Here is a 57,671-nt window from a genome sequence, read left to right on the forward strand (position 1 = left end):
CCAAACACGCCTTTTTCCGGCTGAACACCGGCGCTAAAGTGATGCGTAAAGCGCACGTTATCGCTGGCAAACTGATTCAACGACGGCAGCGCTTTATCAAGGTTGTCATTACTTAAACCATCAACGGTCAACAGCAACAGGTTATGGCGTGTGCCACCGTCGCGGAAGGTAATGTCACTCAGCGGATACTGCACGGAAAGCGCTTCGGGATCGCCCTGTTGTACCAGACGACGCTGATATTCCTGTGCATCTAACAAGCCGTGGCGTTCAAGGAAGCGTCGCGCGGTCATCGGATAGGAGAGCGGTAAATTCGCGCGCTGCATGGTAATCGGGCGATAGAAATTGGCATCCGCCCAGATGTACATCAGGTGACTGGCAAAGAAGGCGCTGATAAATAGCGCGGCCAATGGCTTACCGAACGAACGCCGATTCAGGCTGCGCAGTTTCTGCCAGCTCCAGGTGGCAAACAGCATCTCCACCAGGAAAATCAACGGCACGCTGATAAACATCAGCTGCCAGTCGCGCGCCATCTCGCTTTGATCGGGGTTGATCACCAACTCCCACACCACCGGATTAAGGTGGAGATGGAAACGGTTGAACACCGCGCTGTCGACCATTATCAGCGTCAGGCCGGTGGTGGCGATAATCGCCGACAGCACCCTCAGCAATCGCTGAGACATCACCACAAAGGTGAGCGGGAAAATCACCAGCAGATAGCCAGCGAACACGATAAAGCTGAAATGGCCTATCCAACTGGTATAGGCATAAATACGGCCCGCCAGGGATGCGGGCCAGTCGGCGACCAACAGGTAGCGGCTGCCTAAAATCAGCGCGAAGATGATGTTAAACAGGGCAAACCAGTGCCCCCAGCTGATCATCTGGGAGACTTTTTCGCGGTAGCGCTGCCGGTTGGTTACCATATTTATGAGGTCAGATCTGCAATTTAGTGGGCGTTGTCATCGCGAACGGAAGACTGCAACGCTTCCGCGAAAGATTTCGCCAGGCTGCGGCGCTGGGCCGGCGAGACACTGGTGTTGATCAAGTTAGTTACCATGTTACCTAACACCATAAGGGAAAGGTCGGTTGGCGCTTTATCTTTTTCAAGAATCTGCGCCATCTGCGCGAGAAGCTTCTCTACGCGCTCGTCGCTATAACGGGATGATTGTGGCATATCGTCGACTAATCAAGTGTGAAAAGGCGATATATTACCGTAACAACGCAGTTTTTTCCGCAATTTTATCGCAAGTAGAACGATCAGTTTGTGCGTGCAGTTGAAAGCGGCCGCAGGCGGTGTTTGAATACGCGCCTGTGCTTATAGGAGAATCGACCATGAGTCTGGATATTGACCAGATTGCCCTGCATCAGTTAGTTAAACGTGATGAAAACCAGCTTGAGCTGGTCCTGCGCGACACGTTATTGCCTGCCAACCGTGCGGTGGTGGAGATGGCGGAAGAGCTACATCGGGTTTACAGCGCCAAAAGTAAGGCTTATGGCCTGTTTAATGAAGACAGCGAATTGGCTGATGCGCTGCGCAATTGTCGCAAAGGGCAAGACGATTTCCTCGCCTTTAGCCGTGCTGCAACCGGCCGCCTGCGTGATGAGCTGGGTAAATACCCGTTTGCCGAAAGCGGCGTGGTGTTGTTCCTGCATTATCGTTATCTGGCGGTAGAGTATCTGCTGGTGGCGATGCTGAGCAGCCAGTCCAGCATGCTGGTCAATGAACAGTTGGATATCAGCAGTACCCATTATCTGGATATCAATCACGCCGATATTGTGGCGCGTATTGATCTCACAGAATGGGAAACCAATCCTGAATCCACCCGTTATCTCACCTTCCTGCGCGGTCGCGTGGGGCGTAAAGTCGCCGACTTCTTCATGGATTTCCTCGGTGCCAGCGTCGGTCTCGACACCAAAGCGCAGAACCGAGGCTTATTGCAGGCGGTTGATGACTATTGCGCTGAGTCGAATCTGGATAAAAACGAGCGTCAGAATTATCGTCAGCAGGTCTATAGCTACTGCAACGATCAATTAAAGGCCGGTGAAGAGATTGCGCTGGAGGATCTCTCCAGTGAGTTACCGCCACTGAGCGAAAAAACCTTCCAGGCGTTTACTCAGGAGCAGGGTTACGAGCTGGAAGAACATTTTCCTGCCGATCGCAGCACGCTCCGCCAGTTAACCAAATTTGCTGGCAGCGGTGGAGGCTTGACCCTGAATTTTGATGCCATGCTGCTGGGCGAACGTATCTTCTGGGATCCGGCAACGGACACGTTAACGATCAAAGGCACGCCGCCTAATTTGCGCGATCAGCTGCAGCGCCGTACTGGCGGTAACTGATTTTCAGCCAAAAAAAAACGCCGCTAATGCGGCGTTCTCTTTTCAACTCGTTGGCGATTAAGCGCGAACGAAGTCGATGTGGTGCAGTTTTGGCTTGAACGGGTGACGTTGCACCGCCTGCGCCTTAACTTTAACTTCTTTACCATCAACAGTGATGGTCAGCACGTCGGTATAGAACTCAGGCTTAACCTGCAGGTTCATGGTGGTGTCATGATCCAGTTCGATAGCGATTGGTGCATCAGTTCCGCCATAGATGATGGCTGGGAATTTGTTTGCTACACGCAGACGGCGGCTCGCACCCTTACCCTGCTCTTTACGTACTTCAGCTTTAATAGTTAACATTTGATATCTCATTCATCATTTCTGCTACAGGCGACCCAGCAACAGACGGTTATTCAAACGCTTTTACGGATGCAAAAGCGGGCGGCATTATAGCCTTAATAGGGGGAGCGGCAAATGATTCCGCCGCTTATCGCAGTTCATTGGCGCGTCGGTAACGTCCCTGATAATCAAACATTTTTTCGCGGATCTGCCAGAAATGGCCTTTCGCACGCGCGACAACAAAATCGGGATGGCGTAATAATGGCTGCAAAGCCATCACGTCGGCGGCGGTTTGCCAACCCAGTTCCACGCCCGGCGCACGCTGATGTGGACGCATAAACAGTTGCTCAAAAGCTTTGCGCTGCGCCGGCGTTTGCAAACGGAATCGCTCGCTGACGCTGGTGCCATCTTCATCAAAATAGGTCGCTTTCAGCCACTCGCCTTTATCATCACGCCCTTGCTCCAGCGTCATGCCGCCGCAGCGTATCACGCGCGCATCTTTGAGTTTTAGTGCCGCTTTCAGCATGTCATCCGGATCGACTAACACGCGCTCACATTGCTGGCATCGCCGGGCGGCGATGTCATTCTCTGCTCCACAGTCCGGGCAGCTTTTAAAACGGAAGCGGAAGTCACACTGCTCGCGATGACCCTCGTCATCCTCCAGCACGCCCTGGCAGCGGCGGCCAAAGTGTTCGATGACATGACCCTCTTCGGTAGCTTTCCCCCAAAAGGTGTTGGCGAAACCACATGCCGGGCAGAACACCTGCACCGGTTGATTATCGCTGGCGCCTTTTGGTGCGCCCACTTCGGGAGTGAACAGGTCATGCGGATTGCCCGCATAATCCAGAATCAGGCAATCCGTTTTGCCTGGTGACAGTCGTAAGCCGCGCCCGACAATTTGCTGATACAGGCTGACCGATTCGGTCGGGCGTAAAATGGCAATCAAATCCACGTGCGGCGCGTCAAATCCCGTGGTCAGGACCGCCACGTTGACCAGGAACTTAAGCTGCTGCGCTTTAAATTCGCTGATGAGGCGGTCGCGATCTTTCACCGCCGTTTCAGCGGACACCAGTGCGCTGTTGGCCGGCAGCAAAGACAGAATTTCGTGCGCGTGTTCCACGGTGGCAGCGAACACCATCACGCCACGGCGGTCTTCCGCGAATTCCACAATCTGGCGGATGATGTGCGGCGTGACGCGATTTTGTTGCTTCAATTCACGATTGAGGTCGGCTTCACTGAACAAGCCATTATTCTGCGGGATCAGTCGGCTAAAATCGTACTGCACCACGGGCATATCCAGCCGTTCGGGCGGCACCAGGAAACCGTGCTTGATCATATAGCGCAGCGGCAATTCATAGATGCAATCACGGAACAGCGCATGCTGGTCACCGCGTACCATGCCGTGATAGTGGAACTGATAAATCCAGCCTTTGCCGAGGCGGAAGGGTGTCGCGGTTAAGCCGAGCAGACGCAGCTGCGGGTTGTGCTGACGCAGATGCGCAAACAGTTGCTGATACTGGCTTTCTTCATTGTCGCTAATACGGTGACACTCATCGACAATAACTAGCGAGAAAGCGCTGTCGAAGCGGTCCAGATTCCGTGCCACGGATTGTACGCTGCCGAACACCACTTTGCGTTCACTCTGTTTACGCTGTAACCCAGCAGCGAAAATATCGGCTTCGAGCCCATATGCCTGATATTTACTGTGGTTCTGCTCAACCAGCTCTTTGACATGGGCCAACACCAACACTCGCCCGCGAGCGATACGCGCCAGCTCGGCAATCACCAGGCTTTTGCCCGCACCCGTTGGCAACACGATCACCGCGGGGGCAGCGTAGCGGCGAAAGTGATGGAGAGTGGCGTCAACCGCCTCTTGCTGGTACGGGCGTAGGGTGAAAGACATTGCAGCAAACTTTTTCTGGAACGGGTACGTATTATGCCATGAAAGCATCTGAAACACAGGATCGGTACTGTTAGCAGGCGAAGGTTCAAGCTATACTGACCCCACTTTTTTAACGGACAAAACGCCGTTTCAGTTTCCCTCCGCAGTAACAGGCAAAACGAATTCATGCGACTCGAAAAATTCATATCTCAGCAGCTGGAAGTCAGCCGTGCCATCGCTGGCCGCGAAATCCGCGCCAGAAAAGTCACCATCAACGGCGAAGTCGTCCGCGACGCCAGCTACAAAGTGTTGCCAGACGACGAAATCGAATACGACGGTAATCCATTGGCGGTACAGACGGGTCCACGCTACTTCATGCTGAATAAGCCGCAGGGTTATGTCTGCTCCACCGACGATCCCGATCATCCTACCGTGCTGTTCTTCATCGAAGAACCTGCGGCGTTCAAACTGCACGCGGCGGGGCGTCTCGATATCGACACCACCGGTCTGGTGCTGTTGACGGACGATGGTCAATGGTCACACCGTATTACCTCACCACGCCATCACCTGGAAAAACCTACCTGGTTGAAGTGGAAGAACCGATTGACGCCTCGCTGGTGGAAAAGTTTGCGGCGGGTGTTCAGCTGCATAACGAAAAAGATCTGACCAAGCCAGCGGTGCTGGAGATTCTTGATGAGAAGGCCGCCCGTTTGACCATCAGTGAAGGCCGCTATCACCAGGTAAAACGTATGTTTGCCGCCATGGGCAACCATGTATCCGCGCTGCACCGTGAAAGCATTGGTGGCATCGTGCTGGACGACGATCTGGCGGAAGGTGAATACCGTGAACTCACGCAAGAAGAGGTCGATAGCATTGGCCTGCCAGACGAGCTTAAACAGCGCAAATAGCAGGAGATAGCGGTGCGTAAGGAAAAGAATTCACCGGTAGGATTGGTTGTTATTCTCGGATTGCTGGCGATGCTGATGCCGCTGTCCATTGATATGTATCTGCCGGCGATGCCGCAGATCGCGCGCGAATTTGCCGTATCGGCTGGCAGCGTGCAGATGACACTCAATCTGTACATCCTTGGGTTTGCAATTGGTCAGCTGGTATACGGCCCATTGGCAGACAGCTACGGACGTAAACCGGTGATTGTGCTGGGCACCCTGATCTTTGCCTGCGCGGCGGCGGCTTGCGCATTGTCGCAGACCATCGATCAACTGATCTTTATGCGCTTCCTGCACGGCTTATCCGCCGCCGCCGCCAGCGTGGTGATTAACGCCCTGATGCGTGATAGCTACTCGAAAGAGGACTTCTCGCGCATGATGTCGTTTGTGATGCTGGTCACCACCATTGCGCCATTACTGGCGCCGATCATTGGTGGTTGGCTATTACTGTTATGGAACTGGCACGCGATTTTCTGGACGCTGGCGGTGGCCGCGTTAATTACTACCGTGCTGGTGGTGACGCAGATCCGCGAGACGCTGAAGCCGGAGCAGCGGCAGCGTTTCCATTTACGCACGACGATAAGCAACTTTGTGGCGCTGGTGCGTCATAAGCGGGCGTTTAGTTACATGCTGGCGAGCGGCTTTTCGTTTGCCGGGTTGTTCACTTTCCTTAATGCCGGGCCGTTCGTATACATCGAAGTCAATCATGTTTCACCACAAAACTTTGGCTATTACTTTGGCCTTAACGTGGTGTTCCTGTTTGTCATGACGCTGATTAACAGCCGCGCGGTGCGTCGATTTGGCCCGCTGGCGATGTTTCGTCTCGGACTGATCATCCAGTTTGCCATGGGCATCTGGCTGTTGATTTCCAGTGCGCTGGATTTAGGTTTCCTGTCGCTGGTGTTTGGTGTGGCGATGTTTATCGGTTGTGTCTCAACCGTCTCTTCCAATGCCATGGCGGTGATTCTTGATGAGTTTCCTCATATGGCGGGAACGGCATCATCATTAGCCGGAACCTTGCGCTTTGGCGTCGGGGCGCTGGTTGGCGCATTGCTGTCATTGGTGAGCATCAACAGTGCCTGGCCGATGGTCGCAACCATCGCGCTGTGCGCCACCGTATCGATCGTCCTGTTCAGCTACGCAGCCCGCCCACGTCACACCGCTTAAATCCTGGAGTGCGGCCTTAGGGTCGCACTTTAGAATGCGTTTTCAGCTCATCAACATCTCTGCCATCGCTTCTTATCCAGTACATGACTGAACGGCTTGCCAGCGGTGATGATCCCTCGTTAGGCCACCTCAATCGAAACTCGCGAATCCCCACATATTCGTTATGCTTAATGTTTCCATAATGTGAAAATTAAGAGATAAAAAAGTAACGACATTGCGTCTAAAATGATTGTTAACTGCCGCCGAACAAGGTACACATAGGCATAAATGCGAGAAGACTCGCAAATAATAACTTTACTACATGCTTTGTGCTTAAAACGAGAAGGCAAACCTTGACGTCCGTATTCTGAGATAACCAGGTAGGGATTCACTGCGTGATGACCATCGGCGTGAATAGGCGTTAACGTTTCTGGGGACTGTATTTATGCTACAACTTTCGGTTATGCATCGCTTACCGCAACATTACCGCTGGTCTTCCGATCACGCTGGTGAGATTGAACGTCAGGAAGCGGCAAACGGTGTGCACGATGAAGATCTGGTCGCGCTGCGTCTGCTGAGCCACGACGGTCATCCGGCGCTGGAGATCCTGCATCAGCTAAAAGAGACGCTGGCCCAGATTCAGGTGGAGTGCAAAATTGCCCTATGTGAAGGGCAGCCTTGCTTGCTGATTCAGCGCGGGGATGAAAGCACCACTAACTGCTGCCTGAAAAATCAGGGTGTTGCCATCGCTGAAACCTTTGAAGGTCACTGATTTAACGGCTTGCCCTGCGCAGATGCTAAAAGCTGGCGCGTGTACTCAGTGGCAGGTGCGTTAAACAACGCCTCGCATTCCCCCTGTTCCACCACCTCTCCCTGACGCAGCACAATCAGCTGATGACACAGCGCGCGCACCACCTGCAAATCATGGCTGATAAACAGATAGGCCAGCTGATGCTGCTGTTGCAAACGGCGCAGCAGGGTAAGAATTTGCTTCTGCACTGAGCGGTCCAATGATGAAGTCGGCTCATCTAATACGATCAAGCGCGGCTCCAAAATTAATGCGCGGGCAATCGCGATGCGCTGACGTTGACCGCCGGAAAATTCAGCCGGATAGCGTGAACGACTTTCGGCATCCAGTCCCACTTCCTGCATCACCGCGATCACCTTAGCCTCCTGCTCGGCAGCGCTTAAATGCGGACGGTGCACCGCCAACCCTTCCGCAATCACCTGTTGTACCGTCATGCGAGGATTCAGTGATGAGTTAGGATCCTGGAACACCACCTGAATATGCGGACGCAGCGGCAAAAGCTGCTTACGCGATAGGCGATGCAGTGGCTGACCATCAAACCAAATCTCACCCTGCGCGGCTATCAAACGCAGCAGCGCCAATCCGGTGGTGCTTTTACCGGAACCGGATTCCCCCACCAATCCGAGGCTTTCGCCACGGCGCAGCGAGAAGTTGAGATCGTTAAGCACGGTTTTTTCTGCCACGGTGCGCTTGAGCAATCCGCGTTTAATCGGAAAGCCCACGTGCAGATTTTTGACCTGTAGCAGTGGCTGTGAATCGGTAAGCGGCACTGGCTGACCATCCGGTTCGGCGGCGATTAATTCACGCGTGTAAGGATGCTGCGGCTGGCTGAACAGCGGCTGGCAAAGATTGTGCTCCACTTCCCGGCCATTGCGCATCACCGTCACGCGGTGTGCCAGCTGACGCACGATATTCAGGTTATGGGTAATGAACAGCATGCCCATATTGAGTTCACGCTGCAGTTCACGCAGTAAAAGCAGTATCTGCGCCTGTACCGTGACGTCGAGCGCGGTGGTGGGCTCATCGGCAATCAGCAGTTTGGGTTGCGTGAGCAGGGCCATGGCAATCATCACGCGCTGGCGTTCTCCACCGGAAAGCTGATGCGGGAAATCGCCGAGGCGCGATGCCGCATTGCGGATCCCCACGCGATCGAGGCAGCTAAGGATTTCGCCGCGCGCGGCTTCTTTCCGCATACCACGATGCACTGATAGCACTTCATACAGCTGCTTCTCAACGTTATGCAGCGGATTAAGCGACATCATCGGTTCCTGGAAAATCATCGCCATCTGATTGCCGCGCAGGCCGCGCATCTCACGCTCGCTGGCCTGCAGAAGGCTTTGGCCATTGAACAGGATCTCGCCTTGCGGATAAGTCACGGGCGGTTGCGGCAACAGACGCATAATCGAGAGCGCCGTGACGCTTTTGCCTGAGCCAGATTCGCCCACCAGCGCCAGCGTTTCACCGGCATCAATGTGCAGTGAGATATCTTCCACCACGCGGCGCTGATTAAAGGCCACGGCCAGATGATTGACGGTTAACAGGCTCATTTCACTCCCCGGCTGGGATCAAAGGCATCACGCACCGCTTCCCCAATAAAGATCAGCAGCGACAACAGCAGCGCAAGGGCGAAGAAGCCGGAAAGCCCCAGCCACGGTGCCTGCAAATTATTCTTGCCCTGTAACAGCAGCTCGCCCAGCGACGGGGAACCCACCGGCAGACCAAAGCCGAGGAAATCCAGCGAGGTCAGCGTGGTAATCGAACCGCACAAAATAAAGGGCAGAAAAGTCAGCGTGGCCACCATCGCATTAGGGAGCATATGGCGCAGCATAATGCGTCCGTCACTGACGCCGAGTGCGCGTGCCGCACGCACATAATCAAAGTTGCGCGTGCGCAGGAACTCCGCACGCACCACGCTAACCAGACTCATCCAGCCGAACACCACGGTAACCAGCAGCAGCCACCAGAATCCGGGTTGAATCACGCTCGAAAGCAGAATCAGCAAAAACAGCGATGGCATGCCAGACCACACCTCAATCAGACGCTGGCCCACCAGGTCGACACGTCCGCCGAAGTAACCCTGCACCGCACCCACCACAATCCCGATCACGCTGGAAAACAGCGTCAGCAAGATACCGAACAGCAGGGAGACACGCGTGCCATACAGCAAACGCGCCAGCACATCGCCGCCATTGGCGTCAGTACCCAGCCAGTTCTGTGTCGAAGGCGGTGAAGGGAAGGGCACGTCGGTGGCGAAATTGATGGTGCTGTCACTGAAGCGAATCGGTGCCCATAGCGCCCAGCCTTGCTGGTCAATACGCTGTTTTAGCCACGGGTCCTGGTAATCTGCTGGAGTGGCAAAGTCGCCGCCAAAATCACTTTCACTGTAGTTAAACAGCAGCGGCACGTACCAGCGTTGTTGATAATGCACGATCAGCGGTTTGTCATTGGCCAGCAACTCGGCGCCCAGGGACAACATAAAAATCACTAAAAAAATCCACAGCGACCAGTACCCGCGACGGTTATGGCGAAAGCGCTGCCAGCGCTGTTGGTTGATCAATGAGAGTCTCATTAGCGCCCCTCAAAATCGATGCGCGGATCGACCAGCGTATAGGTCAGATCGCTGAGAATATTCATCAGCAAGCCAATCAGCGTGAAGATATACAGCGTGCCAAACATCACCGGGTAGTCGCGTTGGATGGTGGCATCGTAGCCCAGCAACCCGAGGCCGTTGAGTGAGAACATCACTTCAATCAGGACGGAGCTGGTAAAGAACATACTGATAAAGGTGGCGGGAAAACCGGCGATCACCAACAGCATGGCATTGCGGAATACGTGGCCATACAAAATACGTTTTTCATCCAGCCCTTTGGCGCGGGCGGTCACCACGTATTGCTTCCGGATTTCATCGAGGAATGAGTTCTTAGTCAGCATGGTGAGCGTAGCAAATCCGCCAATCACCGTGGCCAGCACCGGCAGCGTGATGTGCCAGAGATAATCGCCAATCTTGCTGTACCACGGCAGCGTATCAAACTGCGGCGATGTCAGGCCGCGCAGTGGGAACCAGTCGAGATAGCTGCCCCCGGCAAACAGCACAATCAGCATGATGCCGAAAAGGAATGCCGGAATAGAGTAACCGATGATGATAAAGGTGCTGCTCCAGATATCGAAAGCGCTGCCATTGCGCACCGCTTTTTTAATCCCTAACGGAATCGACACCAGATAGATAATCAGCGTGCTCCATAAGCCAAGGCTGATCGAAACCGGCAGGCTCTCTTTAATCAGTTGAAGCACCGAGGCGCTGCGGAACAGGCTATCACCGAAATCAAAGCGGATATAATTCCACAGCATTTCCCCATAGCGCTGCAGCAGTGGTTTATCAAAGCCGTAACGGTGTTTGATCTCCGCAATCACCTCGGGATCGAGACCGCGCGCGCCGCGATACTGACTGTCGCCCGGATTGTCATGTGCCAGCGCACCGCGCCCGCCGATATCTGCACCGCTGCTGGTGGAAAACCCGGTGGTGTGACCAAATTGGGCGTTAGCCAGCGCCTGATCCACCGGACCGCCCGGCGCAATCTGCACGATAAAAAAGTTCAGGGTGATGATCGCCCACAGCGTGGGAATAATCAGCAGCAATCTGCGCAGGAAATAGGAACTCAAACCGCTCTCCTCAGCGTCTATCGGCCGGCAATTGTGCGGCTTTGTTCACGTCATACCACCAGTTATCTAACCCGGTCGCGTACGCTGGTTTGATTTCAGGACGGGAAAATTTGTCCCAGTATGCCAGCCTCTGCTCGGCGTTGTACCACATTGGAATCATATAGGCATTCCACAACAGAATGCGATCCAGCGCCTGACCCAGCGGCAGCAAGGCTTTTTCATCGCCCTGATGATCGACAATCTCCTGCACGAAGTGATCCACGATGGGATCTTTCACCCGTGGCGTGTTCCAGGAGGAGTCAATGTATTGCGATTGCCAGCTGGTGCGTAAGCTGGTGGAGGGCCACGGATTGGCCTGATAAAGCGTCGGGATCATATCGTAATCCCCTTCGCGCCAGCGACGTAGATATTGCGAAGTATCGATCTGGCGCAGCTCAACCTGAATCCCGAGACGCTGCAGGCTGTGCTGAAACGGCAGCGCCCAGTCATTTTGCGTGCCGCTGCGCATCAGCAGCTCGAAGCGGAAGGGCTGCCCGGTTTTCTCATTCACCAGTTGCTGATTTTTAATCTGCCAGCCGGCTTCTTTAAGCAGCGTCATGGCTTTCAGCAGATTGCCGCGATCGAATCCGCTGCCATCTGAACGCGGCGGTGCGTATTCGTTATTGAAGACTTCGGCGGGCAACTGCGCTTTATACGGTGCCAGCAGAATCAACTGCTCGGCTTTAGGATAACCTTTGGCAGCATAAGCGGTGTTCTGGAAATAGCTGTCAGTGCGTTTATAGGCGCCGTAAAACAGCGCTTTGTTCATCCATTCAAAATCAAACGCCAGCGATAACGCCTCGCGTACCCGACGATCGGCAAACAGCGGCTTTTCGTTGTTAAACGCCAGCCAGCGGGTGTCGGTAGAAACGGTGTTGGGCGTGGTGAATTTTACGATGGCGTGGTTATCAAAATTGCGCCCAAGATATTGCGTGGCCCATTTTTTGGCCGATCCCTCTTCACGCAAATCGGATGCGCCCGCTTTAAAGGCTTCAAATGCCACATTGTCGTCGAGATAGTAATCGTAACGCAGCGTATCGAAGTTGAAGCGTCCGCGATTCACCGGCAAATTAGCCGCCCAGTAATCTTTTACCCGGCTGTATTGAATGAACTGGCCTGGCTTATAAGACGTGACGCGATACGGACCACTGGAGAGCGGGGGATAGCCAATCGGTTCGTTAAACTTTTTATTCTGCCAAAAAGCCTGCGGCAATACCGGCAGCGTAAGCCAGCTCAGGATCATGTCCTTGTCCGGTTTCGGCATGTCGATACGCACGGTGAGATTGTTGATGGCTTTCACTTCCACGCCACGAAACGCCACGCGGAACTGCGGTACGCCTTCGGTCATAAATTTCTGGAAGGTGAAGGCGACGTCTTTGGCAGTAATTGGGCTGCCATCCTGAAAGCGGGCATGCGGATTTATCGAGACTTCCATCCAGTGATAATCACTGGGATAGCGCGCGGATTCGGCAATCAGCGGATAATAACTGCCGGGTTCATCATCGGAGGTGGTAAACAGCCCGTCATACAGCGTATCGGTTCCCGCGCCGGGGTTCCCGCGTGAGGCATAGCGGTTGAAGTTGTCATAAGTACCGACCACGGCGAGGGTCATCTTGCCGCCTTTCGGTGCCGCAGGATTGACGTAATCGTAATGGCTGAAATTCACCGCATACTTCGGCTCGCTCAGCTTGGCAAAGGCATAACTCTCATTGATGGTTGCAGCATGCAGTGGTGCAGTGGCAATGCAGACCAGCAATGCTGTGACAAGACGCAGCAGCATAAGTAGGGCGCTCTCCTCAGAAATTCCGCACTGTATGGTAGCAGTTTGGTGACGGTTGCGTGACGTTAACCGAGCGCCGCTTGTCGCTGGTAATAACTAATCAGGTTTTCCGGGCGCAGTGGGCGGCTAAACAGATAGCCTTGCAAATGCGTTACGCCGCGATTGACCAGCCACGCAGCCTGATCGCCGGTTTCGACGCCTTCAGCCACGGTTTTCAAATTGAGTTTTTTCGCCAGCAGCAGCACGGCATCCAGCACTGGAGAGGTGACGGTTTCGGTTCCAATACTTTGTACAAATCCGCGATCAATCTTCAGATAGTCAAACGGATACCTTTCCAGATAGATCAGTGCGCTGTGGCCGGTGCCAAAGTCGTCAATCGCAATTTTGATATCGTGCTGGTGCAGCCAGGCAAAGATCTCGCCGGCATTTTTCTCGCCAACAATGGTGCGTTCAGTGATTTCGAACACATAGTTGAAATGGTCAGCCGGCATTTCTGCAATCCACTCCTGAACATGCTGGCGGAAGTGTTCTGACGCCAGATGAAGAGGGGACAAATTAAGGCTCATGCGTGTGCCGCGCGGCAGCTGCTGAGACAAAAACTTGGCATCACGCGCCACCAGCTTAAACAGATGCTGGGTAAGGGGGATGATCAGGTTTTGCGCTTCGGCGTTGCTGATAAAGGCATCGGGCGGGATCATTCCTTCCGTAGGATGCGTCCAGCGCAGCAGGGCTTCTACACCATAAGGCTGACCATCGTGAGCGGTGACCAGCGGCTGATATTCCACATGGAACTGACCGCGCTTGATGCCCTGCAGAATCTCTTTACCGGGGCGCTGATACAGCGTCAGCAGCAGCCAGCTGGCCGCCGTCATAAACAGCGTGGAGAGCAGGCCGGTGAGTAAAATCAGGTGATAATCGCGTTGCGCCAGCGTCGTACCGTACAAAACAAAGCGCATGCCATTATCTTTAAAGCTAATGTCTACCAGTGCAGGCGGCAAGTCACTGACGTTAACCACCTGATTTTTGCCGCTCAGCAGCGCTTTGTTATCAATCACCAAAGCCATCCCGGTAATTTCAGGATGATACGACGCCAGCAGTTGATACGGCGTCAGGCTGATATTCATGGTGGCGAGAATGCCGGTTTCGGCCGAGCCAGGGTTTTTCATCCACAGCGCCAGCGCCGGTTTGGTTGGCAGCAGCGGCGTGCCTTCCATTAAACGCAGATCGCGATCGCGCTCCAGCTCCGTTTGCGGCGAAATATCGTTAGCAGGAAGTAAAAAGGCACCGGTAGCGGAGGAACAATAGGCGTTGCTGTTGCGCACCAGCAAAATCGCGCGGATATTACCCGCAAAGGCGGCGCGTGAAGTGAGTTCGCGGCTGACACTGTTGCATTCCAGTTGCGTGTACTGCTGCAAAGGATAAAGGGTATCCACCAGGGTTGACATCACCTGTTGTAAATCGTCGCGGCTATGAATCAGCAACTGTTCATGTTGTTGTAGACGTTTTTGCCAGGTTAGCGTCAGCAGTACGATCACAAACAACAGAAAGAACACGCCGCCAATGATCGCACTACTCCAGGCGATACGGCGCGAATAGGTTGCATGACGTTTTAACGTCCCCGACAGTGGCATGGAGTGCATTCCCCTTTGTGGCGCCATTTTTATTATATACATCGTGCACTACTGCTCGCTGGTGTCTGGCGCTCAGCATCGCATCACAGCGGGTTTTTCCACCCTGCTGTAACCGCATCTGTTGCGTCCAGTAAGCAAACGAGAATATAACGAGGTCGCGCGAAAAGTCTCGTTATATTTCTGATTCTCAATTACTTTTTATCTTTCGGATTTGCGTTAAGAAAGCACAGGCGAAAAAAAACGCTGCCTGGGCAGCGTTTTCTGATTCTCTGGCTGAGAGGATCTTCAAAAGGATACGTTAGCTGGGGTTTTTAGCTAAAACCCGACGGGCTTCGCGGTAACGCGTTTTCCAGTAACTGTCGTTTAAACTGGAAATCATCACACCACTGCTGGTGGACGCGTGTACGAAATTATCGTTACCCAGATAAATGCCAACGTGGCGGCCGGTAGAACCGGCGCGGAACAGCACTAAATCACCCGGACGCAGTTTGCTGCGTGAAATTTCTCGGCCGGTATCCTGCTGTTCTGACGTAGAACGTGGCAAATCTAAACCAAATTGCTCGCGAAAGGTGCGCTGAACAAAAGCAGAACAATCAATGCCGCGTTTGGTGTCGCCGCCTAAGCGATAACGTACACCTTTCCAGTCACTGTACTGTTCCATGATGCGGGACTTGATGTCCACGTTCTGCACCATCTGTTCAAATTCGTCCTGAGACGCCTGAAGTAAAAAACCATTCTGGTTGTTAACTTCATGATTCTCGTTATTCGCGTTCTGACCATTGTGCGTACTGCTACATGCTGACAAAAGTGTTGCTAATGCTACTGCGGGAATGATCCGCCTGAGGTATCTCAGTATTGGTTGAGACTTGACCATTATACGTGTGTTCCTTTGATGTCCTTACGACACAATGTCGCCAGCCAGATGACAAAACGGGTTTGAGATTAATAAGAGCCATCGCTTAAGACAATTCCTTAATTACTAAAATGTGTTAATGAACACATTTTTGTTGCTTAAGGCACCGAATTTTATGCTGCGGAGTTACTAATCGGATTTGAGGTTAACCGATTACAGACCGCGTGGCGAGTGCTTTTATATAAATTTTTATAGCTTTTAATGATGTGAAATCAATCTATAACACAATGGTTACTTTATCAGCGATTGGCAGCGATTTAATAGCCAATAAGGCGGGTTAACAGGGGCTAATTCTGGCGCTAGGCCTGATTTTAAGAGGGTTCTGGCTGGACAGCTTAGGAAAAGGGCGATTGTTAAGCGTTTTGCATCATAATGTTTTCTTTTGATAGGAAAACCTTAGCTTGCTAATAATTTAATGCGGAATTCGATAAGCGCGGATGATCGACTTTTATGATTATTGTCATCCGCGCTTAACAATTATGTGCGCGGCTTATATTTCCCCGGCAGCGTGCGATTGAGCCAGTTAACCAGTTTGTCACTGGCGGGCGTCAATAAACACCAGCTTAATCCCACCAGAATAACCGACATCGAACCCACGGCAATATCAGTAAACCAGTGAGCACCGGCCATCACGCGCGGCAGGGAAAACACCAGCACGATGACCAATCCCACCAGGAATGCGCGGAAGCCAAAATAACGCCACATAAAGCAGGCAAAAATAATCAGCATCATTCCGTGATCGCCGGGGAAGCTATTCGCGGAGGCGTCTTTAGCCGGAATCCCTGTTAGCTCACTGACACGATGCACGTTGTCAAAGAACAGCGTTGGGCTGGCATGCTGCACGGGAATCAAATGCCCCAGTTGATTAAGCACCACGGCGGTAAGCAGCATGGTAATACCGATTGCCAGCATGCGGCGGCGGCCCTGCGGCGTTTCACGGCGCCAGAACCACAGATACAACAGGCCCATGGCCAGCAGCGAGATGGCATCAAAACCACGGAAATTGGTGATCGCCACCAACAGCGCAAAGCCGTGGTGGTCCACCATCTTATCGTTGAAGCTAAAGAAGATGGCTTTATCGATACCGAACCAGAACCCATGGTCCGGCGGCAGATACCAGGAGAAGAACAGCATGATCCCCAATGCATTCAGCAACAGGATGGTAATTAAACGAGATGCGCGCATAAAAAATAGACTCAAAAAGAAAAATAACGGGGCAACCTAACGCAGCTATTTTAAACGAATCTTCAACAAAGTGGTTTGCAAAACGTTCCAGTCGACAGTTTGATGGTGAATTAACTCGATGCGGCTGTCCGGTGGCGTGGTGGTTCGCGTTTCCATAAAGAAATCGTCACCCTGGCGATTGATGTTCACCAGACCCTCCGGCGTGCGCAACACACCTTTCACGCGATCCACCGGCGCAAGCCGCGCCCACTCTAGCGCGGGAATGGTATCAAATACCGTATCGCCATCAAAAATCCAGCCGCAGGCGGCATATCCCTGGCCTTCATTTACCGAGCGACGCCAGCGGGCAGAGCCTTCAAGTTTCAGCGCTGCCAAGCCTTGTGGACGTGAAGAGTGGTGATGATGTGCCGCATCAGGAACCGCACGATCCGCCAACGCGGGTTGGCTCAGCAGCGCCGGATCGATCTCGCCCCATGCCGATTCAACCAGCTGGCGATCGGCAAGAAACTGCTGTTGCCACACGTGTAATCGTTGACGATCTTCTTCACTCCAGCGATCGCTTTTATTCGCCACAATAATATCGGCGGCCGTCAGCTGATCGCGGAAGTTTTCATTTTCGACAATGCGAGGATCGGCTAACTGGCGTGGATCGAGCAGCGTCAGAGTGGCATCAACCTGAATCCACGGCTGATACACCGCAGCGCGAAGCATGTTGAGAAGCTGTTTGGGATGGCCAAGGCCGGTGGGCTCAATGATCAGGCGATCGGGCTTGTTTTGCTTGAGCAGCATATTGAGCCCAACCTGCAGCGGCAGGCCGTTGACGCAACACATGCAACCGCCAGGGATTTCCTTTAGCGTGGCACCGCGATCGGCGAGCAGTGCACCGTCAATGCCGACTTCGCCAAACTCGTTGACCAGAATCGCCCAATTTTCATTGGCCGGTTTGTGGGCTAACAGATGCTGCAGGGTGGTGGTTTTACCGCTGCCGAGAAATCCGGTGATTACATTAACGCGCGTCATTATAGGCTCCATTTTCAGGCGCGCGGACAACACATCCGGCGCGCACGACGTTGTTATAGTATAACAACCTCCAGCGGCCGGATAAAATCGTGCGTTTAGTCTGCGCGGCTCATATAACGACGTTCTGCCACATGAATGCGGATGCGATCGCCGTTGCTGAGGTATTCCGGCACCTGTATCGACAATCCGGTACTCATGCCGGCAGGTTTGGTGCGTGCGCTGGCGGAAGCGCCTTTGATGCCCGGTGACGTATCGACAATTTCCATATCTACCGTTTGCGGCAGTTCCAGCGCCAGCACCTGGCCATCCATGGTCATCACCTGAATGCCCGGAATACCGCCTTCAGGGATGAACAGCAGCTCTTCTTCAATTTGATCTTTTTTGAAGTTGTAAGGCGTGTAGTCTTCGTCATCCATAAAGACGTATTCATCACCGTCTATATAAGAGAAGGTGACCGCACGGCGGCTGAGTTGAATGGCATCAATAATGTCGTCACCTTTGAAGCGTTCTTCCACTTTCATGCCGGTGCGGACATCAGTAAAGCGCATCTTATAAAGGGTGGCGGCGCCGCGTGCACTGGGGCTTTGGACATCAATGTCTTTCACCAGCAACAGTTTGCCGTTCCAGGTGACAGCCATTCCTTTTTTGATTTCATTTGCCTTTGGCATGATGTGTGACTCGCTGTGAGAAGGTTAATGCGCGCCACGTTACTCGCGCCGCGAAAAACAGGCAAGTGAGGCAGTGTAAAATTGTTGCCCGCACATGGCATTCACGACGCCGGGCTGCTATTGTCGCGGCGAATTCAATACAGGAGCGCATGATGTTTTGTCGTGACCAGTGCGGTGCCTGTTGCACAGCCCCTTCCATTTCCTCGCCAATCCCTGGCATGCCCAATGGCAAGCCGGCCAATACGCGCTGCGTTCAGCTTGATGATCGGCAGCGCTGTAAAATCTTCGGATCACCGCTACGTCCTGCGGTCTGTGCGGGTTTACAGCCCAGTGCAGAGATGTGCGGCAGCAGTCGTGATGCGGCAATGACCTTCCTTTTACAACTGGAAGCGGACACTGCGCCCTGATTTGCTGACGGCGTGCTGAAGAATTTGCCTTATGTGACCAATGCGTTACAGCAAAAACGTCAGCCGTGCGGGCGTGAAAAATCTTAAATCCAATCTGAAGTGTGCGGGACGTCAAAAATCTGCTACGCCGATCGCGCATTTTCTTGCCTGCTTTGCTCAGCTGTACCATATTCCCTGAAACGTTTCAGCGTTGTCGACACGGTTAAGTCCGTAGCGTGCAGCGTAATTTTTCGCCATTAAGCTGAAACGATTCAATTTCAGCAAGCGAGGAGAAATATGTTCCAGCTCGACGTTCAGGCCATACATACCGGTGCCAGTGCACAGAATAAAGAAGAGGCTATTCGTCAGGTTGCCGCTGCGCTCACCGCAGCAGGCAATGTGTCGGAAGGCTACGTTAATGGCATGCTGGCGCGCGAACAGCAGACCACCACCTTTCTCGGCAATGGTATCGCCATTCCACATGGCACCACCGACACGCGCGACCTGGTGCTGAACACCGGCGTTCAGGTGTATCAATTCCCACAGGGCGTGGAGTGGGGCGACGGGCAAACGGCATATATCGCCATTGGTATTGCGGCGAAATCTGATGAGCACCTCGCACTGCTGCGCCAGCTCACCCATGTGTTAAGCGATGAGAGCATCGCCGAGCAGCTCAAAACCGCCTCAGCGGAAGATCTGCGTGCTTTGCTGATGGGTGAGAAACAGGCGGCTGAATTCAAATTCGACACCTCACTGATTGCCGTGGATGTGGCGGCCAGCGATTTGATTACCCTGCAAGCGCTGAATGCCGGTCGTTTGCAAGCGGCAGGTGCTGTTGATGCTGGCTTTATCGCCGATGTGGTGTCTCGCACCCCACTGAGCCTCGGTCAGGGCATCTGGTTGAGCGACAGCGCCAATGGCAACCTGAACAGCGCGGTGGCCATCAGCCGTGCGGCGGCACCCTTTGTGCATCAGGGCGAAAACGTCGCACTGCTGTTGACGGTGGCGGCCACCGATGATCGTCCGTTGACGGTGCTGGGTTACCTGAGCAATCTGCTGCTGAACAACAAAGCTGAACGTCTGCTGAAAGCCGATGCGGCGGGCATTCTGGCGCTGCTGACCAGTGAAGTGGATGAAAGCGCCGATCAGCTGGTGGCAGAGTTCACCATCCGCAACGAGCACGGTCTGCACGCACGTCCGGGCACTGCGCTGGTCACGGTGATCAAACAGTTCAACAGTGACATCACCGTCACCAACCTTGATGGCAGCGGCAAACCGGCCAACGGACGCAGCCTGATGAAAGTGGTCGCGCTGGGCGTGAAGAAAGGTCACCGTCTGCGCTTTACCGCCAGCGGCGAAGATGCGCAGCAGGCACTGAATGCGATTGAAGAAGCCATTAATGCCGGTCTGGGCGAGGGGGTTGCATGAGCCGCCGCGTTGCCACAATCACACTGAACCCGGCCTACGATCTGGTGGGTTACACGCCAGAAGTTGAACGTGGCGAAGTGAACCTGGTGAAAACCACCGGCCTGCACGCAGCAGGTAAAGGCATCAACGTGGCTAAAGTGCTGAAAGATCTTGGCATTGACGTCACCGTGGGTGGTTTCCTCGGTAAAGAAAATCAGGACGGTTTCCAGCAGCTGTTTAGCGAGCTGGGTATCGCCAACCGTTTTCAGGTGGTGCAGGGCCGTACCCGCATCAACGTTAAGCTGACGGAAAAAGACGGCGAAGTCACCGACCTTAACTTCTCCGGCTTCAACGTCACGGCGCAGGATTGGGATCGCTTTACCGCTGATTCCCTGACCTGGCTCGGTCAGTTCGACATGGTGTGCGTCAGCGGCAGTTTGCCGGCGGGCGTGGCACCGGAAGCGTTCACTAAATGGATGAGCGATCTGCGTGCACTTTGCCCGTGCATCATCTTCGACAGCAGCCGCGAAGCGCTGGTGGCCGGTCTGAAAGCGGCACCGTGGCTGGTGAAGCCGAACCGTCGCGAACTGGAAATCTGGGCCGACCGCAAACTGCCTACGCTGCAGGATGTGATTGGCGCCGCGCATGAATTGCGTGAGCAGGGCATTGCCCACGTGGTGATTTCCCTTGGTGCAGAAGGCGCACTGTGGGTCAACGCCTCTGGCGAATGGATCGCCAAACCACCAGCCTGTGAAGTGGTCAGCACCGTAGGCGCGGGAGATTCGATGGTCGGTGGCCTGATTTATGGGCTTCTGATGCGCGAATCCAGCGAGCATACGCTGCGTCTTGCCACGGCAGTGGCTGCCATGGCGGTGAGCCAGAGCAACGTTGGTGTGACCGATCGTACCCAGTTGGCCGCGATGATGGCGCGCGTCGACTTACAACCCGTTAACTAACAGCAGGAGAGCGATAATGAAAACGCTGCTGATAAAAGATTCTTCACTGGGACTGGCATCAGGACATCTGGCTTTAGAACGTCTGCGCGCGAGCGCGGCACAGGCCGATCTGACGCTGACCGACAACGCGGCCGATGCTGAACTGGTATTGGTTGCTGGCCATGATGTGCCGAACGACGCGCAGCTGGCAGGAAAATCCGTGGCGCTGGTCGATGTGCAGCAAGCGCTGCGCGATCCGCTGGCGGCGATTAATCAGGCTAAAGCCAGTGCCAAAGTCTGGCACTCCACGGCGGCGGTTGCTGCACCGGCTGCCGCACAGAGCACCGGTCAGAAACGTATCGTCGCGGTGACCGCCTGCCCAACGGGCGTGGCGCACACCTTTATGGCGGCTGAGGCGATTCAGGCAGAAGCCACCAAGCGCGGCTGGTGGGTGAAAGTGGAAACCCGCGGTTCTGTGGGTGCAGGCAACGCCATTACGCCGGAAGAAGTGGCCGCGGCCGATCTGGTGATTGTGGCGGCGGATATCGATGTGGACCTGGCGAAGTTCGCCGGTAAGCCGATGTACCGCACCTCAACCAGCCTGGCGCTGAAGAAAACCGCGCAGGAACTGGATAAAGCACAGGCGGAAGCCAAAACCTATCAACCAAGCGGCAACGCTTCTGCCAGCACGCAGAGCGACAGCAAAGAGAAAGCCGGTGCCTATCGTCATCTGCTGACCGGCGTGTCTTACATGCTGCCGATGGTCGTCGCGGGTGGTTTGAGCATCGCGCTCTCCTTCGCCTTTGGTATCACCGCGTTTAAAGAGCAGGGCACCTTAGCGGCTGCGCTGATGCAGATTGGTGGCGGCAGTGCCTTTGCGCTGATGGTACCGGTGCTGGCAGGCTTTATCGCCTTCTCGATTGCCGACCGTCCGGGTCTGACCCCAGGTCTGATTGGCGGTATGATCGCCACCAGTATTAACGCCGGTTTCCTTGGCGGGATCATCGCCGGTTTCATTGCCGGTTACGCAGCGAAGATGCTGAGCAGCAAAGTCAAACTGCCGCAAAGTATGGAAGCGCTGAAGCCGATTCTGATCATTCCGCTGGTGGCGAGTTTGATCACCGGTCTGCTGATGATCTACGTGGTGGGTACACCTGTCGCCGGTATCATGAGCGCACTGACTCACTGGCTGGCGAACATGGGCACCGCCAACGCGGTCCTGCTGGGTGCAATCCTCGGTGGCATGATGTGTACCGATATGGGTGGTCCGGTGAACAAAGTGGCATACGCCTTTGGTGTAGGCTTGCTGAGTTCGCAAACTTACGCACCGATGGCCGCGATCATGGCCGCCGGTATGGTGCCACCGTTAGCGATGGGTCTGGCAACGATTGTTGCACGCCGTAAGTTCAACAAAGGTCAGCAGGAGGGCGGCAAGGCAGCACTGGTGCTGGGCTTGTGCTTCATCTCTGAAGGTGCGATTCCGTTTGCGGCGCGTGACCCAATGCGTGTGCTGCCTTGCTGCATCGTCGGCGGTGCGATAACGGGCGCGGTTTCCATGGCGATTGGCGCGAAACTGATGGCACCGCACGGTGGTCTGTTCGTGCTGCTGATTCCAGGCGCAATCACTCCGGTGCTGGGTTACCTGATGGCGATTGTGATTGGTACCGCAGTGGCAGGTTTGGGCTACGCGATTCTGAAACGTCCGGAAGAAGAGCTGGCGAAAGCCGCGTAATCTTCACTGGATATGAAAAAGGGAGCTTCGGCTCCCTTTTTGCTGTCTGCATTACGCCTGTTGTTCCGACTTCAACCACGCGATCTCATCTTTCCAGATATCCGGATTGATGGTTTCCAGAATCATCGGGATGCCATCGAAACGCTTATCCTTCATCAACCAGCTGAACACCGTCTTGCCAATGTTGCCTTCGCCCAGACTATGGTGACGGTCAACGCGGCTGCCCAGCGCGCTTTTGGCATCATTCAGATGCATGCCGCGCAGATACTGGAAACCAACGATACGTTCGAATTCGGCAAAGGTCTCCACGCAGGCTTCTTCAGTACGCAGATCGTAACCGCCGGCAAACGCATGGCAGGTATCGATACACACGCCGACACGTGATTTATCTTCGACGTGTTCGATGATGGTCGCGAGGTGTTCAAAGCGGAAACCAAGGTTGCTACCCTGACCGGCGGTATTTTCGATCACTGCCACCACGTTATGCGTCTTATCCAGTGCGATATTGATTGATTCGGCGATGCGTTTCAGGCAAGCCTCTTCTTCAATCTGCTTCAAGTGGCTGCCAGGGTGGAAGTTCAACAGCGTCAGACCGAGCTGCTCGGCGCGCTGCATTTCATCAAGAAACGCCTCGCGTGACTTCTCCAGCGCATCCATCACCGGATGGCCGAGGTTAATCAGGTAGCTGTCGTGCGGCAGAATCTGCGCCGAGGTGAAGTTATATTTTTCACAGGCAGTTTTGAAAGCATCAATCACTTCACCCGAAAGCGGGGCGGCTTTCCACTGGCGCTGATTTTTGGTGAACAGTGCAAAAGCTGTGGCTTCGAGTTCATGGGCACGGATAACTGCCTGGTCTACGCCGCCTGATGCACTGACGTGTGCGCCGATATATTTCATGCCGCTCTCCTGGTTGGCGATGGCTGCTGCAAAGCGCACATCATAGCGGATGCGTTACCACCATGAAATGTTGCAGTGCCTGGCAGAGGAAAAACGGCACAACGAAACACCTACCAAAATTAGCAGGTGCACTTTTTTTCAGGTTAACTATAGTTTAACAAATTAGAAACTTTTAACTATAACCATGAAAACAGCTTATAGAAGTACTTTGGATACCGCTTTTCAGCATGAAAAAATCAATGCAATCCATAAATTAACTTTAGGTAAAAGCAACGCAGTCACGCTTTTTTATAATGGAAATGGCGCGGTAGGCTTTACGCTCGCTGTACCGGATACCGACAACTCTCTGGTGCATTTCTATCGTTATGGCGTCAATAACAGCGATCCTAAAAAATTGTATCGATCCGAATGCCTCTATTCGCGCAGAGAAAACTTTGGTTATCAAGACTGGCTCATCCGCACCATCACCGACGAGTTCACTGCCTGTGACAGCGAACTGGAAGAACTGATTGGGATGAGAGCCTGACCCCCTCATTTTACCCTCGGCAGCCTCTCCTCGCGAAGACCCGACTGGTTTAAAGGTTAAATTGATAATATATTGTCGATTGACCAGAATAACTAATAAGGGAGAGTGGGGATGTTCATGCGCCTGCGCCGTTGGGCACGGTTGATCAAACGCGATGTGCTGACACTGTGGTTTGCCTGCCGCGATCCGCGTACGCCCTGGTGGTTCAAATTAATGGCGTTTGGCATTGTTGCCTATGCACTTAGCCCCATCGATCTCATTCCTGATTTCATTCCCATCATCGGTTTACTCGACGATGCCATTATTGTGCCGTTGGGCGTGATCATTCTGCTGCGCTTACTGCCACGGGAAATCCGCATCAGCAGTGCAGAGCGTGCAGATGTACAGCGGGCGCGTGGCAAGAAGATCGTGAGCTGGGCCGGGTTTGGCCTGACGGTGATCGTCTGGTTAGCGGTGGTGGCTTATCTTGTGCACCGTTACGCAATGTGAGGAGCGCGCATGCATATCACGCTGCGTCAGATTGAAGTCTTTACCGAAGTACTAAAAAGCGGTTCCACTACCCAGGCCTCTCAGGTGCTGGCCCTGTCACAGTCGGCCGTCAGCGCCGCATTGGCCGACCTGGAAAGTCAGCTCGGGGTGCAATTGTTTGATCGTGTAGGGAAAAGGCTGGTGGTCAACGAGCATGGTCGTCTGCTCTATCCGCGCGCGGTCGGTTTGCTGGAGCAAGCGGGCGAGATTGAGCAATTATTCAAAGAGGATAATGGTGCAATCCGCTTGTTCGCCAGTAGCACCATCGGTAACTATCTGCTGCCGGGGATGATTGCCGCTTATCGTCGTGATTTCCCCACGCTGCCGCTCGAACTCAGCGTTGGTAATAGCCAGGATGCGATAAATGCGGTAGCGGATTTTCGCGTCGATATCGGGTTGATAGAAGGGCCGTGTCATGAGCCTGATATCGTCAGCGAGGCGTGGCTGGAAGATGAGCTGGTGGTGTTTGCTGCGCCAGATGCTGAGATTCTCAAACAGCCGATTACGCTGGCGTCGCTGGCGGCCGCGCCGTGGATCCTGCGTGAACGCGGTTCAGGCACGCGTGAAATTGTTGATTACCTGCTGCTGTCGCATCTGCCACAATTTCAACTCGGCATGGAGTTAGGCAACTCCGAAGCGATCAAACATGCAGTGCGACACGGCATGGGCATTAGCTGTTTATCACGTCGTGTAATCGACGATCTGCTGGAAGCGGGCACGCTGGTTGAAGTGATTGTGCCGCTGCCACGCCTGACGCGCACCCTTTATCGCATCCATCATCGACAGAAGCATTTGTCGAAAGCGTTAACCCGTTTTCTCTCCTATTGCCGCGAGTGATCGCGGCTTCTATTACGTGATTGGCTAATAATTTCGCGGCGATTATGAAGGTAACTAATAACCCGACGTGAATGCTATACAGCTTGGGGTTAGCTGCTACAATCGCGCCTTATTTTTATCCAGCATAGCGTTTACACATGCATAATGACTCAAAAACAACACAACAACCTGGGCTGCGCCGTGAATTAAAAGCGCGCCATCTCACCATGATCGCCATTGGCGGTTCAATCGGCACTGGCCTGTTTGTCGCTTCAGGTGCCACCATTTCTCAGGCAGGCCCCGGCGGCGCATTACTCTCTTACGCGCTGATTGGCCTGATGGTTTACTTCCTGATGACCAGCCTCGGCGAACTGGCGGCATTTATGCCGGTCTCCGGCTCCTTCGCCACTTACGGCGCCAAATACGTTGAAGAAGGTTTCGGCTTCGCGCTGGGCTGGAACTACTGGTACAACTGGGCGGTGACCATCGCCGTCGATCTGGTTGCCTCGCAGCTGGTGATGAACTATTGGTTTCCGGACACGCCCGGCTGGATCTGGAGTGCGCTGTTCCTCGGCCTGATGTTCCTGCTTAATTACATCTCCGTAAAAGGTTTTGGCGAAGCGGAATACTGGTTCTCGCTGATCAAAGTGGTGACGGTAGTCATCTTTATTGTGGTCGGCGTGTTAATGATCACCGGCATCATGCGCGGCGCGGAAAATGCCGGCTGGCACAACTGGACCGTCGGTGATGCTCCGTTTGCCGGTGGCTTTGCGGCGATGATTGGCGTGGCGATGATTGTCGGCTTCTCATTCCAGGGCACGGAATTGATCGGTATCGCTGCGGGTGAATCACAGGATCCGGCGAAAAACATTCCGCGCGCGGTGCGTCAGGTGTTCTGGCGTATCCTGCTGTTCTATATCTTCGCCATTCTGATTATCAGCCTGATCCTGCCGTACACCGATCCAAAGCTGCTGCACAACGATGTCACCGATATCGCCATCAGCCCGTTTACGCTGGTGTTCCAGAATGCCGGTTTACTGTCGGCGGCGGCGGTGATGAACGCGGTGATCCTGACGGCCGTCCTGTCAGCGGGTAACTCCGGGATGTATGCGTCAACGCGTATGCTGTTTAACCTGGCGCGCGAAGGGAAAGCCCCACGTATTTTTGGCAAATTATCGAAAGGCGGTGTACCGCGTAACGCGCTGATTGCTACCACGGTAGTGGCGGGACTGTGCTTCCTCAGCTCAAAATTTGGCAACCAGGAAGTGTATCTGTGGCTGCTGAATACCTCGGGCATGACCGGCTTTATCGCCTGGCTCGGCATCGCGATCAGCCATTATCGCTTCCGTCGCGGTTACGTGTCGCAGGGGCTGGATTTAGCCGCGCTGCCTTACCGCTCTGGCTTCTTCCCGCTGGGACCGATATTTGCCTTTGTGCTGTGCCTGATTATTACCCTGGGCCAGAACTATCAGGCATTCCTGGCGGACCGCATTGACTGGTATGGCGTTGCCGCCACTTACATCGGTATTCCACTGTTCCTGCTGATTTGGCTGGGTTATAAGCTGGCACGCGGCTCACGCTTCGTGAAGTACAGCGAAATGGAATTCCCGACGTTTAAAGAGTAATGCGTTAAACGTGGATGATATAACGCCGCTGCCTTTGGGTAGCGGCGTTTTTTTTGGCAAAGATGAACCGCGTTACAACGTTATGGGCTTTGTCATACAGATATAATTGATAATTATTATCACCTGCACTATTGTGGCTGCCGTTATGATTTCGACAAGAAACAGGTAGAACAATGCAGACCACGGATTCCGCGCTGCTGGCGGAAAATAACCGCGAAGCCGATACCATGACGCGATATCGTCAGGTATTACGTCAGCGCTTAATGCTGATTGGTGTACTGGTACTGGCGATTCTGGCGTCAGTGATTCTTGATTTCACCCTTGGCCCGGCCGGGCTATCCCTCGACACGCTATGGCAAACGCTCACCCATCCCGATGCGGTAGATGCGGGCACGCGCGTGATCGTCTGGGATATTCGTCTGCCGTATGCGCTGATGGCGGTGGTGGTCGGCTTCTCGCTGGGTCTGGCCGGTGCTGAGATGCAAACCATCCTCAATAACCCGCTGGCGAGTCCGTTTACGCTTGGCGTCTCTTCAGCGGCAGCCTTTGGCGCGGCGCTGGCGATTATTCTCGGTATCGGAATTCCCGGTGTGCCGGACCAGTGGTTTATCTCCGCTAACGCCTTTGTGTTTGCGCTGTTTGCGGCGCTGATGCTGGATGGCGTCACGCGCTGGACCAAAGTATCGACTTCAGGTGTGGTGCTGTTCGGCATCGCGCTGGTGTTCACCTTCAATGCACTGGTTTCCATGATGCAGTTCATCGCCAGCGAAGATACTCTGCAGGGCCTGGTGTTCTGGACCATGGGCAGCCTGGCGCGCGCTCGTGGGAAAAACTCGGCGTGCTCACGGCGCTTTCGCCATCCTGATTCCGTTCTCGATGCTGAGCAGCTGGAAACTGACCGCACTGCGCCTCGGTGAAGATCGCGCCGTGAGCTTTGGTATCGACGTGCGTCGTCTGCGTCTCGCAACGCTGCTGCGTATCAGTATTCTCTCCGCGCTGGCGGTAGCCTTTGTTGGGCCGATTGGTTTTATCGGTCTGGTCGCACCGCATATTGCCCGCATGATGTTTGGTGAAGATCACCGCTACTATCTGCCAGCCAGTGCACTGGTCGGTGCGCTGGTGCTGTCACTGGCCTCAGTAGCGTCGAAGAACCTGATTCCAGGCGTGATCATTCCAGTTGGTATTGTGACCTCGCTGGTTGGCGTGCCGTTCTTCCTGAGTATTATTCTGCGTCATCGGGGGACGGTGTAATGGAACAGGGATTGCGTCTCAGCCATTTCTACGCCGGTTATCCGAAGCGTAAAGTCATTGAAGATCTCAACGTCCCGGCACTGCCGCGCGGCAAAATCACTGTGTTGCTGGGACCCAACGGCTGCGGGAAATCGACGCTGCTGCGTGCGCTGGCCGGTCTGAACAAAGGGCAGGGCGAGCTGTGGCTGAATGGCGAAGAGTTAATGACCCAGCCGTTTGCGCGTCGTGCTCAGCGCGTGGTTTATCTGCCGCAAAGCTTACCCGCTGGAGTGCATCTGCACGTGCTGGAATCGATCATTGTCGCGCAGCGTGCCTCCGGTGGTTTGCACAGCGCGTCGAGCGAAGCCGAGATCATGCATCTGCTGGAACAGCTGGGCATTGCCCATCTGGCGATGCGCTATCTGGATCAGCTGTCCGGCGGTCAGAAACAGCTGGTGGGCTTAGCCCAATCGCTGATTCGTCGTCCCGAACTGCTGTTGCTGGATGAACCGCTGAGCGCGCTCGATCTTAACTACCAGTTCCACGTGATGGATCTGGTACGTCGTGAAACTCGCCTGCGTAATATCGTTACGGTGGTGGTGGTGCATGATATCAATATCGCACTGCGTCATGCCGACCATGCATTAATGCTGAAAGAAGGCACCTTACTTGCTGACGGCGAGCATCTCAGGTGATTACGTCGGATACATTGGCGCAGGTATATGGTGTGCGCGGGCGTATTGAACATTGCTCGCAGGGGATGCCGCAGGTGATGATCGATGGGCTGGTGGCGGAGTCGCTGGTTTAACCGCCGGATAAGACGCTAAGGCTCAATCTGGCCTTCACTATCGTGCCCTTTTGAACAAAACTCACTGAAGCTTCAGAGCAGGCGGGTGACGTTCAGGGGCGGGCAATCCGCAGCGCTGAACGTAATGAGTCTGCCAGGAGAGCACGCATGGATGCGGGCGAAAGGCGGGGCGGCACACGATGTGCCATCCCCGCCGTTCCGTCAGGCAGACGAATGAAGTGAAGGTACCGCGCAGCGGCGCGAGGACCGCCCGCCCCTGAACGGCACCAGACTGCGTTATCATCCGTCAGCTTAACTGACGATCATTACGCACCTGGTGCGCCCTTACTGTTATCTACATCAATTAACGTGAGCTACACCAACAGATGCTTCGCGTGGAACCGCAGATGGTCCTCGACAAAGCTGGCGATAAAGAAGTAGCTGTGGTCGTAACCCGGCTGGACACGCAGCTCCAGCGGGAAACCTCGTTCACGTGCCACTGCTTCCAGGCGATCCGGACGCAGCTGATCGGCGAGGAACTGATCGCTATCCCCCTGATCGATCAGAATCGGCAAGCGATGCTCCACGTCCTGCATCAGCAGGCAGCTGTCCCACTCGCGCCAGGTTTGGCGATCTTCTCCCAGATAAGCGGTGAACGCTTTTTGTCCCCACGGCACTTCCGCAGGATTCACGATCGGCGCAAACGCTGACGCCGAGGCAAAACGTCCACCGAGTCGCAGCGCCAGGACCAGCGCGCCATGTCCGCCCATTGAATGGCCCATCACCGACTGACGATCGCTCACTTTGAAGTTGTCCGCCACCAGGGCCGGCAACTCCTCGCTGAGATAAGCGAACATACGATAGTGCGCCGCCCAGGGCTGCTGCGTGGCGTTGAGGTAAAAACCTGCGCCCTGACCAAGATCGTAACCGCTGTCGTTGGCCACTTCGTCGCCGCGCGGGCTGGTGTCCGGCATAATCAGCACCAGACCCAGCTCAGCGGCAACGCGCTGCGCACCGGCTTTGGTGGTGAAGTTCTCATCGCTACAGGTCAGCCCGGCGAGAAACCACACCACCGGCGGCGGCGTGTCATCCTGCGGTGGCGGCAAGAAAATGCTGAAGGTCATCGGGCAGTTCAGCACCGCCGACTGATGACGCCAGCGCTGCTGCCAGCCGCCGAAGATACGATGTTCTTCCAGCAGTTCCAGAGTGGATGCCATAACGCCTCCTTTTACTTGTTAAAATGCACAACCGAACGAATAGATTTCCCTTCGTGCATCAGATCAAAGGCCTCGTTAATCTCTTCCAGCGGCATGGTGTGTGTGATGAAGTCATTCAGTGCAAACTTGCCATCGAGATAATCCTGCACGATGCCCGGCAGCTGGGTGCGACCTTTCACGCCACCAAACGCCGAACCGCGCCATACACGACCGGTCACCAGCTGGAACGGACGCGTGGAGATCTCTTCACCGGCACCGGCCACGCCGATAATCACTGACTCGCCCCAGCCTTTGTGGCAGCACTCCAGCGCAGAACGCATCACGTTCACGTTACCGATGCACTCAAAGGAGTAATCGACGCCGCCGTCAGTCAGTTCAACGATCACATCCTGAATCGGCTTATCGTAATCTTTCGGGTTGATCAGATCGGTGGCACCCAGTTTGCGCGCCAGATCGAATTTGCTGGTGTTCAGATCGATGCCGATGATGCGACCGGCTTTCGCCATTTTCGCACCGATAATCGCCGACAAACCAATGCCGCCGAGGCCGAAGATCGCCACGGTATCGCCTTCTTTCACTTTGGCGGTATTCATCACGGCACCCATACCGGTGGTGACGCCGCAGCCCAGCAGACACACTTCTTCCAGTGGCGCTTCTTTGCTGATCACCGCCAGTGAGATTTCCGGCACCACGGTGTACTCAGAGAAGGTTGAGGTGCCCATGTAGTGGAAGATCGGCTTACCGTCTTTGAAGAAGCGGGTGGTGCCGTCTGGCATCAGACCTTTACCTTGTGTGGAGCGGATTGCCTGACACAAGTTGGTTTTACCTGACAGACAGAACTTACATTTACCGCACTCTGGGGTATAAAGCGGGATCACGTGATCGCCGACCGCCACGCTGGTCACGCCTTCACCGACCGCTTCCACCACGCCGCCGCCTTCGTGGCCCAGAATCGCCGGGAACACGCCTTCCGGATCTTTACCTGACAGGGTGTAAGCATCGGTGTGACATACGCCAGTGGCGACGATGCGCACCAGCACTTCACCTTTTTGCGGCGGCATCAAATCCACTTCTTCAATTTTCAGTGGTTCGCCAGCTGCCCAGGCAACGGCGGCACGGGTTTTAATCATGTTCATGCGGTCTCTCTTCCTATAGATGTCGTGATTCGATACAAGTCAAAAAAGCTCACTCAGCGGCTTGCAGGGGATGCAGCAACTCATCGTTAAGTGGGCGGTCGTCAAACATTTCAATAATCAAATATTTCAGTGCTTCCACGTTTGGCGTGAAAGCATCGCGGCGCCACATCAGCCAGGTGGCCGTGTCGCGGTATGCCGGGGGTAAGGTATGTTCCTGCACGCGCGCGGCGCCCGGCATTTGCGTCAGTACTGAGGCCGGAATCATCGCTACGCCCGCGCCGCCTGCCACGCACGCCACCATCGCGTGATAAGACTGAATCTCCATCACGCTTTTGGGCGAGGTCTGGCTTTCGCGATACCAGGACTCGAGCTTGGTGCGGTAGGAACAGCTGTTGCCAAAAGCAAACAGCGTGTCGTTCTGGGTATCACGCGCGTTGTGAATCGGTCCGTGATCAAGGCTGGTGATTAGCACCATCTCTTCACGGAAGGCGATACAGCCGTTGAGATCGTCATGGCTTGCCGGGCCATCGACCAGCGCGGCCGCCAGCGTGCCCGCGCGCACCTTATCGATGATATCGCCAGACGTGCCGGTCACCAGCGATAGCGCCACAGTGGGAAATCGTTGATGATAGGCAGCCAGCAAACCCGGCAGGCGCGTGGCGGCGGTGCTCTCCATCGAACCAAAGGCGAAATTACCGCCCGGTTCACCGGCGCGCGCCATGTTCAGCGCCTCATCGCTCAGGCTGAGGATGCGCTGGGCATAATTCAGGAAATTGTGCCCCATTGGCGACAGACGAATGCGCTGCTTCTCACGGATAAACAGATCAACGCCGATTTCTTCTTCCAACTGGCGCAGACGCGTTGTGAGATTGGAGGGCACGCGATGCAGAAGTTCTGCGGCGCGCGCCAGCGAACCGGTCTCGGCCACAGAACAGAACATGCGGAGCTGTACTAAATCCATATTCTCTTTCCGTAAACAACTTGGTTAGTATTATTCACTTTTCGTGAGTCTAAACGTCATGCATGCTGATGACAAGTGCTAATAGAATCTTAACTGGAGTTGAAATGGCGTTTCGTGTCGCGTTGAGCGCGTTTTTAAGTTTAGTGGTTGCGATGGGGATTGGGCGGTTTGCTTTCACGCCGCAGGTCCCGTTGATGATCCAGGACCACCAATTAACCTTGACCAGTGCCAGTTTAGTCGCTGCGCTCAACTATTTAGGTTATCTGTGTGGATCCTTTGATGCCATGCGCGCACGAAAGGGCGTGGAGTGGCGTTTGCAGCTGGGCGTTTGGGGTGCGGTCGTGTTAACGCTGCTCTCAGCCTGCGTCAGTGGACCGTGGCTGCACGGATTGATCCGCTTCGTGATTGGCGGTGCCAGCGGCTGGGCCATGGTGTTGATTGCGGCATGGAGCAATGAACAGCTGCTGCATCATGGACGTCCTGGACTCTCGGCGGCGGTGTTTGCCGGGCCCGGCACCGGTATTTTCATCAGCGGTATGCTAGCGGTTGTGCTGCATGCCAGCGGTGCCAGTGCGGCATTGGGCTGGGCGGCTTATGGTTTACTGGCGTTGATCTTCATCGCTGCCATTGCGCGCTTTTTACCGCGCAGCGGGCAGTTACATCGTCCCGATCAAGCCCCTGCGCCGCTGGTGCTCAACGGTAACCTGAAACGCCTGGTGCTGAGCTACAGCCTCGCCGGTTTTGGTTACATTCTGCCTGCCACCTTTTTGTCTCAAATGACAGCCGCGCGTTTCCCGGACAGTGCGCTGGCACAGTTTGTCTGGCCGGTGTTTGGCGGTGCGGCGGTGATCGGTATTGTGCTCGGTATTTTGACGCGGCACTGGGGCAGCAGCCATGCGCGGCTGGCAGTGGTGCTCTGGGCGCAGGCTTTGGGCGTGATTTCGGCGATCGTTTTGCCGGGGCTGGATGGGCTGTTGATCAGCGCGCTGTTAGTGGGCGGCGGATTCTTATGTGTGGTGCAGCTGACCTTGCAATATGGTCGTGAACTGGCGCCGCATCACGCGCGCTACCTGGCCGGATTGCTGACCACCGGTTACGCGGTTGGGCAGCTGGGCGGTCCGCTGCTGTCGTGGATTTCCAGCCTGTTATGGCATCGTCTTGATCCTGCCTTATGGGTGGCTGGCGGGGCGTTGATTTTGGCGGGCTTGCTGGTGCTACGCCGTTCGACACCATGAAAAGCTTTCATCTCCGATTGGATTGATTGCTGGATTACGCGCGCGTTGTGTTTCACAATACGCGCTCAGAATTTCCCCCGCAGGCGACGATCTGCGGGCGCATCACCTGCCGGAGAAAGAGTACGATGAGCACCTTAAGTCAGGAAGCCGCCCTGGTTCACGAAGCGCTGCTGGCGCGTGGCCTGGAAACGCCGTTACGCGCCCCGGTGCGCGAGATGGATGACGAAACCCGCAAGCATGAAATTGCTGGTCATATGACGCAAATCATGCAGCTGCTGAATCTGGATCTGGAAGATGACAGCCTGATGGAGACCCCGCACCGCATCGCCAAGATGTATGTGGATGAAATCTTCTCAGGTCTTGATTACGCTAACTTCCCGAAAATCACCGTCATCGAAAACAAGATGAAGGTTGATGAGATGGTTACCGTGCGCGATATCACGCTGACCAGCACCTGTGAGCACCATTTCGTGATCATCGACGGTAAAGCGACCGTGGCTTATATCCCGAAAGAGAAGGTGATTGGCCTGTCGAAAATCAACCGCATCGTGCAGTTCTTTGCCCAGCGTCCACAGGTACAAGAGCGCTTAACCCAGCAAGTGCTGGTGGCACTGCAAACGCTGTTGGGCACCAACAATGTAGCGGTATCGATTGATGCGGTGCATTACTGCGTGAAAGCGCGTGGCGTGAAAGATGCCACCAGCGCCACTACCACCACATCTCTGGGTGGTCTGTTCAAATCCAGCCAGAACACGCGCCAGGAGTTTTTGCGCGCGGTACGTCACAGCTAATTCTTTGGGCGGCAGATCGCCGCCCGTTTTCTCTTTCCGTCAGGTCATTCGATGCAACGCTATCTTGCGCTGGATTTCATTCGTGGTTGCGCCATCCTCGGCATTCTGTTGCTCAATATTGTCGGTTTTGGCTTGCCCTCGGCGGCTTACCTCAATCCGGCATGGCAGGGCGATATCTCGCTTTCTGATGCCTGGACCTGGGCGATCATGGATGGCCTGGCGCAGCTGAAATTCCTCACGCTGTTTGCGCTGTTGTTCGGAGCCGGGCTTTATCTGCAAACTCCGCGTGGCAGTCGCTGGATGTCGGCGCGTTTAACCCTGCTGGTTTTGCTGGGCTTCATACATGGCCTCTTCTTTTGGGAAGGGGATATCCTGCTGGATTACGGCCTGATTGGGCTGATCATCTGGCGCATGCTGCGTGAAGTCCCCTCGGAAAAAGCCTTGCTGCAAACCGGTGCGCTGCTGTACCTGATTGGCTGCGGCGTGCTGCTGGTGTTCTGGGGAATTTCCAGTCCGGAGCCCGGCCGTTCGTGGCTGCCGGGCGCGGCAGATCTTGAGTATGAAAGTTACTGGAAGCTGGTGGGCGGTGCGGAAGCGATCCAGAATCGCCTCGATCATCTTTCATCCGGTCTGATGGCGCTGGCGTCGCAATATGGCTGGCAGCTGGCGGGATTGATGCTCATTGGTGCGGCGCTGATGCGCAGCGGCTGGTTGAAAGGTGAGTTTAGCGTGCAGCATTATCGCCGTTCCGCTGCCTTGTTGCTGACCATCGGTTGGCTGATCGCCATTCCGGGTATTGTGGCGCAGTGGCTGCTGGGCTGGGAATTCCGTTGGAGCGGATTCTTCCTGCAACTACCGCGCGATCTGGCCAGTCCATTTATCAGTCTCGGTTACGCTGCGTTGTGCTTTGGCTTTTGGCCGCAAATCGGTGAAACACGTTTCAGCTATGCCTTGCAATGCGTCGGTCGTATGGCGTTGAGCAACTACCTGTTACAGACCCTGATCTGCACCACGCTGTTCTATCGCTTTAACCTGTTTATGAAATTTGACCGCCTGCATCTGCTGGCCTTTGTGCCGGCTATCTGGTTGGTTAATATCCTGTTTTCCGTGCTCTGGTTGCGCTTCTTCCCTCAGGGGCCGCTGGAGTGGATTTGGCGTCAGCTCACCCGCCTTGCCGCAGGGAAACCAGACAAAACCACCCCGCGCAGATAATGATGTTCATCACAAAGGTTGCAGATTTGTATGTAACCGTTTTCATCCGTGTGACGTGATTCACGCAGCTAAACAAAATGCCCTGACAGAATAGCGCCGTTGCGCGCCTGTCGCGCATTTTCTCCTCTGTGGAACAGCTGCATGATAACGATTCGAGATGTCGCCCGTCAGGCCGGTGTGTCAGTTGCCACCGTCTCACGTGTGCTCAATAACAGCAGTGCAGTCACCCCTGATACCCGCGAAGCCGTGCTGCTGGCGGTGGAAGCGCTGGGTTATCGGCCAAACGCCAACGCGCAGGCACTGGCAACCCAGGTCAGCGATACCATCGGCGTGGTGGTGATGGACGTATCCGATCCCTTCTTTGGCGCGCTGGTGAAAGCCGTAGACACCGTGGCTCAGCGCGTGCACAAACACGTATTGATCAGCAATTCCTGGCATCAGGAAGAGAAAGAACGCCATGCGATTGAGGTGCTGATCCGTCAGCGATGTAACGCATTAGTGGTGCACGCGAAAACGCTTTCAGACGCTGAACTGGCCAGTTTTATGGACCAGGTTCCCGGTATGGTATTGATAAACCGCACAATTCCCGGTTATGAACATCGTTGTGTCTGTCTTGATAATGTAACGGGTTCGCTGATGGCCACGCGCATGCTGTTACAACAGGGGCATCAGCGCATTGGTTATCTAAGCTCCAGTCATCCGATTGAAGATGTCACCCAGCGGCGTGAAGGCTGGCTGCAAGCCCTGTCAGAGCAGGGGATTCGCCCGCAAGAGTCCTGGATTGCCCATGGTGAACCGGACATGCAGGGCGGCGAAGCGGCGATGGTGGAGTTACTTGGCCGTAACCTGCATTTAACCGCCATTTTCTCTTACTGTGACGGCATGGCAGCGGGTGCGCTGACGGCATTGAAAGACAATGGCATTCAGGTGCCGCAACACTTCTCTGTCATCGGCTTTGATGACATTCCTATCTCACGTTACACCGACCCGCAGCTAACAACCGTTCGTTATCCTATTGTTTCCATGGCTAAATTAGCCACCGAACTGGCATTGAAAGGTGCCGCGGGCGAACTCGATCCTCTGGCTTCACACTGCTTTATGCCGACCTTAGTGCGTCGTCATTCGGTGGCCCAGCGGCAAATTGTGGAGTCGGTCACTAATTCAGGCGATAGCGCTGTGTAACCGTTTCCAATCTGTGATTACATTCACAGTTAATTAACATGGCGCTCACTATGATGGCAGCGTCTTACCGGACTGAAACATCATGTAACGCCGGGTTCTCCTTCTCCCGTCAGGTTTCAGTAGCCGATTGAAATAGTTCACAACACTCTTCAGGAAGCGTTTACGTACAGGGAAGTCAGGATTGCGATGGTGAATGAGTTTGAACCGACTGCGCTGGTTGCCCGCAGGTAACGCAGCGCGATGATATGCCCTACATAAAAACCGGAGATACCATGAATAAGAAGGTTTTCACGCTCACAGCACTGGTTGCCAGCATGATGTTTGGTGCAACTGCGCACGCCGCCGATACCCGCATTGGCGTGACGATTTATAAATACGACGACAACTTCATGTCTATGGTTCGCAAGGACATCGACAGCGAAGCCAAAAAACTGGGCGGCATTCAATTGCTGATGAATGACTCGCAGAACAGCCAGTCTACCCAGAATGACCAGATTGACGTACTGATGGCCAAAGGCGTGAAAGCGCTGGCGATCAACCTGGTTGACCCTGCTGCTGCGGCAGTGGTGATCGACAAAGCAAAAGCCAACGATGTACCAGTGGTGTTCTTCAACAAAGAACCTAACGCCAAAGTGCTGGCCAGCTATCCGAAAGCTTACTACGTGGGCACCGATTCAAAAGAGTCAGGCATCATTCAGGCCAAGCTGATTGAGAAGCACTGGAAAGCGACCCCAGCATGGGATCTGAACAAAGATGGTCAGATTCAGTTTGCCCTGCTGAAAGGCGAGCCAGGCCATCCGGATGCCGAAGCGCGTACCAAATACGTGATTGAAACATTGAACACTGATGGCTTCAAAACCCAGCAGCTGTCGATGGATACCGCGATGTGGGACACCGCACAGGCAAAAGACAAAGTTGACGCCTGGCTGTCTGGCCCGAACGGCAACAAAATCGAAGTGATCATCGCCAACAACGATGCCATGGCAATGGGTGCTGTTGAAGCGCTGAAAGCGCACAACAAAACCAGCATTCCAGTGTTTGGTGTGGATGCGTTGCCAGAAGCGCTGTCACTGGTGAAATCTGGCGCAATGGCCGGTACCGTGCTGAACGATGCGGAAAACCAGGCGAAAGCCACTATCGATATCGCGAAGAACCTGGCAGATGGCAAAGAGCCAACGGCTGGCACTAACTTCAAGATGGAAAACAAAATCGTACGTGTTCCTTACGTACCGGTTGATAAAGAAAACCTGTCTCAGTTTGTGAAGTAATACGTTCCGGGCGCGGCAGTACGCCGCGCCTTATTGCATCTGACCCACGTTTTATTTAGCCAGGTAAATTATGGCCAGTGAGAATCCGACCGCACAGCGAGAATATCTGCTGGAGATGACGAATGTCTCGAAATCATTTCCAGGGGTGAAAGCCTTAGATAATGTGAATTTGAAAGTGCGGCCGCACTCCGTCCATGCCTTAATGGGCGAAAACGGTGCCGGAAAATCCACATTATTAAAATGCCTGTTTGGCATTTATAAAAAAGATACGGGGAGCATCCTGTTTCAGGGTGAAGAGATTGATTATAAAAGCTCCAAAGAAGCGCTGGAAAATGGCGTGTCGATGGTGCATCAGGAATTAAACCTGGTCTTGCAACGCAACGTGATGGATAACATGTGGCTTGGCCGCTATCCACGTAAAGGCGTGTTTGTCGATCAGGATAAAATGTATCGCGATACCAAAGCGATCTTTGATGAATTAGATATTGATATCGATCCGCGCGATAAGGTCGCCAATCTTTCTGTTTCGCAAATGCAGATGATTGAGATTGCCAAGGCGTTCTCCTATGACGCAAAATCGTCATCATGGATGAACCGACTTCGTCGCTGACCGAAAAAGAAGTGAACCACCTGTTCACCATTATCCGTAAGCTGAAAGATCGTGGCTGCGGCATTGTGTATATCTCGCATAAAATGGAAGAGATTTTCCAGCTGTGTGATGAGATTACTATTTTGCGTGACGGGCAGTGGATCGCCACCCAGCCGCTGGAAGGGCTGGATATGGATAAGATTATTTCCATGATGGTGGGCCGTTCACTGAACCAGCGTTTCCCTGACAAGACTAACGTGCCGGGCGAAACCATCCTTGAGGTGCGCCATTTAACCTCGTTGCGTCAGCCGTCGATTCGCGATATCTCCTTCGACTTGCGCAAAGGTGAGATTCTTGGCGTAGCGGGATTGGTGGGCGCTAAACGTACCGATATCGTTGAAACCCTGTTTGGTATCCGCGAGAAGTCAGGCGGCACCATTAAACTGCACGGTAAAACGATCAATAATCACAGCGCCAATGAAGCCATTAACCACGGCTTTGCGTTGGTGACGGAAGAGCGTCGTTCAACCGGGATTTATGCCTATCTGGATATTGGATTTAACTCGCTTATTTCCAATATTAAAAATATAAATCCAGCCTTGGCCTGCTCGATAATAAACGCATGAAAAGTGATACCCAGTGGGTGATTGATTCGATGCGCGTGAAAACGCCAGGTCATCACACTCAAATTGGTTCGCTTTCCGGTGGTAACCAGCAAAAGGTTATTATCGGTCGTTGGTTATTAACCCAGCCTGAAATTTTAATGCTGGATGAACCGACGCGCGGTATTGATGTTGGCGCTAAGTTTGAAATTTATCAGCTTATTTCCGAACTGGCGAAGAAAGAGAAGGGCATCATTATTATTTCTTCTGAAATGCCAGAGTTGCTGGGGATTACCGATCGTATTTTAGTGATGAGTAATGGCCTGGTAGCGGGCATTGTCGAGACCAAAACGACCTCGCAGAATGAAATCCTGCGTTTAGCGTCATTACACCTTTAATGAAGCAAGGGCTTTAACATGAAAGCGACTACTAAAAAGAATGCGCTAACCTGGTTAAAAGAGGGCGGCATCTACGTTGTCCTGTTGGTACTGCTGGCTATTATTATTTTCCAGGATCCGACGTTTTTAAGTTTGATGAACCTGAGTAACATTCTGACCCAATCTTCAGTGCGTATTATCATCGCGCTGGGCGTGGCCGGTTTGATCGTCACGCAGGGTACTGACCTGTCAGCCGGTCGTCAGGTCGGTTTGGCTGCGGTGGTTGCGGCTACCCTGCTGCAATCCATGGATAACGCCAACAAGGTGTTCCCACATCTGGATACCGTTCCGATTCCACTGGTGATCCTGACCGTGTGCATCATTGGTGGCGTGATTGGTCTGGTGAACGGCGTGATCATTGCTTATCTGAAGGTGACGCCGTTTATCACCACATTGGGCACCATGATTATCGTTTACGGCATTAACTCGCTGTATTACGACTACGTAGGCGCATCACCGGTGGCAGGTTTTGACACTGGCTTCTCCACCTTCGCTCAGGGCTTCCTGCGTTTCGGTGATTTCAAGCTATCGTTCATTACCTTCTACGCGTTTATTGCCATCATTTTCGTCTGGATTCTGTGGAACAAAACGCGCTTCGGTAAGAATATCTTTGCCATCGGCGGTAACCCGGAAGCCGCACGCGTGTCAGGTGTTAACGTGCCGTTGAACCTGATTCTGGTGTATGCGTTGTCAGGTGTGTTTTACGCCTTCGGCGGGATGCTGGAAGCGGGCCGTATCGGTAGCGCCACCAACAACCTCGGTTTTATGTATGAACTGGATGCGATTGCGGCCTGTGTGGTGGGCGGCGTGTCGTTTGCCGGTGGTGTAGGTACCGTTGCAGGCGTGGTGACCGGTGTGATTATCTTTACCGTCATTAACTACGGTTTGACCTACATCGGCGTGAACCCTTACTGGCAGTACATTATCAAGGGCGGCATTATCATCTTCGCCGTTGCACTGGATTCACTGAAGTACGCACGTAAAAAATAAGACTTAGCACACAGCAAAACATCACTGCAAAAGGCTGCCATTTTATGAATGGTGGCCTTTTTATTTTTGTAGGTTGCTGAGGGCTGAGGGCAAGGGCCAAGGGCGGGTGCGGTGAGGGCTCAAAGCCCCTCTGCTGCTGCCGGGCAGTCCTCGCGCCGCTGACGCGGTGCCCTCGGCTTCCACGTCGTGCCTACGGACCGTTCGGGTAAGGCCATCCAGGCCAACCCGAACTGCCAGCCGCATCCATGCGACTGGCTCCTGGCCCAACGTAAAAGCCTTAGCGCTGCGGATAGCCCTTGCAGCAGCAGAGGGGCTTTGGCCTCAAACGTTGTGCCCATTTTTTCAAAAATATGCGGCTTCTGCGGATAGCCCTTGCAGCAGCAGAGGAGCTTTGGCCTCAAACGTTGTGCCCGTTTTTTCAAAAATATGCGGCTTCTGCGGATAGCCCTTTCAGCAGCAAAAAGCTATGGTCTCAAACGTTGTATTCGTTTCTTCTGCGGATAGTCTTTTAAGCAGGAGAGGGCTATGTTCCCAAACGTTGTGCACGTTAATTGAACAGATGCTGTACTTTTTGCAGATGGCTTTTGCGGTGGTAAAGAGAGAAAGCAACATCGTTGTGCCTGTCTTGAGACCAAATGCACGGCATCCGAGCATAGCCCTTGCAAGTGTTCGACTTTGGCCTGAGGCTGCGTGTCCTTTTTTAACAGCACGCAATAAAGTTTAGGAGCTGGCTGGTGTTGCTTTGGGGGCAGGCATTTCGCAGCGCTGAACAGAGTGAGGATGCCAGGATAGCCCGCATGGATGCGGGCGGAAGGCGGGGCGGCACATGGATGTGCCATCCCCCGCCGTTCCGTAAGGCAGACGAACGGCGTGAAGGCACCGCGCTAGCGGCGCGAGGACCGGCAGCCCCCAAAGCGACACCAGACAGCGTAATCACAGCAGTCGAAAGCGACACCAGACAGCGTTATCGCAGTAGCCTGAAGCGGCACCAGACGGTGTTATCACTGCAAACTCAGCGGCTAAAAAACACTCACTTCTGCAACTTCTCTTCCAAATCCAGCAGCTGCTCAGGCGTCACCGCCGGATAACTTTGCGCATCTTCCGGCACTTCATGTACTGCTGGAATCGGAACCAGCGGGCCGAGGAAGCGGGGTTCGCGTTTCATCAAATACAAATCTGCCAGCGCGCCCAAGCGTGCGCCAACTTCACGGAAACGCACCGACAGCATATTTTTCGGTGAAGGCACCGCAAAACACTGCGCCTGAATCCCCAGATGTTGGGCGATGTACAGCGCGCGTTCGCAGTGGAAACGCTGCGTGATAATAATGAAATCGTTGGTATCGAATACTTTACGCGTGCGCACTATCGAATCCAGCGTACGGAATCCGGCATAATCCAGCACGATGTCGGCAGGATCGACACCGGCTTTAATCAGATCGCGGCGCATGGTCATCGGTTCATTGTAGCTTTGCAGCGCATTATCACCGCTCAGCAGCAGATAATTCACCTTGCCGCTGTTATAAGCGTTAAGCGCGCCCTGAATACGATAAAGGTAATACTGATTGATTACGCCAGTGCGGTAATACTTGGCGGTTCCTAAGACCACGCCGACCTGACGATGCGGCAGCGAGGTAACATCTTCGTAGATAAAGGGGGCCGTTTTCCAGCTGATCCAGCGATCCAGGCCGAGTGCGGTCGCCACCATCAATAAGATGATGAAAAACAGACCAAAGAAAACGCGTTTAATCATGCGCGTAAGCACTCAGTTGGCGAAAAAAAGGATGGCTAAAGGCTACTTGAGGCGGAGTCGCGAAGCAAGTTTACGCGGGTTAGCTGGCGATATTTTAAGCGAAGCCGGTACTAACGCTACTCGACATACTTCAAACGGCAGCTGCATGAGTTGCGTGAATGCGCCGCAGTCACTGATTTATGCAAACGTCCCGGGATTTCAGCAGTTGTCGCGTGATCAGACGTGCAAGCCAGCGCAAGCGCAGGACATAAGCTTGAGATGACGCTTATGTCCTGCAACTCGAGTGCTGAATTAAATAGAAGTACGGCGATAATGACGATACTGCGGCAGCCAGAAGTTATTGTTCACAGCTTTCGACAGCACATCTTCTGAGGTGACCACGGCCACACCAGCTAACTGTGCTGCTTTACCCACTTCCATCGCGATCAGCTTCGATACGCCCTGAATGTGCTTCAGTTCTGGCAGCACCGGGCCTTCACCGTCGTTCACCAGCGGCGAACAGTCAGCGAGCGAACGGCTGGCAGTCATCAGCATCGAATCGGTGATACGCGTTGCACCGGCGGCGATCACACCCAAACCAATACCCGGGAAGATATAGGAGTTGTTGCACTGGGCAATCGGGTAGGTTTTACCTTTCCAGGTCACTGGCGCAAACGGGCTACCAGTGGCGACCAGCGCTTCACCGTCGGTCCAGGCGATGATATCGGCTGGCGTGGCTTCCACGCGTGAAGTTGGGTTAGACAGCGGCATCACAATTGGGCGCTTGGTGTGTTTATGCATCTCGCGGATGATCTCTTCGGTGAACAAGCCCGGCTGGCCTGACACGCCGATCAAAATATCCGGTTGCGCGTTGCGTACCACGTCCAGCAGTGAAATCGAATCGCTGGTCACATCCCAGCTCTTCAGGGTTTCACTCTTCTGCACCAGCTTGCTCTGGAAATCGAGCAGGTTTGGCAGTTTATCGGTCAACAGACCGAAGCGATCGACCATCATCACGCGCGCACGCGCTTCATCGTCGCTCAGGCCTTCTGATTTCATCTGGGCGATGATTTGCTCAGCGATACCACAGCCGGCAGAACCCGCGCCGAGGAACACCACTTTCTGCTCGCAAAGACGGCTGCCTGCCGCACGGCTGGCGGCGATCAGGGTGCCAACGGTGACGGCAGCGGTGCCCTGAATATCGTCATTGAAGCAGCACACTTCGTCGCGATAGCGCTCCAGCAGCGGCATGGCGTTCTTCTGCGCGAAGTCTTCAAACTGCAGCAGCACGTTCGGCCAGCGACGTTTGACCGCCTGAATAAATTCATCAACGAATTCAGCATACTCTTCGCCAGTGATGCGCGGATGACGCCAGCCCATATATAGCGGATCGTTCAGCAACTGCTGGTTGTTAGTGCCGACATCCAGCACCACTGGCAAGGTGTACGCCGGGCTGATACCGCCACACGCGGTGTACAGCGACAGCTTACCGATTGGAATACCCATGCCGCCGATGCCGAGGTCGCCGAGGCCAAGAATACGCTCGCCATCGGTCACCACGATCACCTTCACGTTCTGCTTGGTGGCGTTCTGCAGCATGTCTTCAATGCGGTCGCGGTTATTATATGAGATGAAAACGCCACGCGCGCGACGATAGATTTCAGAGAAGTGTTCACAGGCAGCGCCAACCGTCGGGGTATAGATGATTGGCATCATCTCTTCCAGATGATTATCGAGCAGGCGATAGAACAGCGTTTCGTTGGTGTCCTGGATGTTGCGCAGATAGACGTGCTTGTCGTTATTGTTTTTGAAATCCAGGAACTGACGCCAGGCTCGCTCTGCCTGCTCTTCGATGGTTTCAACGGCTTCAGGAAGCAAGCCATTGAGGTTAAATTCGTTGCGTTCTTCAAGAGTGAACGCGCTGCCTTTATTCAACAGCGGAAATTCCAGCAGAATCGGGCCCGCGTAAGGAATATACAGCGGACGTTTACTTTCGTAGTCGAGTTCCATGCAGTGTTTGCTCCGGTTGCAGTATTTTCTGACGTGACACCGGGAAAAGGTAACGCCAGACCTGTTTCGTATGAAATGGTTCTGGCGCCCGATCCTATGAGTTTTCCTGCGGATGTACAGCTTTTGTTAATAGCTGGTCACAAAAGCGATGAAAGGATCACTAAACTGATGTTTTCGAAACTAAAGTAAGTGAAAAATCTTCACAGCCCAGCGCCGAAAGCGTCGCACGCGTGGCATCCAACTGGTTCAGCGTACTGCCCTGGCACTCAGCTAATACCGCTTGCTGAATCGTGGTGAGCGTTTCATTGCTCATATTCATCAGAATCAATGCGGCCTGTAACGGCGGCAGACTCGGGTTAAACGCAGCATTTTCGGCGTAGCGCCCGCTGAAGATTTTGCCGCTTTCACTGCGCAGGGCCACGCCGCTAAAACTGTGACTGTAAGGCGCATGGCTGTGATTCGCCGCATCAATCGCCGCCTGTTGCAGGTCATCACCTTGCACGGTGAAGCCGTGATCGATAGGCGTTAACAGACGTTCGGTGATATTCAGATCGGCGGGGCCAAAGGCATCTGGCAGATAATCGCCCAGCGTGCTGATGGCGCGGCCTGGCAGACTGATGCGGATCGCCGTCCCGCTGTTCAGTTCATTCATAAACTGACGGCAGTGACCGCAAGGCGTGTAGTTGACGGTAATCGCGTCGAGCTTCTCTTCACCGCGCAGCCAGGCGTGAGTAATGGCGCTTTGCTCCGCATGCACGGTTTGCTGCAACGGCGCGTGTTCGAACTCCATATTGGCACCGAAATACCAGTGACCGCTCACCCCGCGTGAAATGGCTCCCACATTAAAATGAGACACCGGCGCTACCGCGCAGCAGGCGGCAATCGGCAGCAGTGCCAGCGCTAACGCATCCTCATCCAGCCCCGTTTCCTGCTTCAGACGTGCCACGTCCTGCGGGCGCAGTACGCCGTCAAAATCAGCCGAATCCAGCAAGGGTTGAATCGCAGTTTGCAAGTCAGCGGGCAGGGCGGGGAAAGCAGCAGTAAATCGTGGATGCATGATGTGGTGACCTCATTAACGCGTTAGCGGCGATGCGCCGCCTGAGGGGTTATATGTGATCTGTGTCGCTGTGACAATGCAAGCTGATTGAGTTGTTTCAACTTTGCGAGATCTCTCGCAAGTTTTAGCCCCACCAGTGCATCAGCAGCGGAAAAAGGAACGGTGCCAGCAGCGAAGTAATAATGCCGCAAATCACCAGCGCCAGTGAACTGAACGCGCCTTCCTGATAATCGATCTCTGCCGCGCGTGCGGTGCCCAAAGCATGTGAGGCGTTGCCAATTGCCAGGCCGCGTGACGACTTGCTGTGCACCTTAAACAGATTCAGCAGCATATGACCGAATACCGCACCGAGAACGCCAGCAATCAACACGCAGATAGCGCTGATGGCGGGAATGCCGTGCAGCGAACCGGATACTGCCATGGCAATCGGCGTGGTGACCGATTTCGGCATAATCGTCGCCGCAATTTCTGGCGTGGCACCCATCCACAGCGCAATAGCCGTGCCGGACACCATCGCCGTAATGCTGCCAATAAAACAGACGCTGATAATGGTTTTCCAGCGCGCGCGAATCTGATGCATCTGCTCGTACAGCGGCAATGCCAGCGCGACCACCGCAGGCTGCAGCAGCTGATTGAGGAACGCGCTGCCAGCGAAGTAACGGGTGTACGGGATGTGCGTCAGCAGCAGGATCGGGATGACAATCGCCATCGCCACCAGCAATGGGTTGACGATCGAAATATTAATCTTAGCCGCCAGCTTACGCGCCAGCAGATACGCCACCACGGTGAGCGGCAATGACCACCAGGCATCAATCATGAGGCTGCTCCCTTGGGCGCTGTAACCGCTCGGCGCTCAGTCCGACAATCAGCAACACCATAAAGGTACTGACACAACAGGAAACCACAATCGGGCCGAACTGCGCGGTGAGAATATCGGTGTAACCCATCACGCCAACGCTGATTGGCACGAACAGCAGGGCCATGTAGCGGATCAGCAAATGGCAGCCCGGTTTCACCCACGCCACCGGCAAAATTTGCAGCGCCAGCAAGGTGAACAGCAGCAGCATGCCGATGATGCTGCCGGGAATGGTGATGGGCAGCAGGGCAGCAATACCGTTTCCGGCATACAGCGCGGCATAAATAATCACAAAGGCGCGTATATAGCGCCAGCAAGCAGCTAGCACGGCGGGCTCCATCAATAAGGCACAATTAAAAAAGCCGCCCGTTAGGCGGCTTGTTCGATTACTTCACCTGCATGCCAGGTTGTGCGCCGCTATCAACGGACAGCACGAACAGGTCTGAACCGCCAGAACCGGCTGACAGCACCATGCCTTCTGACACGCCGAAACGCATCTTACGCGGCGCCAGGTTAGCGACGATGATGGTCATTTTGCCGACCAGTACCGATGGATCCGGGTACGCTGCGCGAATGCCGGAGAAGATCTGGCGCTTCTCGCCACCGAGATCCAACTCCAGACGCAGCAGCTTGTCAGAACCTTCAACCAGCTCAGCTTTCTCGATCAATGCCACGCGCATATCGACTTTGGCGAAATCGTCGATGGTGATGGTGTCACCAATCGGCGCATCTGCCAGCGGGCCAGTTACCGCAGGTTTATTGGCCGCAGCCGCATCTTCTTTAGACGCTTCAATCAGCCCTTCAACTTTGGCCATTTCGATACGACCATACAAGGCTTTGAATGGTGCCACATCGTGATCCAGCAGCGGCTGCGCAATCGCATCCCAGCTCAGTTCAGCGTTAAGGAAAGCTTCGGTGCGTGCGGTCAGTGAAGGCAGCACCGGCTTCAGCCAGGTCATCAGAATGCGGAACAGGTTAATACCCATTGAGCAGATCGCTTGCAGGTCAGCATCGCGGCCTTCCTGTTTCGCTACCACCCACGGTGCCTGCTCGTCCACATAACGGTTGGCAATATCGGCCAGCGCCATGATTTCGCGCACTGCACGGTTGTATTCGCGGCTCGCCCAGGCTTCACCAATCTTCTCAGACGCATCGACAAAGGTCTGATACAACGCCGGATCGGCCAATTCGCTCGCCAGTTTGCCGCCAAAGCGCTTAGTGATGAAACCGGCGTTACGAGACGCGAGGTTAACCACTTTGTTGACGATATCGGCGTTCACGCGCTGCACGAAATCTTCCAGATTCAGGTCGATGTCGTCGATGCGTGAAGAGAGTTTCGCCGCGTAGTAGTAACGCAGGCTGTCCGCATCCAGATGTTGCAGCCAGGTGCTGGCTTTGATGAAGGTGCCACGCGATTTGGACATCTTCGCGCCGTTCACCGTCACATAACCGTGCACGAACAGGTTGGTCGGCTTGCGGAAGTTGCTGCCTTCCAGCATCGCTGGCCAGAACAGGCTGTGGAAGTAAACAATGTCTTTACCGATGAAGTGATACAGCTCGGTAGAAGAATCTTTTTTCCAGAACTCATCGAAATCGATGTTGCCGCGCTTGTCGCACAGGTTCTTGAAGGAACCCATGTAACCGATTGGCGCATCCAGCCACACGTAGAAGTATTTGCCCGGCGCGTCAGGAATTTCGAAACCGAAGTAAGGCGCATCACGGGAGATATCCCACTGCTGCAGCCCTGAATCGAACCACTCCTGCATTTTGTTCGCGACCTGCTCCTGCAACGCACCCGAGCGCGTCCAGGTCTGCAACATCGCGCTGAACGAGGGCAGATCAAAGAAGAAGTGCTCGGAATCACGCAGCACCGGCGTCGCGCCAGATACCACGGATTTCGGATCGATCAGCTCGGTAGGACTGTAAGTCGCGCTGCACACTTCGCAGTTATCGCCGTATTGATCCGGTGACTTACATTTCGGGCAGGTGCCTTTCACAAAACGGTCCGGCAGGAACATGCCTTTTTCCGGATCGTACAGCTGTGAAATGGTGCGGTTCTTAATGAAACCGTTCTCTTTCAGACGACCGTAGATCAACTCCGACAGCTGACGGTTTTCGTCGCCGTGCGTGGAGTGATAGTTGTCGTAGCTGATGTCGAAGCCGGCGAAGTCAGTTTCGTGCTCCTGCTTCATCTCGGCAATCATCTGCTCAGGTGGAATACCCAGCTGTTGTGCTTTCAGCATGATCGGCGTGCCGTGGGCATCGTCTGCGCAGATGAAGTAAACCTGGTTGCCACGCATTCGCTGGTAACGGACCCAAATGTCAGCCTGAATGTGTTCAAGCATGTGACCGAGATGGATTGAACCGTTTGCGTACGGCAGTGCGCACGTTACCAGAATTTTTTTAGCGACTTGAGTCATAGTTTGCGTAGCGTTCCGTGAATAAAAATCGGGCTTAGATGTTACCCGAAGCACCCTCTGGCGTAAACACAACTGGACGGCATCTGATATTATTGAAAGCACACCGCCGATATCTGGCGTTATGAAAACACAAGGAGTTGGGATGACTTCACAATCCCGGGAACATCATTCACCCGAAGCATTACGCGCTGTGGTTATCGGCGTGCTGAGTGACTTTGAACATCCGACGCTGCATCACAATCTGACTACCCTCAAAGCGCTGCGTCATGTGGCGTTACTCGACGGCAAGCTGCACATCGAACTGGTGATGCCGTTTGCGTGGGCTTCAGCCTTTGAAGAGCTGAAGGCACAAGTCAGCGCCGAACTGCTGCGCTTAACCCATGCCAGCGCTATCGACTGGCGTTTACGCCACGACATCGCCACGCTCAAGCGCGTGAAAAATCATCCTGGCGCGACAGGCGTAAAAAACATCATTGCGGTGAGTTCCGGTAAAGGCGGCGTGGGCAAATCCAGCACGGCGGTGAACATGGCGCTGGCGCTGATTGCCGAAGGGGCAAAAGTCGGGATTCTCGATGCTGATATTTATGGCCCGTCGATTCCCAATATGCTCGGCACCGAAAGCCAGCGTCCGACCTCGCCGGATGGCACGCATATGGCGCCGATCATGGCGCACGGACTGGCGACTAACTCGATTGGCTATCTGGTCACCGACGAGAATGCATGGTGTGGCGCGGCCCCATGGCCAGCAAAGCGCTGATGCAATTGCTGAACGAGACGATGTGGCCGGATGTGGATTACCTGATTCTTGATATGCCGCCGGGCACCGGTGATATTCAGTTGACGCTGGCGCAAAACGTACCGGTCACCGGCGCGCTGGTGGTCACTACGCCGCAGGACATCGCCCTGATTGATGCGCGCAAAGGCATCGTGATGTTTGAGAAGGTTAGCGTGCCGGTATTGGGCGTGGTGGAGAACATGAGCATCCATATTTGCAGCGAATGCGGCCACCACGAGCCGATTTTCGGCACCGGTGGCGCGCAAAACTGGCTGCGGATTATCACACCCAACTGCTGGCGCAATTGCCGCTGCACATTCATCTGCGTGAGGATCTGGATGATGGTGAACCGACGGTGATCCGCCGTCCGGACAGCGAATTCACCGCACTGTATCGTCAGTTAGCCGGTCGCGTGGCGGCACAGCTTTACTGGCAGGGCGAAGTGATTCCCGCCGATATCTCTTTCCGCGCGGTTTAGCGCACGCTTTTTCCGCTGGCGCGCGCCGTCAGCGGAAAATGCATCAGCACATATTTTCCCTGTTCGCTCTCACCGGTGGCTTCCCGCTGCCAGCCGTGTTTCAGGTAAAACGCCTGCGCGGGCTCATTCAGCATCAAACATTTCAGCACGCCAGTTGAGGTAAAGCGCTGCTGCACTGCCTCCAGTAAGGCGCTGCCGACGCCGCGACCTTGAAATTCAGGATCGACATACAGGCTGTGCAGGAAGTTATCGTTAGGAAGGATGCCGGCAAATCCGGCACGGTGGCCCTCAACGAGCGCCACTAACACCGTTTCACCCAATATCACCCCATCCAGATCTTCCAGCGTCCAGTCATCGCCATCCAGCCAGGTCCAGTTATGACGCCGCGCCGCCAGAAACAGCGTGCGCAGAAAAGGGCGGTCGGCTTCCTCAAATAATCGAATTTCCAAGCATGGGCTCCAGCATAAAAAGGGGATGTCGCGTGACGATCGCCATAAATGGCAACCCTACAACAAAGCAGGATTTCGTAGGGTGCGCATTTATGCGTACCTTTTGCCATTCGTGACGGTCGATATAAATGGCGACCTCGGGTAACAGTAGCCGACCAAAAAGATAAAGCCTGTCAAATCAGCGAGCTTTCTGTGTAGAATGCCGCGGCAAGCCGCATGGAATCTGGCATCAGCGTTTTGATAGCTTTTGATTATCTGATTGATAACGTCTGCGTATTAGAAGTTGGCCCGAAAAACTGTAACTTGCATCACATCTTTTAACGGAGGTCACCTATGTCCATCATTAATACCAAAATCAAACCATTTAAAAACGCAGCGTTCAAAAACGGCGAATTCATCGACGTAACCGAGAAAGACGTTGAAGGTAAATGGAGTGTTTTCTTCTTCTACCCGGCTGACTTCACCTTCGTATGCCCGACTGAACTGGGTGACGTAGCAGACCATCACGAAGAACTGCAGAAACTGGGCGTAGACATCTACTCTGTTTCTACCGACACGCACTTTACCCACAAAGCCTGGCACGGTTCTTCTGACACCATCGCAAAAATCAAATATGCGATGATCGGCGACCCAACTGGCGCACTGACCCGTAGCTTCGAAATCATGCGCGAAGACGAAGGTCTGGCAGATCGCGGTACCTTCATTGTTGACCCACAGGGCATCATCCAGGCTATCGAAATCACCGCTGAAGGCATCGGTCGTGACGCATCTGACCTGATCCGTAAAATCAAAGCGGCTCAGTATGTGGCTTCTCACCCAGGTGAAGTATGCCCAGCTAAATGGAAAGAAGGCGAAGCAACACTGGCTCCATCTCTGGACCTGGTTGGCAAAATCTAAGCAACACCCAGCCATTCGATCTTTCTCAATCGGGTGCTACGGCACCCGATTTTCATGACAGGAACTCACTATGCTCGATACCAATTTAAAAACACAGCTCAAGGCCTACCTTGAGAAATTAACGAAACCGGTTGAGTTGATTGCCACTCTGGATGATGGCGCTAAATCTGCGGAGATCCGTTCTCTGTTAGCCGATATCGCGAGCTTGTCAGAAAAAGTCAGCTTCCGTGAAGAGAATGATCGTCCGGTTCGTAAACCCTCTTTTCTGATCACTAACCCAGGCAGCCAAAGCGGCCCTCGCTTTGCCGGTTCGCCAATGGGTCACGAATTTACTTCACTGGTGCTGGCCCTGCTGCAGACCGGTGGACACCCTTCGAAAGAGTCGCAGAGCCTGCTGGAGCAAGTGGTTGCTCTGGATACCGACCTGCATTTCGAAACCTATTACTCGCTGTCATGCCACAACTGTCCTGACGTGGTTCAGGCGCTGAACCTGATGGCGGTGCTGAACCCACGCATCAGCCACACCGCGATTGACGGCGGCATGTTCCAGAACGAAATCACCGAACGCAACGTGATGGGTGTGCCTGCGGTATTCCTGAACGGCAAAGAGTTCGGTCAGGGCCGTCTGAGCCTGGCGGAAATCGTCGGCAAAGTGGACACCAACGCAGAGAAGCGCGCAGCAGAAGAGCTGAACAAGCGTGAAGCCTATGAAGTGCTGATCGTCGGTAGCGGCCCAGCGGGCGCAGCGGCAGCGATTTACTCTGCACGAAAAGGTATCCGTACTGGCCTGATGGGCGAGCGCTTTGGTGGCCAGGTGCTCGACACCGTAGACATCGAAAACTACATCTCAGTACAGAAAACCGAAGGCGCTAAGCTGGCCGGTTCACTGCGTGCCCACGTTGATGATTACGATGTTGACGTTATCGACACTCAGAGCGCCATCAAGCTGATCCCAGCGGCGAAAGAGGGCGGTCTGCATGCGATTGAAACCGCTTCTGGCGCAGTACTGAAATCACGCAGCATCATCATTGCTACCGGCGCACGCTGGCGCAACATGGGCGTGCCGGGTGAAGAGCAGTATCGCACCAAAGGCGTGACTTACTGCCCACACTGCGATGGTCCGCTGTTCAAAGGCAAGCGCACGGCAGTTATCGGCGGCGGTAACTCCGGCGTTGAAGCGGCTATCGACCTCGCAGGTCTGGTTGAGCACGTGACGCTGCTGGAGTTCGCTAGCGAAATGCGCGCCGACAAAGTGCTGCAGGACAAACTGCGCAGCCTGAAAAACGTTGATGTGATTTTGAATGCGCAGACCACCGAAGTGAAAGGCGACGGCAGCAAAGTCACCGGTCTGGCTTATATCGATCGCAACAACCAGACCAGCCATGAGATCGCCCTGAGCGGCATCTTCGTGCAGATTGGCCTGCTGCCAAACACCACCTTCCTCGAAGGCGCGGTGGAACGTAATAAAATGGGCGAGATCATCATCGATGCCAAATGCGAAACCAGCCTGAAAGGCGTGTTCGCGGCCGGTGACTGCACCACGGTGCCGTACAAGCAGATCATCATCGCCAGCGGTGAAGGTGCGAAAGCCTCACTCAGCGCGTTCGATTACCTGATCCGCACGCAACCGGCTGAATAAGTTTCTGCAATAGCCACGCAATGGCCCTGCAACGCATGTTGTGGGGCTTTTTTTTGCCTGTTTTTCATCCCAACCAACGGCGTGCCTCATCATCGCTAATGTCGCGATAATAAACTTTGTGCAAACGTTCGCCGCAACCTTTGCATTGAGCTTCTACATGGGTAGAAAAATAGTGGCGACCAGTAGGGCATATCGCCCCTTTGCGCGAAATACGAATGTCGTGCCATTTATGGGCGTGCGGAATAAAGCTGAATAATTTTGAGGTCATTATCGATTCCGGAATTGGATAGGCAGTGACTCTGTTCAAGTCCGGAGGGGGATTAGGCCTTGCAACACGGGGCCGGGCGTTGATGTGCATCAATGAATGCGAGGGCGCGTGTTTATTAGTCGATTTTTCAATGAGCAGAATAAATTTGGCAGATCCAGTCGCAAGTTGAATATTGATAACAATTGATCGAGACAGGCCTTTTTTTAAATTCACCCTATCGAATTATTTTCATTATTTTGATTCAGTGCCATTTTTAGCGCTCTGCACATCGCCCCGATTTACAATCCTTCACGCGCGTCTTATCCTGTGTGCGGCATGTTCACCATGCCATGACTCGGGGTGCCCCTGGTAAACAGGGCTGAGATACACCCGCTGACCTGATCTGGATAATGCCAGCGTAGGGAAGTCAGATGCCTGACCGCATTCGCCTTCTTGATCGCCGGTTGGGAGTTTTATGACACAGCCTGACCTTCTTACCTCCGCGCAACTCGCGCAATCCCTGCAGCTGCTGCGTCAGCAGTCACCGTTGGTGCATTGCATGACCAATGACGTGGTGCAAACCTTTACCGCCAATGTGCTGCTGGCTTTACAGGCCTCTCCTGCGATGGTGATCGATGCCGAAGAAGCTGCGCAGTTCGTGAGTTTTGCCGATGCGCTGCTGATCAACGTCGGCACCTTAACCCGCGATCGCCGTGATGCGATGCTGGCGGCGGTGCAGTCCGCCTCTAAAGTCGGCACGCCCTGGACGCTCGATCCGGTCGCCGTTGGCGCACTCTCATTACGCACCGAATTCTGCCAGCAGCTGTTGAGCCTGCATCCCGCCGCGATTCGTGGCAACGCTTCGGAAATTCTCGCGCTGGCTAACCAGGCTGCGGGCGGACGCGGCGTGGACAGTGTGCATCAGGCCGATGCCGCACTGAGTGCGGCACAGCAATTGGCGCAGGATTATCACACGCTGGTGGCGGTCACTGGTGAAGTCGATTACGTCACCGATGGCAAACGCACACTGGCCATCCCTGGCGGTAGCCCGCTGATGACGCGAGTGGTCGGCACCGGCTGTGCGCTTTCCGCTGTGGTCGCCGCGTTCAGTAGCTTGCCGGGCGACCGCTTGCAGCATGTCGCCGCGGCGTGTCGTGTGATGTCGCTGGCGGGTGAGCAGGCGGCGCGCACCGTTGAAGGACCGGGCAGTTTTGTCGCGGCATTCCTCGACAAATTATGGACGCTGGAGGTGGCGGCATGAAGCGCATCAACGCGTTAACCATTGCCGGTACCGACCCGAGCGGCGGCGCGGGCATTCAGGCCGATTTGAAAGCCTTCTCCGCGTTGGGTGCTTACGGCACCAGCGTGATCACCGCGCTGGTGGCGCAAAATACCTGCGGCGTGCAGTCGGTGTATCGCATTGAACCCGATTTCGTTGGCGTGCAGCTGGATTCAGTGCTGGACGATGTGCGTATCGATGCCGCCAAATCGGCATGCTGTCTGAAACCGCGATTGTCGAAGTGGTGGCCGAGCGGCTGAAACGCGCCAGCCTGCCGTTTGTGGTGCTGGATACGGTGATGATTGCGAAGAGTGGCGATCCGTTACTGTCGCCCGATGCGGTGGCCAGCGTGCGTGAACTGCTGCTGCCACAGGTGTCGCTGATCACGCCCAATCTGCCCGAAGCCGCCACCTTGCTGGGGCGCGATATGGCGCAGGATGAGAAAACCATGTTAATGCAGGGCGATGCGCTGCTGGATCTCGGCTGCGAAGCGGTATTGATGAAGGGTGGGCATCTGAGTGATGCCGAAAGCCCGGATTGGCTGATCACCCGCGCAGGCCGTCAGCGTTTCACTGCACCGCGCGTCAACACGCGTCATACCCACGGCACCGGCTGCTCGCTGTCAGCCGCGCTGGCGGCACTGCGCCCGCGTCATGATAACTGGGCTGACACGGTGACTGAGGCCAAAGCCTGGCTGCAGCAGGCGTTGCTGCACGCAGACTCGCTGGAAGTGGGTAAGGGCATTGGTCCGGTGCACCACTTCCATCAATGGTGGTAAGGCAAAACTGCCATTAAGGCGTGCCCCCGCGTGACAGGATTCAATCTGAAGGCCGCCCATGTGCAAGGTGGCAGAATTTTTTTACTGCGTATCCGTCTGAAAAATGGAGTCAGCAATTTGCCAGTCTGGCGCTTTACGGTCCAGGCTGTTGGGGGCGAATCGGCCATTGCCGGTTCCATTCCAGCCATTTATTTCAGGAGCCAACATGACGGACATCGTACAGTTATTGGGCAAAGAAGCGGATTCACTTCTTCAACATCGCTGCATGACCATTCCAGCGGACAGCCTTTATTTACCGGGCGCGGATTTCGTTGATCGCGTAATGATCGACAACAATCGTTCTCCTGCCGTACTGCGCAATATGCAAACCCTCTACAACACCGGTCGCCTGGCGGGCACCGGCTATCTGTCGATCCTGCCGGTCGATCAGGGCGTTGAACACTCTGCGGGCGCTTCTTTTGCCGCCAACCCGGCTTACTTCGATCCGAAGAACATCGTTGAGCTGGCCATTGAAGCGGGCTGTAACTGCGTCGCGTCCACCTATGGCGTGCTGGCCTCGGTATCACGCCGTTATGCGCACCGTATTCCGTTTATGGTGAAACTCAACCATAACGAAACCCTGAGCTATCCAACCCAGTACGATCAGACGCTGTATGCCAGTGTTGAGCAGGCATTCAATCTGGGCGCGGTAGCGGTGGGCGCGACGATTTATTTCGGTTCAGAGCAGTCACGTCGTCAGATCGAAGAGATCTCGGCCGCCTTTGAGCGTGCGCATGAGCTGGGCATGGTGACCGTGCTGTGGGCCTATCTGCGTAATGATGGATTCAAGAAAGACGGCGTGGATTACCATGCCAGCGCTGACTTAACCGGCCAGGCCAACCATCTGGCGGCCACCATTGGTGCAGACATCGTCAAGCAGAAGATGGCCGAGAACAACGGCGGCTACAAAGCGGTGAAATTCGGTCATACCGATGAGCGTGTGTACAGCAAGCTGACCACAGAGAACCCGATTGATCTGGTGCGTTACCAGTTAGCGAACTGCTATATGGGCCGTGCCGGGTTGATTAACTCAGGTGGGGCGTCTGCAGGGGACACCGATATTGCTGAGTCGGTGCGTACTGCGGTGATCAACAAACGCGCGGGCGGTATGGGGCTGATTCTGGGTCGCAAGGCGTTTAAGAAGTCCCTGAAAGAGGGCGTGCAGCTGATTAATGCGGTGCAGGATGTCTATCTGGCAAAAGACGTCACGATTGCCTAATTAAACCTGGCTTACTTGCCATTTCGCGGGCGGGCAGTGCGCGTCCCTGGTCACATACTGATGTATGCTCCCAGGGCCTGTGCGCTGGCCGTCCGCGAACTGCCTGCGCCGCCAACGGTTTAATCCGGTGGGTGGTCAATAAGTTAAGGCGCTTCAAACCACTCGCTATTCCGTTCAGCAATCGGCGTGATGGTCAAAATCATCTCCTGCAGATGGCGACGCATAGCGGCTTCTGCCGCCTCAACATCCTGCGCCTTTAACGCGTGATAGATGTCTTCATGCTGCTGAATCAGGCTTTCCGGCGGCGACACTTCACTCAGGGTCAGGAAGCGCACGCGGTCCATGGTGGCTTTGATGTTCTCCACCGTTTCCCATGCCAGCAGGCAGTTAATCCCTTCCGCAATCAGGCGATGAAACTCGTCATCCAGCGCTAAAAACGCCTGGCTGTCGTGGCGTTCAGCGGCTAAACGCTGCAGCTGCAAGTTATGCTCCAGCGCCATCAATCCCTCGGGGCTGATCTCTTGTGCAGCACGTCGCACCACGGCGATTTCCACCGCTTCACGGATAAAGCGACCGTCGGCCACGCGCTGGGCGGAAATCTTGCGCACGAAAGTGCCACGCTGCGGCAATACCAGCACCAAACCCGCTTCCGCCAGTTTAATAAAGGCTTCGCGCACCGGCTGGCGTGACACGTTAAAACGCGCCGACACTTCCTTCTCCGAGAGCAGTGAGCCCGGATGAATGGCGCAGGTCACAATATCTCTGCGCAGATAGCGATAGATCTGCTGATTGACGGGTTCGCTGGTAGTTATGGTATAGGCAATCGACATGCAGCAATATCCGTATTACGGCTGGCTAATGCCAGCCCGATGAGAAAGGTTCAGTCTAATCAGCACGCTGCATCTGCGCTACACATTTGTGAACGCGCTTATACCTGCGTCACAAGGGCGTGCACAGTGGCGCGTGCGCCCTGTGC

Annotated in this window: 49 protein-coding genes, 6 pseudogenes and 1 riboswitch (2 of these 56 cut by a window edge); of the genes and pseudogenes, 28 read left to right on the forward strand and 27 right to left on the reverse strand. The window is 54.5% G+C overall.

Features of this window, described 5'->3' with window-relative positions:
- Both yejM and HA45_RS23680 read right to left on the reverse strand, forming a co-directional pair.
- On the reverse strand, window positions 1-920 hold the 5' portion of the coding sequence (gene yejM / locus HA45_RS23675; RefSeq protein WP_100701073.1) for an LPS biosynthesis-modulating metalloenzyme YejM. The gene continues 832 nt to the left of window position 1, outside the view; 920 of the gene's 1,752 nt are visible here — the first part of the coding sequence; the start codon lies at window positions 918-920; its stop codon lies beyond the left edge, outside the window.
- A gap of 23 nt (window positions 921-943) precedes the next feature.
- Complete coding sequence (locus HA45_RS23680) at window positions 944-1,171, reverse strand: YejL family protein (protein ID WP_034824987.1); 228 nt, start codon at window positions 1,169-1,171, stop codon at window positions 944-946.
- A 158-nt stretch (window positions 1,172-1,329) separates the two neighbouring features.
- Here HA45_RS23680 and yejK point away from each other — a divergent pair, with 158 nt between their 5' ends.
- Complete coding sequence (gene yejK / locus HA45_RS23685; RefSeq protein WP_100701072.1) at window positions 1,330-2,334, forward strand: nucleoid-associated protein YejK; 1,005 nt, start codon at window positions 1,330-1,332, stop codon at window positions 2,332-2,334.
- A 57-nt stretch (window positions 2,335-2,391) separates the two neighbouring features.
- On the opposite strand, the gene rplY is transcribed toward yejK, so the two are convergent.
- Both rplY and radD read right to left on the reverse strand, forming a co-directional pair.
- The gene (gene rplY / locus HA45_RS23690) at window positions 2,392-2,676 is read right to left on the reverse strand and encodes a 50S ribosomal protein L25 (protein WP_100701071.1); all 285 of its coding nucleotides are present in this window, start codon (window positions 2,674-2,676) and stop codon (window positions 2,392-2,394) included.
- A 127-nt stretch (window positions 2,677-2,803) separates the two neighbouring features.
- Window positions 2,804-4,558 (reverse strand): DNA repair helicase RadD, encoded by a 1,755-nt coding sequence (radD, locus tag HA45_RS23695; RefSeq protein WP_100701070.1) that lies wholly within the window; start codon window positions 4,556-4,558, stop codon window positions 2,804-2,806.
- Between the two features lie 165 nt (window positions 4,559-4,723).
- Here radD and rsuA point away from each other — a divergent pair.
- The 3 genes and pseudogenes from rsuA (at window position 4,724) to HA45_RS23710 (ending at window position 7,402) form a co-directional block, all read left to right on the forward strand.
- Window positions 4,724-5,445: pseudogene (rsuA, locus tag HA45_RS23700) on the forward strand (16S rRNA pseudouridine(516) synthase RsuA).
- A gap of 12 nt (window positions 5,446-5,457) precedes the next feature.
- Window positions 5,458-6,651 carry a Bcr/CflA family multidrug efflux MFS transporter gene (locus HA45_RS23705; RefSeq protein WP_100701068.1) on the forward strand — a complete coding sequence of 398 codons (1,194 nt, stop codon included), beginning with the start codon at window positions 5,458-5,460 and terminating at the stop codon, window positions 6,649-6,651.
- Between the two features lie 424 nt (window positions 6,652-7,075).
- Entirely contained in the window at window positions 7,076-7,402 is a 327-nt protein-coding gene (locus HA45_RS23710; RefSeq protein WP_100701067.1) for a YejG family protein, read from the forward strand.
- On the opposite strand, the gene yejF is transcribed toward HA45_RS23710, so the two are convergent.
- The 9 genes from yejF to yeiP all read right to left on the reverse strand — a co-directional run bounded on the left by yejF (window position 7,396) and on the right by yeiP (window position 18,334).
- Window positions 7,396-8,985: a microcin C ABC transporter ATP-binding protein YejF gene (gene yejF, locus HA45_RS23715; protein WP_100701066.1), complete on the reverse strand. Its 1,590-nt coding sequence runs from the start codon at window positions 8,983-8,985 to the stop codon at window positions 7,396-7,398. The genes HA45_RS23710 and yejF overlap by 7 nt on opposite strands.
- Window positions 8,982-10,007, reverse strand: coding sequence for an ABC transporter permease (locus HA45_RS23720; RefSeq protein ID WP_100701065.1), 1,026 nt, complete (start codon window positions 10,005-10,007; stop codon window positions 8,982-8,984). The genes yejF and HA45_RS23720 overlap by 4 nt, the downstream gene beginning before the upstream one ends.
- Window positions 10,007-11,098 (reverse strand): microcin C ABC transporter permease YejB, encoded by a 1,092-nt coding sequence (locus tag HA45_RS23725; protein WP_100701064.1) that lies wholly within the window; start codon window positions 11,096-11,098, stop codon window positions 10,007-10,009. The genes HA45_RS23720 and HA45_RS23725 overlap by 1 nt, the downstream gene beginning before the upstream one ends.
- Before the next feature lie 10 nt (window positions 11,099-11,108).
- Window positions 11,109-12,917: an extracellular solute-binding protein gene (locus tag HA45_RS23730; protein ID WP_100701063.1), complete on the reverse strand. Its 1,809-nt coding sequence runs from the start codon at window positions 12,915-12,917 to the stop codon at window positions 11,109-11,111.
- 65 nt (window positions 12,918-12,982) lie between these two features.
- Window positions 12,983-14,548, reverse strand: a complete 1,566-nt coding sequence (locus HA45_RS23735; protein WP_100701062.1) for a cyclic di-GMP phosphodiesterase — start codon at window positions 14,546-14,548, stop codon at window positions 12,983-12,985.
- Between the two features lie 298 nt (window positions 14,549-14,846).
- Window positions 14,847-15,422, reverse strand: a complete 576-nt coding sequence (mepS, locus tag HA45_RS23740; protein ID WP_100701061.1) for a bifunctional murein DD-endopeptidase/murein LD-carboxypeptidase — start codon at window positions 15,420-15,422, stop codon at window positions 14,847-14,849.
- Window positions 15,423-15,938: 516 nt separating this feature from the next.
- On the reverse strand, window positions 15,939-16,646 hold the full coding sequence (locus HA45_RS23745; RefSeq protein WP_100701060.1) for a phosphatase PAP2 family protein: 708 nt from the start codon (window positions 16,644-16,646) through the stop codon (window positions 15,939-15,941).
- Between the two features lie 45 nt (window positions 16,647-16,691).
- Window positions 16,692-17,666: a CobW family GTP-binding protein gene (locus HA45_RS23750; RefSeq protein WP_100701059.1), complete on the reverse strand. Its 975-nt coding sequence runs from the start codon at window positions 17,664-17,666 to the stop codon at window positions 16,692-16,694.
- Between the two features lie 95 nt (window positions 17,667-17,761).
- Window positions 17,762-18,334 carry an elongation factor P-like protein YeiP gene (gene yeiP / locus HA45_RS23755; RefSeq protein WP_100701058.1) on the reverse strand — a complete coding sequence of 191 codons (573 nt, stop codon included), beginning with the start codon at window positions 18,332-18,334 and terminating at the stop codon, window positions 17,762-17,764.
- A gap of 152 nt (window positions 18,335-18,486) precedes the next feature.
- Here yeiP and HA45_RS23760 point away from each other — a divergent pair, with 152 nt between their 5' ends.
- The 4 genes from HA45_RS23760 (at window position 18,487) to fruA (ending at window position 22,794) form a co-directional block, all read left to right on the forward strand.
- Window positions 18,487-18,741: a YkgJ family cysteine cluster protein gene (locus HA45_RS23760; protein WP_100701057.1), complete on the forward strand. Its 255-nt coding sequence runs from the start codon at window positions 18,487-18,489 to the stop codon at window positions 18,739-18,741.
- Window positions 18,742-19,017: 276 nt separating this feature from the next.
- Window positions 19,018-20,148, forward strand: a complete 1,131-nt coding sequence (fruB, locus tag HA45_RS23765) for a fused PTS fructose transporter subunit IIA/HPr protein (RefSeq protein WP_100701056.1) — start codon at window positions 19,018-19,020, stop codon at window positions 20,146-20,148.
- Window positions 20,145-21,083, forward strand: a complete 939-nt coding sequence (gene fruK / locus HA45_RS23770; protein ID WP_100701055.1) for a 1-phosphofructokinase — start codon at window positions 20,145-20,147, stop codon at window positions 21,081-21,083. The genes fruB and fruK overlap by 4 nt, the downstream gene beginning before the upstream one ends.
- Window positions 21,084-21,099: 16 nt before the next feature.
- Window positions 21,100-22,794 carry a PTS fructose transporter subunit IIBC gene (gene fruA / locus HA45_RS23775; protein ID WP_100701054.1) on the forward strand — a complete coding sequence of 565 codons (1,695 nt, stop codon included), beginning with the start codon at window positions 21,100-21,102 and terminating at the stop codon, window positions 22,792-22,794.
- A 51-nt stretch (window positions 22,795-22,845) separates the two neighbouring features.
- Here fruA and nfo read toward each other — a convergent pair whose 3' ends face one another.
- Complete coding sequence (gene nfo, locus HA45_RS23780) at window positions 22,846-23,691, reverse strand: deoxyribonuclease IV (protein WP_100701053.1); 846 nt, start codon at window positions 23,689-23,691, stop codon at window positions 22,846-22,848.
- A 208-nt stretch (window positions 23,692-23,899) separates the two neighbouring features.
- On the opposite strand from nfo, the gene HA45_RS23785 reads away from it, so the two are divergent.
- From HA45_RS23785 to HA45_RS23810, 6 genes and pseudogenes are all read left to right on the forward strand, one after another.
- Entirely contained in the window at window positions 23,900-24,217 is a 318-nt protein-coding gene (locus HA45_RS23785) for a hypothetical protein (RefSeq protein ID WP_100701052.1), read from the forward strand.
- A 111-nt stretch (window positions 24,218-24,328) separates the two neighbouring features.
- Entirely contained in the window at window positions 24,329-24,706 is a 378-nt protein-coding gene (locus HA45_RS23790; RefSeq protein WP_100701051.1) for a YkvA family protein, read from the forward strand.
- Window positions 24,707-24,715: 9 nt separating this feature from the next.
- Entirely contained in the window at window positions 24,716-25,582 is an 867-nt protein-coding gene (gene yieE, locus HA45_RS23795) for a DNA-binding transcriptional regulator YeiE (RefSeq protein WP_100701050.1), read from the forward strand.
- A 137-nt stretch (window positions 25,583-25,719) separates the two neighbouring features.
- Entirely contained in the window at window positions 25,720-27,186 is a 1,467-nt protein-coding gene (locus HA45_RS23800; RefSeq protein ID WP_100701049.1) for an amino acid permease, read from the forward strand.
- Between the two features lie 227 nt (window positions 27,187-27,413).
- A pseudogene (locus HA45_RS23805) lies at window positions 27,414-28,437 on the forward strand (FecCD family ABC transporter permease).
- Window positions 28,437-29,224, forward strand: a pseudogene (locus HA45_RS23810) (ABC transporter ATP-binding protein). The pseudogenes HA45_RS23805 and HA45_RS23810 overlap by 1 nt, the downstream one beginning before the upstream one ends.
- A gap of 353 nt (window positions 29,225-29,577) precedes the next feature.
- On the opposite strand, the gene fghA reads toward HA45_RS23810, so the two are convergent.
- From fghA to ptrR, 3 genes are read right to left on the reverse strand one after another with little or no spacing between them, the layout of a single operon-like run.
- Window positions 29,578-30,420 carry an S-formylglutathione hydrolase gene (gene fghA / locus HA45_RS23820; RefSeq protein WP_100701047.1) on the reverse strand — a complete coding sequence of 281 codons (843 nt, stop codon included), beginning with the start codon at window positions 30,418-30,420 and terminating at the stop codon, window positions 29,578-29,580.
- An 11-nt stretch (window positions 30,421-30,431) separates the two neighbouring features.
- On the reverse strand, window positions 30,432-31,556 hold the full coding sequence (locus HA45_RS23825) for an S-(hydroxymethyl)glutathione dehydrogenase/class III alcohol dehydrogenase (RefSeq protein ID WP_100701046.1): 1,125 nt from the start codon (window positions 31,554-31,556) through the stop codon (window positions 30,432-30,434).
- 49 nt (window positions 31,557-31,605) lie between these two features.
- Window positions 31,606-32,517: a putrescine utilization regulator PtrR gene (gene ptrR / locus HA45_RS23830; protein WP_100701045.1), complete on the reverse strand. Its 912-nt coding sequence runs from the start codon at window positions 32,515-32,517 to the stop codon at window positions 31,606-31,608.
- 104 nt (window positions 32,518-32,621) lie between these two features.
- Between ptrR and HA45_RS23835 the strand changes: the two genes are divergently transcribed.
- From HA45_RS23835 to mglC, 7 genes and pseudogenes are all read left to right on the forward strand, one after another.
- Window positions 32,622-33,752, forward strand: a complete 1,131-nt coding sequence (locus tag HA45_RS23835) for a YbfB/YjiJ family MFS transporter (protein ID WP_100701044.1) — start codon at window positions 32,622-32,624, stop codon at window positions 33,750-33,752.
- A 125-nt stretch (window positions 33,753-33,877) separates the two neighbouring features.
- A complete protein-coding gene (gene folE, locus HA45_RS23840) occupies window positions 33,878-34,543 on the forward strand; it encodes a GTP cyclohydrolase I FolE (protein ID WP_100701043.1) in 666 nt (221 codons plus the stop codon).
- 51 nt (window positions 34,544-34,594) lie between these two features.
- Entirely contained in the window at window positions 34,595-35,755 is a 1,161-nt protein-coding gene (gene yeiB, locus HA45_RS23845) for a DUF418 domain-containing protein YeiB (RefSeq protein ID WP_100701042.1), read from the forward strand.
- 141 nt (window positions 35,756-35,896) lie between these two features.
- Window positions 35,897-36,937 carry an HTH-type transcriptional regulator GalS gene (galS, locus tag HA45_RS23850; protein ID WP_100701041.1) on the forward strand — a complete coding sequence of 347 codons (1,041 nt, stop codon included), beginning with the start codon at window positions 35,897-35,899 and terminating at the stop codon, window positions 36,935-36,937.
- Window positions 36,938-37,209: 272 nt separating this feature from the next.
- The gene (gene mglB / locus HA45_RS23855) at window positions 37,210-38,205 is read left to right on the forward strand and encodes a galactose/glucose ABC transporter substrate-binding protein MglB (RefSeq protein WP_100701040.1); all 996 of its coding nucleotides are present in this window, start codon (window positions 37,210-37,212) and stop codon (window positions 38,203-38,205) included.
- 70 nt (window positions 38,206-38,275) lie between these two features.
- Window positions 38,276-39,794 (forward strand): annotated as a pseudogene (mglA, locus tag HA45_RS23860) (galactose/methyl galactoside ABC transporter ATP-binding protein MglA).
- A gap of 18 nt (window positions 39,795-39,812) precedes the next feature.
- Window positions 39,813-40,823, forward strand: coding sequence for a galactose/methyl galactoside ABC transporter permease MglC (mglC, locus tag HA45_RS23865; protein WP_100701038.1), 1,011 nt, complete (start codon window positions 39,813-39,815; stop codon window positions 40,821-40,823).
- A gap of 1,030 nt (window positions 40,824-41,853) precedes the next feature.
- Here mglC and sanA read toward each other — a convergent pair.
- From sanA to metG, 6 genes are all read right to left on the reverse strand, one after another.
- Window positions 41,854-42,573 (reverse strand): outer membrane permeability protein SanA, encoded by a 720-nt coding sequence (gene sanA / locus HA45_RS23870; RefSeq protein WP_100701037.1) that lies wholly within the window; start codon window positions 42,571-42,573, stop codon window positions 41,854-41,856.
- Window positions 42,574-42,864: 291 nt separating this feature from the next.
- Window positions 42,865-44,562 (reverse strand): NAD-dependent malic enzyme, encoded by a 1,698-nt coding sequence (locus HA45_RS23875; protein WP_100701036.1) that lies wholly within the window; start codon window positions 44,560-44,562, stop codon window positions 42,865-42,867.
- Window positions 44,563-44,722: 160 nt separating this feature from the next.
- Window positions 44,723-45,619, reverse strand: coding sequence for a cytidine deaminase (gene cdd / locus HA45_RS23880; RefSeq protein WP_100701035.1), 897 nt, complete (start codon window positions 45,617-45,619; stop codon window positions 44,723-44,725).
- Between the two features lie 124 nt (window positions 45,620-45,743).
- Entirely contained in the window at window positions 45,744-46,436 is a 693-nt protein-coding gene (locus HA45_RS23885; RefSeq protein ID WP_100701034.1) for a CidB/LrgB family autolysis modulator, read from the reverse strand.
- The gene (locus HA45_RS23890) at window positions 46,429-46,815 is read right to left on the reverse strand and encodes a CidA/LrgA family protein (RefSeq protein ID WP_100701033.1); all 387 of its coding nucleotides are present in this window, start codon (window positions 46,813-46,815) and stop codon (window positions 46,429-46,431) included. Before HA45_RS23890 ends, HA45_RS23885 begins: the two co-directional genes overlap by 8 nt.
- 46 nt (window positions 46,816-46,861) lie before the next feature.
- Entirely contained in the window at window positions 46,862-48,949 is a 2,088-nt protein-coding gene (gene metG / locus HA45_RS23895; RefSeq protein WP_276308756.1) for a methionine--tRNA ligase, read from the reverse strand.
- A gap of 253 nt (window positions 48,950-49,202) precedes the next feature.
- Between metG and apbC the strand changes: the two are divergent.
- Both apbC and HA45_RS28760 read left to right on the forward strand, forming a co-directional pair.
- Window positions 49,203-50,029: pseudogene (gene apbC / locus HA45_RS23900) on the forward strand (iron-sulfur cluster carrier protein ApbC).
- Complete coding sequence (locus tag HA45_RS28760) at window positions 50,026-50,148, forward strand: hypothetical protein (protein WP_280174530.1); 123 nt, start codon at window positions 50,026-50,028, stop codon at window positions 50,146-50,148. Before apbC ends, HA45_RS28760 begins: the two are co-directional and overlap by 4 nt.
- Here the strand turns inward: HA45_RS28760 and HA45_RS23905 are convergent.
- The gene (locus tag HA45_RS23905) at window positions 50,145-50,597 is read right to left on the reverse strand and encodes a GNAT family N-acetyltransferase (RefSeq protein WP_100701030.1); all 453 of its coding nucleotides are present in this window, start codon (window positions 50,595-50,597) and stop codon (window positions 50,145-50,147) included. The genes HA45_RS28760 and HA45_RS23905 overlap by 4 nt on opposite strands.
- A gap of 333 nt (window positions 50,598-50,930) precedes the next feature.
- On the opposite strand from HA45_RS23905, the gene ahpC reads away from it, so the two are divergent.
- Together ahpC and ahpF are read left to right on the forward strand one after the other, a co-directional pair.
- Window positions 50,931-51,494 (forward strand): alkyl hydroperoxide reductase subunit C, encoded by a 564-nt coding sequence (gene ahpC, locus HA45_RS23910; RefSeq protein ID WP_100701029.1) that lies wholly within the window; start codon window positions 50,931-50,933, stop codon window positions 51,492-51,494.
- A 70-nt stretch (window positions 51,495-51,564) separates the two neighbouring features.
- Window positions 51,565-53,133: an alkyl hydroperoxide reductase subunit F gene (gene ahpF, locus HA45_RS23915; RefSeq protein WP_100701028.1), complete on the forward strand. Its 1,569-nt coding sequence runs from the start codon at window positions 51,565-51,567 to the stop codon at window positions 53,131-53,133.
- 64 nt (window positions 53,134-53,197) lie between these two features.
- Here ahpF and HA45_RS23920 read toward each other — a convergent pair whose 3' ends face one another.
- Window positions 53,198-53,401: a hypothetical protein gene (locus tag HA45_RS23920; RefSeq protein WP_100701027.1), complete on the reverse strand. Its 204-nt coding sequence runs from the start codon at window positions 53,399-53,401 to the stop codon at window positions 53,198-53,200.
- A 325-nt stretch (window positions 53,402-53,726) separates the two neighbouring features.
- A riboswitch (TPP riboswitch) is annotated at window positions 53,727-53,822 on the forward strand.
- Between the two features lie 33 nt (window positions 53,823-53,855).
- On the opposite strand from HA45_RS23920, the gene thiM reads away from it, so the two are divergent.
- From thiM to fbaB, 3 genes and pseudogenes are all read left to right on the forward strand, one after another.
- Complete coding sequence (gene thiM / locus HA45_RS23925) at window positions 53,856-54,641, forward strand: hydroxyethylthiazole kinase (protein ID WP_100701026.1); 786 nt, start codon at window positions 53,856-53,858, stop codon at window positions 54,639-54,641.
- A pseudogene (gene thiD, locus HA45_RS23930) lies at window positions 54,638-55,437 on the forward strand (bifunctional hydroxymethylpyrimidine kinase/phosphomethylpyrimidine kinase). Before thiM ends, thiD begins: the two are co-directional and overlap by 4 nt.
- Before the next feature lie 205 nt (window positions 55,438-55,642).
- The gene (gene fbaB, locus HA45_RS23935) at window positions 55,643-56,695 is read left to right on the forward strand and encodes a class I fructose-bisphosphate aldolase (protein WP_100701024.1); all 1,053 of its coding nucleotides are present in this window, start codon (window positions 55,643-55,645) and stop codon (window positions 56,693-56,695) included.
- A gap of 143 nt (window positions 56,696-56,838) precedes the next feature.
- Here the strand turns inward: fbaB and HA45_RS23940 are convergent, their stop codons facing one another.
- Entirely contained in the window at window positions 56,839-57,525 is a 687-nt protein-coding gene (locus tag HA45_RS23940; protein ID WP_100701023.1) for a GntR family transcriptional regulator, read from the reverse strand.
- A gap of 98 nt (window positions 57,526-57,623) precedes the next feature.
- On the reverse strand, window positions 57,624-57,671 hold the 3' portion of the coding sequence (locus tag HA45_RS23945; protein ID WP_100701022.1) for a mannitol dehydrogenase family protein. It continues 1,413 nt past the right edge of the window; only the last 48 of its 1,461 coding nucleotides appear in the window; the start codon falls outside the window, past its right edge; its stop codon occupies window positions 57,624-57,626.

The organism is Pantoea rodasii (assembly GCF_002095465.1).
In the GTDB taxonomy this organism is placed as follows: Bacteria; Pseudomonadota; Gammaproteobacteria; order Enterobacterales; family Enterobacteriaceae; genus Pantoea; species Pantoea rodasii.

What these genes read in the sequence shown, in the direction of transcription:
- HA45_RS23680 (WP_034824987.1), bottom strand. Translation starts at nt 1,171, where the DNA reads ATGCCACAATCATCCCGTTATAGCGACGAGCGCGTAGAGAAGCTTCTC.
- yejK (WP_100701072.1), top strand. Translation starts at nt 1,330, where the DNA reads ATGAGTCTGGATATTGACCAGATTGCCCTGCATCAGTTAGTTAAACGT.
- rplY (WP_100701071.1), bottom strand. Translation starts at nt 2,676, where the DNA reads ATGTTAACTATTAAAGCTGAAGTACGTAAAGAGCAGGGTAAGGGTGCG.
- radD (WP_100701070.1), bottom strand. Translation starts at nt 4,558, where the DNA reads ATGTCTTTCACCCTACGCCCGTACCAGCAAGAGGCGGTTGACGCCACT.
- HA45_RS23710 (WP_100701067.1), top strand. Translation starts at nt 7,076, where the DNA reads ATGCTACAACTTTCGGTTATGCATCGCTTACCGCAACATTACCGCTGG.
- yejF (WP_100701066.1), bottom strand. Translation starts at nt 8,985, where the DNA reads ATGAGCCTGTTAACCGTCAATCATCTGGCCGTGGCCTTTAATCAGCGC.
- HA45_RS23720 (WP_100701065.1), bottom strand. Translation starts at nt 10,007, where the DNA reads ATGAGACTCTCATTGATCAACCAACAGCGCTGGCAGCGCTTTCGCCAT.
- HA45_RS23730 (WP_100701063.1), bottom strand. Translation starts at nt 12,917, where the DNA reads ATGCTGCTGCGTCTTGTCACAGCATTGCTGGTCTGCATTGCCACTGCA.
- HA45_RS23735 (WP_100701062.1), bottom strand. Translation starts at nt 14,548, where the DNA reads ATGCCACTGTCGGGGACGTTAAAACGTCATGCAACCTATTCGCGCCGT.
- mepS (WP_100701061.1), bottom strand. Translation starts at nt 15,422, where the DNA reads ATGGTCAAGTCTCAACCAATACTGAGATACCTCAGGCGGATCATTCCC.
- HA45_RS23745 (WP_100701060.1), bottom strand. Translation starts at nt 16,646, where the DNA reads ATGCGCGCATCTCGTTTAATTACCATCCTGTTGCTGAATGCATTGGGG.
- HA45_RS23750 (WP_100701059.1), bottom strand. Translation starts at nt 17,666, where the DNA reads ATGACGCGCGTTAATGTAATCACCGGATTTCTCGGCAGCGGTAAAACC.
- yeiP (WP_100701058.1), bottom strand. Translation starts at nt 18,334, where the DNA reads ATGCCAAAGGCAAATGAAATCAAAAAAGGAATGGCTGTCACCTGGAAC.
- HA45_RS23760 (WP_100701057.1), top strand. Translation starts at nt 18,487, where the DNA reads ATGTTTTGTCGTGACCAGTGCGGTGCCTGTTGCACAGCCCCTTCCATT.
- fruB (WP_100701056.1), top strand. Translation starts at nt 19,018, where the DNA reads ATGTTCCAGCTCGACGTTCAGGCCATACATACCGGTGCCAGTGCACAG.
- fruK (WP_100701055.1), top strand. Translation starts at nt 20,145, where the DNA reads ATGAGCCGCCGCGTTGCCACAATCACACTGAACCCGGCCTACGATCTG.
- fruA (WP_100701054.1), top strand. Translation starts at nt 21,100, where the DNA reads ATGAAAACGCTGCTGATAAAAGATTCTTCACTGGGACTGGCATCAGGA.
- nfo (WP_100701053.1), bottom strand. Translation starts at nt 23,691, where the DNA reads ATGAAATATATCGGCGCACACGTCAGTGCATCAGGCGGCGTAGACCAG.
- HA45_RS23790 (WP_100701051.1), top strand. Translation starts at nt 24,329, where the DNA reads ATGTTCATGCGCCTGCGCCGTTGGGCACGGTTGATCAAACGCGATGTG.
- yieE (WP_100701050.1), top strand. Translation starts at nt 24,716, where the DNA reads ATGCATATCACGCTGCGTCAGATTGAAGTCTTTACCGAAGTACTAAAA.
- HA45_RS23800 (WP_100701049.1), top strand. Translation starts at nt 25,720, where the DNA reads ATGCATAATGACTCAAAAACAACACAACAACCTGGGCTGCGCCGTGAA.
- fghA (WP_100701047.1), bottom strand. Translation starts at nt 30,420, where the DNA reads ATGGCATCCACTCTGGAACTGCTGGAAGAACATCGTATCTTCGGCGGC.
- HA45_RS23825 (WP_100701046.1), bottom strand. Translation starts at nt 31,556, where the DNA reads ATGAACATGATTAAAACCCGTGCCGCCGTTGCCTGGGCAGCTGGCGAA.
- ptrR (WP_100701045.1), bottom strand. Translation starts at nt 32,517, where the DNA reads ATGGATTTAGTACAGCTCCGCATGTTCTGTTCTGTGGCCGAGACCGGT.
- HA45_RS23835 (WP_100701044.1), top strand. Translation starts at nt 32,622, where the DNA reads ATGGCGTTTCGTGTCGCGTTGAGCGCGTTTTTAAGTTTAGTGGTTGCG.
- folE (WP_100701043.1), top strand. Translation starts at nt 33,878, where the DNA reads ATGAGCACCTTAAGTCAGGAAGCCGCCCTGGTTCACGAAGCGCTGCTG.
- yeiB (WP_100701042.1), top strand. Translation starts at nt 34,595, where the DNA reads ATGCAACGCTATCTTGCGCTGGATTTCATTCGTGGTTGCGCCATCCTC.
- galS (WP_100701041.1), top strand. Translation starts at nt 35,897, where the DNA reads ATGATAACGATTCGAGATGTCGCCCGTCAGGCCGGTGTGTCAGTTGCC.
- mglB (WP_100701040.1), top strand. Translation starts at nt 37,210, where the DNA reads ATGAATAAGAAGGTTTTCACGCTCACAGCACTGGTTGCCAGCATGATG.
- mglC (WP_100701038.1), top strand. Translation starts at nt 39,813, where the DNA reads ATGAAAGCGACTACTAAAAAGAATGCGCTAACCTGGTTAAAAGAGGGC.
- sanA (WP_100701037.1), bottom strand. Translation starts at nt 42,573, where the DNA reads ATGATTAAACGCGTTTTCTTTGGTCTGTTTTTCATCATCTTATTGATG.
- HA45_RS23875 (WP_100701036.1), bottom strand. Translation starts at nt 44,562, where the DNA reads ATGGAACTCGACTACGAAAGTAAACGTCCGCTGTATATTCCTTACGCG.
- cdd (WP_100701035.1), bottom strand. Translation starts at nt 45,619, where the DNA reads ATGCATCCACGATTTACTGCTGCTTTCCCCGCCCTGCCCGCTGACTTG.
- HA45_RS23885 (WP_100701034.1), bottom strand. Translation starts at nt 46,436, where the DNA reads ATGATTGATGCCTGGTGGTCATTGCCGCTCACCGTGGTGGCGTATCTG.
- HA45_RS23890 (WP_100701033.1), bottom strand. Translation starts at nt 46,815, where the DNA reads ATGGAGCCCGCCGTGCTAGCTGCTTGCTGGCGCTATATACGCGCCTTT.
- ahpC (WP_100701029.1), top strand. Translation starts at nt 50,931, where the DNA reads ATGTCCATCATTAATACCAAAATCAAACCATTTAAAAACGCAGCGTTC.
- ahpF (WP_100701028.1), top strand. Translation starts at nt 51,565, where the DNA reads ATGCTCGATACCAATTTAAAAACACAGCTCAAGGCCTACCTTGAGAAA.
- HA45_RS23920 (WP_100701027.1), bottom strand. Translation starts at nt 53,401, where the DNA reads ATGACCTCAAAATTATTCAGCTTTATTCCGCACGCCCATAAATGGCAC.
- thiM (WP_100701026.1), top strand. Translation starts at nt 53,856, where the DNA reads ATGACACAGCCTGACCTTCTTACCTCCGCGCAACTCGCGCAATCCCTG.
- fbaB (WP_100701024.1), top strand. Translation starts at nt 55,643, where the DNA reads ATGACGGACATCGTACAGTTATTGGGCAAAGAAGCGGATTCACTTCTT.
- HA45_RS23940 (WP_100701023.1), bottom strand. Translation starts at nt 57,525, where the DNA reads ATGTCGATTGCCTATACCATAACTACCAGCGAACCCGTCAATCAGCAG.